Origin of the sequence: Teichococcus vastitatis, assembly GCF_003604215.1 — a bacterium.
Classification (GTDB): Bacteria; Pseudomonadota; Alphaproteobacteria; order Acetobacterales; family Acetobacteraceae; genus Pseudoroseomonas; species Pseudoroseomonas vastitatis.
Window position 1 is genome coordinate 1 of record NZ_QXGS01000022.1, and the last position, 46,949, is coordinate 46,949.

At 68.4% G+C, this 46,949-nt stretch carries 62 protein-coding genes; 13 read left to right on the forward strand and 49 right to left on the reverse strand.

Translation table 11 applies throughout. The features are described from left to right. The 5 genes from D2K64_RS17440 to D2K64_RS17455 all read right to left on the reverse strand — a co-directional run. On the reverse strand, positions 1-917 hold a 917-nt coding region (locus D2K64_RS17440; RefSeq protein ID WP_120009671.1), incomplete at its 3' end, for an acyltransferase family protein. A 213-nt stretch (positions 918-1,130) separates the two neighbouring features. Next, on the reverse strand, positions 1,131-1,313 hold the full coding sequence (locus D2K64_RS24495; RefSeq protein ID WP_157985905.1) for a hypothetical protein: 183 nt from the start codon (positions 1,311-1,313) through the stop codon (positions 1,131-1,133). 118 nt (positions 1,314-1,431) lie between these two features. Next, positions 1,432-1,872, reverse strand: coding sequence for a GNAT family N-acetyltransferase (locus tag D2K64_RS17445; RefSeq protein WP_120009672.1), 441 nt, complete (start codon positions 1,870-1,872; stop codon positions 1,432-1,434). Beyond that, on the reverse strand, positions 1,872-2,336 hold the full coding sequence (locus tag D2K64_RS17450; protein ID WP_120009673.1) for a RidA family protein: 465 nt from the start codon (positions 2,334-2,336) through the stop codon (positions 1,872-1,874). Before D2K64_RS17450 ends, D2K64_RS17445 begins: the two co-directional genes overlap by 1 nt. A gap of 20 nt (positions 2,337-2,356) precedes the next feature. Continuing rightward, positions 2,357-3,883 (reverse strand): hypothetical protein, encoded by a 1,527-nt coding sequence (locus tag D2K64_RS17455; RefSeq protein ID WP_157985906.1) that lies wholly within the window; start codon positions 3,881-3,883, stop codon positions 2,357-2,359. A 242-nt stretch (positions 3,884-4,125) separates the two neighbouring features. On the opposite strand from D2K64_RS17455, the gene D2K64_RS17465 reads away from it, so the two are divergent. The 7 genes from D2K64_RS17465 (at position 4,126) to D2K64_RS17495 (ending at position 9,753) form a co-directional block, all read left to right on the forward strand. Further along, positions 4,126-4,482, forward strand: a complete 357-nt coding sequence (locus D2K64_RS17465) for an NADH-ubiquinone oxidoreductase subunit NDUFA12 family protein (protein ID WP_120009676.1) — start codon at positions 4,126-4,128, stop codon at positions 4,480-4,482. Continuing rightward, entirely contained in the window at positions 4,482-5,039 is a 558-nt protein-coding gene (gene mlaD, locus D2K64_RS17470) for an outer membrane lipid asymmetry maintenance protein MlaD (protein WP_120009677.1), read from the forward strand. The genes D2K64_RS17465 and mlaD overlap by 1 nt, the downstream gene beginning before the upstream one ends. Then, a complete protein-coding gene (locus D2K64_RS17475; RefSeq protein ID WP_120009678.1) occupies positions 5,036-5,257 on the forward strand; it encodes a hypothetical protein in 222 nt (73 codons plus the stop codon). The genes mlaD and D2K64_RS17475 overlap by 4 nt, the downstream gene beginning before the upstream one ends. After that, positions 5,257-5,643 (forward strand): DUF2155 domain-containing protein, encoded by a 387-nt coding sequence (locus D2K64_RS17480; protein ID WP_120009679.1) that lies wholly within the window; start codon positions 5,257-5,259, stop codon positions 5,641-5,643. Before D2K64_RS17475 ends, D2K64_RS17480 begins: the two co-directional genes overlap by 1 nt. Before the next feature lie 137 nt (positions 5,644-5,780). Further along, entirely contained in the window at positions 5,781-6,548 is a 768-nt protein-coding gene (gene otsB / locus D2K64_RS17485) for a trehalose-phosphatase (RefSeq protein WP_120009680.1), read from the forward strand. Next, complete coding sequence (locus D2K64_RS17490) at positions 6,545-8,338, forward strand: glycoside hydrolase family 15 protein (protein ID WP_120009681.1); 1,794 nt, start codon at positions 6,545-6,547, stop codon at positions 8,336-8,338. Before otsB ends, D2K64_RS17490 begins: the two co-directional genes overlap by 4 nt. Then, the gene (locus D2K64_RS17495; protein ID WP_120009682.1) at positions 8,326-9,753 is read left to right on the forward strand and encodes an alpha,alpha-trehalose-phosphate synthase (UDP-forming); all 1,428 of its coding nucleotides are present in this window, start codon (positions 8,326-8,328) and stop codon (positions 9,751-9,753) included. The genes D2K64_RS17490 and D2K64_RS17495 overlap by 13 nt, the downstream gene beginning before the upstream one ends. A gap of 58 nt (positions 9,754-9,811) precedes the next feature. Here D2K64_RS17495 and aat read toward each other — a convergent pair whose 3' ends face one another. The 8 genes from aat to D2K64_RS17535 all read right to left on the reverse strand — a co-directional run bounded on the left by aat (position 9,812) and on the right by D2K64_RS17535 (position 18,854). Continuing rightward, a complete protein-coding gene (gene aat, locus D2K64_RS17500) occupies positions 9,812-10,459 on the reverse strand; it encodes a leucyl/phenylalanyl-tRNA--protein transferase (protein WP_120009683.1) in 648 nt (215 codons plus the stop codon). A 51-nt stretch (positions 10,460-10,510) separates the two neighbouring features. After that, the gene (locus tag D2K64_RS17505) at positions 10,511-11,224 is read right to left on the reverse strand and encodes an AcvB/VirJ family lysyl-phosphatidylglycerol hydrolase (protein WP_120009684.1); all 714 of its coding nucleotides are present in this window, start codon (positions 11,222-11,224) and stop codon (positions 10,511-10,513) included. After that, the gene (gene mprF / locus D2K64_RS17510; RefSeq protein WP_120009685.1) at positions 11,221-13,866 is read right to left on the reverse strand and encodes a bifunctional lysylphosphatidylglycerol flippase/synthetase MprF; all 2,646 of its coding nucleotides are present in this window, start codon (positions 13,864-13,866) and stop codon (positions 11,221-11,223) included. The genes D2K64_RS17505 and mprF overlap by 4 nt, the downstream gene beginning before the upstream one ends. 145 nt (positions 13,867-14,011) lie before the next feature. Further along, positions 14,012-15,355 carry an acetyl-CoA carboxylase biotin carboxylase subunit gene (gene accC, locus D2K64_RS17515; protein ID WP_120009686.1) on the reverse strand — a complete coding sequence of 448 codons (1,344 nt, stop codon included), beginning with the start codon at positions 15,353-15,355 and terminating at the stop codon, positions 14,012-14,014. 12 nt (positions 15,356-15,367) lie between these two features. Beyond that, positions 15,368-15,832, reverse strand: a complete 465-nt coding sequence (gene accB, locus D2K64_RS17520) for an acetyl-CoA carboxylase biotin carboxyl carrier protein (RefSeq protein ID WP_120009687.1) — start codon at positions 15,830-15,832, stop codon at positions 15,368-15,370. Between the two features lie 35 nt (positions 15,833-15,867). Next, positions 15,868-16,323, reverse strand: coding sequence for a type II 3-dehydroquinate dehydratase (gene aroQ / locus D2K64_RS17525; RefSeq protein WP_120009688.1), 456 nt, complete (start codon positions 16,321-16,323; stop codon positions 15,868-15,870). Between the two features lie 145 nt (positions 16,324-16,468). Next, on the reverse strand, positions 16,469-16,801 hold the full coding sequence (locus D2K64_RS17530) for a four-helix bundle copper-binding protein (protein WP_120009689.1): 333 nt from the start codon (positions 16,799-16,801) through the stop codon (positions 16,469-16,471). Between the two features lie 64 nt (positions 16,802-16,865). Then, a complete protein-coding gene (locus tag D2K64_RS17535; RefSeq protein WP_120009690.1) occupies positions 16,866-18,854 on the reverse strand; it encodes a BCCT family transporter in 1,989 nt (662 codons plus the stop codon). Positions 18,855-19,055: 201 nt separating this feature from the next. On the opposite strand from D2K64_RS17535, the gene D2K64_RS17540 reads away from it, so the two are divergent. From D2K64_RS17540 to D2K64_RS17550, 3 genes are read left to right on the forward strand one after another with little or no spacing between them, the layout of a single operon-like run. Further along, positions 19,056-19,745, forward strand: a complete 690-nt coding sequence (locus tag D2K64_RS17540; RefSeq protein ID WP_120009691.1) for a hypothetical protein — start codon at positions 19,056-19,058, stop codon at positions 19,743-19,745. Positions 19,746-19,801: 56 nt separating this feature from the next. Further along, complete coding sequence (gene thiS / locus D2K64_RS17545; RefSeq protein WP_120009692.1) at positions 19,802-20,014, forward strand: sulfur carrier protein ThiS; 213 nt, start codon at positions 19,802-19,804, stop codon at positions 20,012-20,014. Then, the gene (locus D2K64_RS17550; protein WP_120009693.1) at positions 20,014-20,280 is read left to right on the forward strand and encodes a hypothetical protein; all 267 of its coding nucleotides are present in this window, start codon (positions 20,014-20,016) and stop codon (positions 20,278-20,280) included. The genes thiS and D2K64_RS17550 overlap by 1 nt, the downstream gene beginning before the upstream one ends. Positions 20,281-20,290: 10 nt before the next feature. On the opposite strand, the gene D2K64_RS17555 is transcribed toward D2K64_RS17550, so the two are convergent. Both D2K64_RS17555 and D2K64_RS17560 read right to left on the reverse strand, forming a co-directional pair. Then, positions 20,291-21,862 (reverse strand): DHA2 family efflux MFS transporter permease subunit, encoded by a 1,572-nt coding sequence (locus tag D2K64_RS17555; RefSeq protein WP_120009694.1) that lies wholly within the window; start codon positions 21,860-21,862, stop codon positions 20,291-20,293. Positions 21,863-21,872: 10 nt separating this feature from the next. After that, positions 21,873-23,039: an HlyD family secretion protein gene (locus D2K64_RS17560; RefSeq protein ID WP_120009695.1), complete on the reverse strand. Its 1,167-nt coding sequence runs from the start codon at positions 23,037-23,039 to the stop codon at positions 21,873-21,875. A 113-nt stretch (positions 23,040-23,152) separates the two neighbouring features. Here D2K64_RS17560 and D2K64_RS17565 point away from each other — a divergent pair, with 113 nt between their 5' ends. From D2K64_RS17565 to D2K64_RS17575, 3 genes are all read left to right on the forward strand, one after another. Then, a complete protein-coding gene (locus D2K64_RS17565) occupies positions 23,153-23,851 on the forward strand; it encodes a TetR/AcrR family transcriptional regulator (RefSeq protein WP_238384261.1) in 699 nt (232 codons plus the stop codon). 417 nt (positions 23,852-24,268) lie between these two features. Continuing rightward, positions 24,269-25,399 (forward strand): type III PLP-dependent enzyme, encoded by a 1,131-nt coding sequence (locus D2K64_RS17570; RefSeq protein WP_120009697.1) that lies wholly within the window; start codon positions 24,269-24,271, stop codon positions 25,397-25,399. Positions 25,400-25,496: 97 nt separating this feature from the next. Continuing rightward, on the forward strand, positions 25,497-25,961 hold the full coding sequence (locus D2K64_RS17575) for an Lrp/AsnC family transcriptional regulator (protein ID WP_120009698.1): 465 nt from the start codon (positions 25,497-25,499) through the stop codon (positions 25,959-25,961). A gap of 63 nt (positions 25,962-26,024) precedes the next feature. Here D2K64_RS17575 and D2K64_RS17580 read toward each other — a convergent pair whose 3' ends face one another. From D2K64_RS17580 to D2K64_RS26205, 34 genes are all read right to left on the reverse strand, one after another. Then, complete coding sequence (locus tag D2K64_RS17580) at positions 26,025-27,026, reverse strand: ABC transporter ATP-binding protein (protein ID WP_120009699.1); 1,002 nt, start codon at positions 27,024-27,026, stop codon at positions 26,025-26,027. Further along, positions 27,023-28,051, reverse strand: a complete 1,029-nt coding sequence (locus tag D2K64_RS17585; RefSeq protein WP_120009700.1) for an ABC transporter ATP-binding protein — start codon at positions 28,049-28,051, stop codon at positions 27,023-27,025. Before D2K64_RS17585 ends, D2K64_RS17580 begins: the two co-directional genes overlap by 4 nt. A 25-nt stretch (positions 28,052-28,076) precedes the next feature. After that, on the reverse strand, positions 28,077-29,009 hold the full coding sequence (locus D2K64_RS17590; protein ID WP_120009701.1) for an ABC transporter permease: 933 nt from the start codon (positions 29,007-29,009) through the stop codon (positions 28,077-28,079). Between the two features lies 1 nt (position 29,010). Continuing rightward, positions 29,011-29,982, reverse strand: coding sequence for an ABC transporter permease (locus tag D2K64_RS17595; RefSeq protein ID WP_120009702.1), 972 nt, complete (start codon positions 29,980-29,982; stop codon positions 29,011-29,013). Between the two features lie 4 nt (positions 29,983-29,986). Beyond that, entirely contained in the window at positions 29,987-31,576 is a 1,590-nt protein-coding gene (locus D2K64_RS17600; RefSeq protein ID WP_120009703.1) for an ABC transporter substrate-binding protein, read from the reverse strand. 167 nt (positions 31,577-31,743) lie between these two features. Beyond that, entirely contained in the window at positions 31,744-32,571 is an 828-nt protein-coding gene (locus D2K64_RS17605) for an NAD kinase (protein WP_120009704.1), read from the reverse strand. A 147-nt stretch (positions 32,572-32,718) separates the two neighbouring features. Then, positions 32,719-33,150, reverse strand: a complete 432-nt coding sequence (rplQ, locus tag D2K64_RS17610) for a 50S ribosomal protein L17 (protein WP_120009705.1) — start codon at positions 33,148-33,150, stop codon at positions 32,719-32,721. 27 nt (positions 33,151-33,177) lie between these two features. After that, the gene (locus tag D2K64_RS17615) at positions 33,178-34,197 is read right to left on the reverse strand and encodes a DNA-directed RNA polymerase subunit alpha (protein WP_120009730.1); all 1,020 of its coding nucleotides are present in this window, start codon (positions 34,195-34,197) and stop codon (positions 33,178-33,180) included. Positions 34,198-34,219: 22 nt separating this feature from the next. After that, positions 34,220-34,612, reverse strand: a complete 393-nt coding sequence (rpsK, locus tag D2K64_RS17620; RefSeq protein WP_120009706.1) for a 30S ribosomal protein S11 — start codon at positions 34,610-34,612, stop codon at positions 34,220-34,222. A gap of 1 nt (position 34,613) precedes the next feature. After that, positions 34,614-34,991, reverse strand: a complete 378-nt coding sequence (rpsM, locus tag D2K64_RS17625) for a 30S ribosomal protein S13 (protein ID WP_120009707.1) — start codon at positions 34,989-34,991, stop codon at positions 34,614-34,616. Positions 34,992-35,223: 232 nt separating this feature from the next. Beyond that, the gene (locus D2K64_RS17630; RefSeq protein ID WP_120009708.1) at positions 35,224-35,871 is read right to left on the reverse strand and encodes an adenylate kinase; all 648 of its coding nucleotides are present in this window, start codon (positions 35,869-35,871) and stop codon (positions 35,224-35,226) included. A gap of 43 nt (positions 35,872-35,914) precedes the next feature. Then, positions 35,915-37,273, reverse strand: coding sequence for a preprotein translocase subunit SecY (gene secY / locus D2K64_RS17635; RefSeq protein ID WP_120009709.1), 1,359 nt, complete (start codon positions 37,271-37,273; stop codon positions 35,915-35,917). Between the two features lie 148 nt (positions 37,274-37,421). Further along, the gene (gene rplO, locus D2K64_RS17640) at positions 37,422-37,913 is read right to left on the reverse strand and encodes a 50S ribosomal protein L15 (protein ID WP_120009710.1); all 492 of its coding nucleotides are present in this window, start codon (positions 37,911-37,913) and stop codon (positions 37,422-37,424) included. Position 37,914: 1 nt separating this feature from the next. Then, on the reverse strand, positions 37,915-38,115 hold the full coding sequence (rpmD, locus tag D2K64_RS17645) for a 50S ribosomal protein L30 (protein WP_202910731.1): 201 nt from the start codon (positions 38,113-38,115) through the stop codon (positions 37,915-37,917). Continuing rightward, entirely contained in the window at positions 38,108-38,719 is a 612-nt protein-coding gene (gene rpsE, locus D2K64_RS17650) for a 30S ribosomal protein S5 (protein WP_120009712.1), read from the reverse strand. Before rpsE ends, rpmD begins: the two co-directional genes overlap by 8 nt. A 12-nt stretch (positions 38,720-38,731) precedes the next feature. Further along, positions 38,732-39,094, reverse strand: coding sequence for a 50S ribosomal protein L18 (rplR, locus tag D2K64_RS17655; protein WP_120009713.1), 363 nt, complete (start codon positions 39,092-39,094; stop codon positions 38,732-38,734). Between the two features lies 1 nt (position 39,095). After that, complete coding sequence (rplF, locus tag D2K64_RS17660; RefSeq protein WP_120009714.1) at positions 39,096-39,632, reverse strand: 50S ribosomal protein L6; 537 nt, start codon at positions 39,630-39,632, stop codon at positions 39,096-39,098. 13 nt (positions 39,633-39,645) lie between these two features. Further along, the gene (rpsH, locus tag D2K64_RS17665; protein WP_120009715.1) at positions 39,646-40,044 is read right to left on the reverse strand and encodes a 30S ribosomal protein S8; all 399 of its coding nucleotides are present in this window, start codon (positions 40,042-40,044) and stop codon (positions 39,646-39,648) included. Positions 40,045-40,053: 9 nt separating this feature from the next. Further along, positions 40,054-40,359 carry a 30S ribosomal protein S14 gene (gene rpsN, locus D2K64_RS17670; protein WP_120009716.1) on the reverse strand — a complete coding sequence of 102 codons (306 nt, stop codon included), beginning with the start codon at positions 40,357-40,359 and terminating at the stop codon, positions 40,054-40,056. 64 nt (positions 40,360-40,423) lie between these two features. Continuing rightward, positions 40,424-40,984: a 50S ribosomal protein L5 gene (gene rplE, locus D2K64_RS17675; RefSeq protein WP_120009717.1), complete on the reverse strand. Its 561-nt coding sequence runs from the start codon at positions 40,982-40,984 to the stop codon at positions 40,424-40,426. Further along, complete coding sequence (gene rplX / locus D2K64_RS17680; RefSeq protein WP_120009718.1) at positions 40,981-41,301, reverse strand: 50S ribosomal protein L24; 321 nt, start codon at positions 41,299-41,301, stop codon at positions 40,981-40,983. The genes rplE and rplX overlap by 4 nt, the downstream gene beginning before the upstream one ends. Positions 41,302-41,303: 2 nt before the next feature. Further along, complete coding sequence (gene rplN, locus D2K64_RS17685) at positions 41,304-41,672, reverse strand: 50S ribosomal protein L14 (protein ID WP_120009719.1); 369 nt, start codon at positions 41,670-41,672, stop codon at positions 41,304-41,306. Positions 41,673-41,687: 15 nt separating this feature from the next. Continuing rightward, positions 41,688-41,996 carry a 30S ribosomal protein S17 gene (gene rpsQ / locus D2K64_RS17690; protein WP_120009720.1) on the reverse strand — a complete coding sequence of 103 codons (309 nt, stop codon included), beginning with the start codon at positions 41,994-41,996 and terminating at the stop codon, positions 41,688-41,690. A gap of 16 nt (positions 41,997-42,012) precedes the next feature. After that, positions 42,013-42,219, reverse strand: a complete 207-nt coding sequence (gene rpmC, locus D2K64_RS17695) for a 50S ribosomal protein L29 (protein ID WP_120009721.1) — start codon at positions 42,217-42,219, stop codon at positions 42,013-42,015. Between the two features lie 4 nt (positions 42,220-42,223). After that, on the reverse strand, positions 42,224-42,646 hold the full coding sequence (rplP, locus tag D2K64_RS17700; protein WP_120009722.1) for a 50S ribosomal protein L16: 423 nt from the start codon (positions 42,644-42,646) through the stop codon (positions 42,224-42,226). Between the two features lie 12 nt (positions 42,647-42,658). Then, positions 42,659-43,336: a 30S ribosomal protein S3 gene (rpsC, locus tag D2K64_RS17705; protein ID WP_120009723.1), complete on the reverse strand. Its 678-nt coding sequence runs from the start codon at positions 43,334-43,336 to the stop codon at positions 42,659-42,661. 2 nt (positions 43,337-43,338) lie between these two features. After that, a complete protein-coding gene (gene rplV / locus D2K64_RS17710) occupies positions 43,339-43,743 on the reverse strand; it encodes a 50S ribosomal protein L22 (protein ID WP_120009724.1) in 405 nt (134 codons plus the stop codon). Positions 43,744-43,749: 6 nt separating this feature from the next. Next, positions 43,750-44,028 (reverse strand): 30S ribosomal protein S19, encoded by a 279-nt coding sequence (rpsS, locus tag D2K64_RS17715; RefSeq protein ID WP_007004406.1) that lies wholly within the window; start codon positions 44,026-44,028, stop codon positions 43,750-43,752. 5 nt (positions 44,029-44,033) lie between these two features. Next, complete coding sequence (rplB, locus tag D2K64_RS17720) at positions 44,034-44,867, reverse strand: 50S ribosomal protein L2 (RefSeq protein ID WP_120009725.1); 834 nt, start codon at positions 44,865-44,867, stop codon at positions 44,034-44,036. 4 nt (positions 44,868-44,871) lie between these two features. Then, entirely contained in the window at positions 44,872-45,168 is a 297-nt protein-coding gene (locus D2K64_RS17725; protein ID WP_456316379.1) for a 50S ribosomal protein L23, read from the reverse strand. A 26-nt stretch (positions 45,169-45,194) separates the two neighbouring features. After that, a complete protein-coding gene (gene rplD, locus D2K64_RS17730) occupies positions 45,195-45,815 on the reverse strand; it encodes a 50S ribosomal protein L4 (RefSeq protein ID WP_120009727.1) in 621 nt (206 codons plus the stop codon). Between the two features lie 10 nt (positions 45,816-45,825). Continuing rightward, a complete protein-coding gene (rplC, locus tag D2K64_RS17735) occupies positions 45,826-46,512 on the reverse strand; it encodes a 50S ribosomal protein L3 (protein ID WP_120009728.1) in 687 nt (228 codons plus the stop codon). Between the two features lie 19 nt (positions 46,513-46,531). Continuing rightward, positions 46,532-46,840, reverse strand: a complete 309-nt coding sequence (rpsJ, locus tag D2K64_RS17740) for a 30S ribosomal protein S10 (RefSeq protein ID WP_120009729.1) — start codon at positions 46,838-46,840, stop codon at positions 46,532-46,534. A 33-nt stretch (positions 46,841-46,873) separates the two neighbouring features. Beyond that, positions 46,874-46,949, reverse strand: a 76-nt coding sequence (locus D2K64_RS26205) for an EF-Tu C-terminal domain-related protein (protein WP_157985907.1), incomplete at its 5' end; no start/stop codon positions are given.

Sequence of the window (46,949 nt, forward strand, 5' to 3'; positions counted from 1 at the left end):
GCCGCGAGGATGCCCACGATGGGCATCAGGAAGAAGGTGCCGACGCGGTAGATATCCTCGTCGCGCCACTGGATGGCGGCCAGCAGCCCGGCCAGGCAGAGCCCGGCCGCCCACAGGCCGGGGTGGACCGTGGTGAAACGCTGCATCCAGTCAGGCCGCAGCGTCAGCGCGCAGCCGCAAAGGAACACGGGCAGGTACGCAGCCGTGCGCGCCAGAACCAGCATGCCGCTGAAGGCGGAGTTGAGATCCAGCAGCGTCAACAGAACAACGGCACTCAACGAGGCGAAGCCGGACAGCAGCAGCAGGGCGAATGGTGCCCAGCGATGGCGATCAAGGAAATCGGCGCCGGCCATCGCGCCACGCTGCAGCCAGCCGACGCCGCGCGCCGTCCAGATCAAGGCAAGAAGTGAGCTGTAGATCAGCAGGTCAATGAGAAACCAGAGGTGCGACACCCAGGGTTCGCCGGGTGTGCGCAGCATGGCAATCCAGCTTTCCATCACCGTCCCGGCGTCTGCCTGCCAGATCGCCGTGCTGAGCATCGTCAGCGGATTGATCAGCAATGCGGCCGCAACCAGGGGCACGCCGAGCCGGACCAGGCGGCTTCGCCACCAAGGGCCTGCATCGCGCCGGCACAGCATCAGCGCGAAGAAGCCGGCGATGAGAAAGAAGACCGGCATGCGGAAGGTGTGGGTGAACTGTGCTGCCCAGCTCAGAAGCTCCGACCGTTCATCACTCTGAACAATCCAGCCTTCCTGCGTCGAGTAGGCGCGGGCGACATGGTACGGAATGCCCAGAAACATCAGCAGGCCGCGAAGATAATCAAGGTAATGCAGGCGCTCGGGCCTGGCGGGCCGGTGCTCCGCACCGACGCCATCCTGCTCCTTCAGCGAGGCTGAAGGCGTGTCCATCCCGTTCATGTCCAAAGATCCCCATCAGACAGCTTGCTTCCTGCGCCGGTTCCGTGCGGAAGCGTGTTCACGTGCGAGGCACCTTTATAACCCCGCCGGCATGACCTCGCCGGCTCAGCCGATTCCGCGTGCGGTCATCAGGGCGGAGTGCTCGAGGCGACGTCCGGCTCCAAGTTCATCATCGGCTGCACCGATCCTGCCGGGGGGCAACGGGGCGAAATGTCAGCGCGCTTCAAGAAGGCCGGCATGGATGCGATCCAGGTTCAGGCCAGATGGCCGTTCTGATAGATGGCGCGGCAGCCCGCCGAAACGCGGGCGGGAAAATGCCCACATCCCGTCTTCTTCATTGCAGCGAGGATCAACAATCCAGATCAGCGGCCGCGACGTGGTGCGCATCGCTTCCATGCGACATCCCTTTCCGATGGGAGCAATCTTAGCGGGGCGTGACTGTCTTGCGGTTCGGGGGCCCAAATTCGGCTCGACTTGTATCAAGAATTGGTCAGATCCTCTCACGGATCGACCATCACAGTTCCGTCAGCAATTTCTTGAAGTAGAAGTGACGCGAATGCTCGGCGGGATAGCCAGGCAGGCTGCCGAAGCAATGATAGCCTTGCTTTTCGTAGAAGCCCGGCGCCTGGAAGCTGAAGGTGTCGAGCCAGACGTGGTGGCAGCCCCGTTCCCGGGCTTCCGCTTCCGCCCGGCGCAGCACTTCGGCGCCGAGCCCGGCCCCGCGGCACGCTTGCGGCAGAAACAGGAATTGCACGAACAGCCAGCCCTTGTCGGTGCGGCCGAGCAGCCCGCCCTGAACCGCATCGGTTTCGGGGTCGCGCAGCAGAACCGCCAAAGGCCGCGCGGCGAAGGGCTCGCCCAGCGCCGCGCCACTCTCCGCCACCAGGCCCGCCACCAGCACCTCCTGCGCACCGGGTGGCGGCGTATCAGTCAGCTCGAGGCGCGGCGCATTCATCAGGCGAACTCGAACATGCCTTCGACCTCAACCGCCGCATCCATCGGCAGGGACGGGACGCCGATGGTGGAGCGCGCATGCCGTCCGGCATCGCCGAACACCGCCACGGCCAGGTCGGACGCGCCGTTCATCACCGCGGCATGGGCGGTGAATTCCGGCGTGCAGGCGATGAAGCCGCCCAGCCGCACCACGCGCTTCACCCGGTCCAGGTCGCCCAGCGCCGCCTGCAGCTGGGCCAGCACGTTGACCAGGCAGAGCTGCGCCGCCTGCTGGCCGATGTCCTGGCTGACCGTGCCGCCCAGCTTGCCGGTGTAGGCCACCACCCCCTCCCGCATCGGCACCTGTCCGGACACCACCACCAGGGCGCCGCTCACCACGAAGGGCACATAGTTGGCCACCGGGGCGGCGGGGGTCGGCAGGATGATGCCCAGTTCGGCGAGGCGGGCCTCGATGCGTCCGGCCATGAGAAAACTCCTGGAAGCGGTCAGCCGACCAGCCGGAAGAACCGGCGGCGGGCGGCGGGGGAAGGACGCTGCGGCAGGGGCAGCGGCAGCATGGGCCCGCGATCACCGGGGGCCGTGGCGGAATCGGCGGCGCAATCCTCCAGCCGCGGGTCCGGCCACAGGGCGCGCGACTCGGCGGCGCCCAGGTAAGCCAGGGCCAGCCGGCGGAACGCCCAGTCCAGCACGGAGGTGGCGCACAGGATCTCACCGTCGCCCTCCACCGGGCCGGCCCCGAGGCCGGCCACGCTGCCGCGGGCATAGGCAAAGGCGGACACGTAGTCGGACAACGGCACACCGCGCGCCAGGCCGATATTCACCGCCTGCAGCATCGCCTCGGCGCCGCCGCGCTGGCCCGCCACCGACAGGGCGATGGCGCCGAGCGCCCCTTCGGGCGTTTCGCTGGCCTGCAGGGTGACGCGCTGGCCGCCCACCACCACGCGCCACAGCTGGGTGCGGGCGGGCGCCGGGCGCGGCGGCGGCAGCGGCCGGGCCGGCTGCGGCCGGGCCAGCGGCGCGGGGCTCGCCGCATGCAGGTAAGGCGCAACCGCCGCTTCCATGGCAGCGCGGGCAGCGGTGGACACCGGCGCCAGCAGGCGGGCTGCCTGTGCGCCGGCCCGCTCCGCCGCACGAGTCGGCCGTTCGGCCACCCGCCCCTCGGCATCATGCGCGAAGCGGGTGGCGCCCTGGGCCGGGGCGAGGCCACCAGTCTCCGCCCCCAGCAGCGCTTCGGCGGCATCCGGCAGGGTCAGGGCGAAGCCGCCCTGGTGGCGCAGCCCGTGGCTGGCACCGGCAAGGTCCAGCGCGCGGCGGGCGGCCAGGGCCATTCCGGGCACCGCGCAATGCGCCGGCGGGGCCGGCCACAGCAGGGCGGCGGGTTCCCGCGCGCCGAGCCGGTCGGCAATCCGGGCGCTGGCGCATTCGGCGGCGCCCCGGCTCAGGGCACTGATGCAGGTGGCGACCGCGCGGGCATCCGCCGAGTCGTATGCCAGCCCCAGCGCGGCGAGCAGCCCGGCCAGATCGGCAAAGCCGACCCGCAGCCGCGGCGTCTTGCCACCCGAAAGGATGTCGGCGGCTTCCACGGCGGTGCCGACGGCGCGCGCATAGGCGGCCGAGTCGAAGCCGCCGGCTTCATCGAGGAAGCCGGGCAGGTTCAGCACGAAGCGCGGCTCGGCGCGGGCTTCGCCCCGCCAGGTGGCGGCGCCCGGTGCGCCGCGGCGCTGTGCCACCAGGCCGTGCAGCGCCGCTTCCAGGGTCGGGGCGCGGGCGGGGTCGAGTTGCCCGGCCTGCAGTCCCTTCTCCAGCAGCCGGCCGATCCAGCCGGCGGCCAGCGTCGGCAGGGCGACCGGCCCGGCGCCGGGCGCCAGGGCCGCCAGGGCCGCGGCGGCCTCATCGTCCCAGGTGGCGGGAAGCGCCACCGGGCGCGGAGCGGAATCCGGGTCCGCCGCCGCGCGGGTGCGACGCAAAGCGATGCCGTCCCAGATCGGGTGCTGCCGGGTGGTGCGTGCCATTCCGGAAAGCTACCGCTTGCCCGCGGCCGACGAAAGCCACATCCGGTGGCAATCCGGTGACCGGCACCGCATTATAAGTCCCAAATCAGGCGTCCCTTTCCCCCGGCGGCCGCATGTGCGAAGGAAGCCGCACAGCGCCCGCTCCCCGGGAAGGGGATGCCTGCTCAAGGGCTCTCCCACGGCTTCCCCCAGGGGCGCCGGTGGAGCGGCCTCCCCGCAGCCTGTTTGGAAACTGACCGTCCATGTCCTTTCTGCAGCGGCTGACCACTGGCTTCGGAGCCAGCAAGATCGGCACCGACCGTTTCGGCAACACCTATTACGAGAGCCGCAAATCCTGGCTGGGCTACGGCCGCAAGCGCCGCTTCGTGGTGTATGCCGGCGAGCCCGAGCCCACCACCGTTCCGCCGGAATGGCATTGCTGGCTGCACCACGTGACCGACGCGCCCTTGCCGGAGAAGAAGCTGTATCCCTGGCAGGAGGAGCACCGGCAGAACCGCACCGGCACCGCGCTGGCCTACCGCCCGCCCGCCCATGAGGGCGGCGGCGAGCGCCGGCCGCCCACTTCGGGCGATTACGAAGCCTGGACGCCGGGCAGCTGATGGCGGCCTCGGCAGCACGCGGCCGCAACTGGGCGGAAATCGCCACCGGGGCGGTGATCCTGGTGGTGGCAGCCCTGTTCCTGGCCTATGCCATCAGCCAGTCGGGGCGCAGCCTCGGCGGCGGCGGCGGCATCAGCCTCACCGCGCGCTTCGACCGTATCGATGGCCTGGCGCCCGGCGCCGATGTGCGCATCGGCGGCGTCAAGGTCGGCAGCGTGGTGGAACAGCATATCGACCCGCGCAGCTACCTGGCGGTGCTGCGCTTGACCGTGCAGCCCGACATCGCGATCCCCGAGGACAGCTCGGCCGAGATCACCTCGGAAAGCCTGCTGGGCGGCAAATACGTCAACCTGGTGCCGGGCGGTTCGGACAGCATGCTGAAGGATGGGGCGGAAATCACCATCACCCAGTCCGCCGTCAGCCTGGAGGCGCTGCTGGGCCGGTTCATCTTCTCGGTCACCGAGCTGAACTCGCAGAACGGCCAGCAGCAGAATGGCGGCGAGGCGGCACCGGCACAGCCCGCGCCCGGCGCCACGCCCGCCCCGGCCCGGCCATGAGCCTGCGGCCGCCGGCTTCCTGGCCGGGTTCCGACGGGCGCCCGGTCGCCTGCCGGGAGAAGCTGAAGGTGCTGGCCGAGAACCATGCCGAAGCGGCCCAGGTGCTGACCGATCTGCTGGAGGACGCCGTACTGATAGGCGTGGACGAGGCTGCCATGCGGCGCATCCTGACGGCCATGGTGGCCGAGCTTCCCAGCCCGCGCCGGCTCGCCTCCTGATGCGCCGCGCCACGCTGCCGGTGGCCGCCCTGCTGGGGCTGGCCGCCTTCGCGTCCGCTGCCGCCTCGGCCCAGCAGGACCCCGGCTGGGTGCCGAAGCGCACCGCCTCGCTGCAGGCGCTGGACAAGGTGACGGCCCGCGTCACCGTGCTGGAAGCGCCGGTGAACCAGACCACAAGCTTCGGCACACTGCGCATCACGTTGCGCGCCTGCAACGCCCGGCCGCCGGAGGAGGTGGCCGATGCCGCCGCCTGGCTGCAGGTCAGGGACGTGCGCAACAAGGCCGAGGGCGAGCCCGTGTTCAGCGGCTGGATGTTCGCCAACGCCCCCGGCATCGCCATGCTGGAGCATCCCGTCTACGACCTGCGCGTGCTGGATTGCCATTGAGGCCGAGGCCGAGCCACACAAAGGCGTGAACTTCGTCTCGTCTTTCGCTGGCCCGTTATTGGCTTGAGGATAACCGCAGGCGATGCGCGGGGCGGGATGCTCCCGCCCCGCGAGCCGCCGCTGGATCTGGAGTGACCATGGAGCCGACCACCTCGCCCAACGGCTCGCCCGCGCCCCCGACCCTGCCGGGCCGGGACGCCGCCCTGTTCCTGGACCTGGACGGGACGCTGATCGAGATCGCCCCGCGCCCCGATGCCGTTGTAGTGCCGCCGCATCTGCCGGTGCTGCTGACCCGGCTGGCCGCCGGGCTGGGCGGCGCCGTGGCCATCGTCACCGGGCGCGGGCTGGACGTCGCGAAGGCCCTGGCGCGCGGGGATCACCAACAGGCCCCGCCGATCGCCTTCGCGGCCGAGCATGGCAGCATCATCGACGGCGCCGGCGTGCCGGGCGCGGCGATCCCGCCCATGCCGCTGCCGCCCTCCCCGCCCGCGGCGTGGCGCGAACGGGCGGAAGCTTTCGTGCGGGCGCATCCGGGTCTGCTGCTGGAAGGAAAGCGGCACGGCTTCGTGCTGCATTTCCGCGCCGTGCCGGAGCAGGGCGAGGCCGCCACTGCCTTTCTCCAATCCCTGGCGGAAGGCACCGAATTCCAGGTGCTGCCGGCGCATGCCGCCGCCGAGCTGCGGCCGCGCGCCGCGGACAAGGGCACGGCGGTGCAGTGGCTGATGCGCCATCCGCCTTTCGCCGGCCGGGTGCCGGTGTTCATCGGCGACGACGTGACGGATGAACACGGCATCGCCGCCTGCCGCTCCATGGGCGGCACCGGCTACCGCATCCCCCTGGCCTTTACCGGCCCGGCCGCGGTGCATCACTGGCTGCGCCGCCTGGCGGAACGGCTGGAGGCATGACACAGCCGCTGGACCTGGCGCCGGTCGGCAACGGCATCATCGCCGGGCTGTTCGACCGCAACGGCCGCTGCTCCTGGCTGTGCTGGCCGCGCTTCGATGGCGACCCCGTATTCTGTTCGCTGCTGGGCGGCGAGGAGCCGCAGGACGGCTTCATGGAATGCGAGATGATCGGCCTCAGGCGCACGCATCAGGCCTATCGCCGCAACACCGCCGTGCTGGAGACGGAGCTGGAGGACGGCAAGGGCAACCGCCTGCGCATCACCGACTTCGCCCCGCGTTTCCGCCGCTACGGTCGCAATTTCCGTCCGCCCATGCTGGTGCGGCGCATCGAGCCGCTGTCCGGCACCCCGCTGATCCGCCTGCGCATCCGCCCGAAAGCGCATTGGGGTCGCGACAAGCCGGTGCGCCGCTCCGGTTCCAACCACCTGCGCTACTTCTCCGACGAGGCGGCGCTGCGCGTCACCACTGACGCACCGCTGGCCTGCCTGGCGGAGGAAGCGCCCTTTCTGCTCGACCAGCCGGTGACGCTGCTGCTCGGCCCGGACGAGACGGTGACGGAGGCCGCCGACACGCTCGGCCTCGACTTCCTGCGGGAAACCGAGACCTACTGGCTGGACTGGACGCGCGGCCTGCACCTGCCCTTCGAGTGGCAGGAAGCGGTGATCCGCGCCGCCATCACCCTGAAGCTGTGCATCTTCGAGGAAACCGGCGCCGTGGTGGCGGCGCTGACCACCTCAATCCCCGAGGCGCCCGGCACCGAGCGCAACTGGGATTACCGCTATTGCTGGCTGCGCGACGCGTTGTTCACCGTGCAGGCGCTGAACCGCCTGGGCGCGACCCGCACCATGGAGGACTATATCCGCTACGTCACCAACGTGGTGGCGATCTCGCCGGACGGGGAGCTGAAGCCCTGCTATCCGCTGGTGCCGTCCCTGCCGATGCCGGAGCGGATCGAGGAGCACCTGCCGGGCTTCCTCGGCATGGGGCCGGTGCGGGTCGGCAACCAGGCGGCGGAACAGGTGCAGAACGACGTCTATGGTTCGGTGATCATGGCGGCGGCGCAGATGTTTTTCGACAAGCGCCTGCCCCGCCCGGCCGGCGAGCCGCTGTTCCGCCTGCTGGAGCAGCTGGGCGAGCAGGCCGAGGCGCGGGCACTGACCCCGGATGCCGGCATCTGGGAATACCGGGAACGGGCGCGCATCCACACCTTCTCGGCCGCCATGTGCTGGGCCGGCATGGCCCGACTGGCCGGCATCGCCCGGCATCTCGGCCTGCCCGAGCGGGCCGAGCGCTGGGCCAAGTCGGCGCGCGAGCTGCACGCGACCATCTGCGAGCGCGCCTTCCGTCCGCATCTGGGGGCCTTCGTCGAAAGCTTCGAAAGCGACGGCATGGATGCGGCGCTGCTGCTGTTGCCCGAGATCGGCTTTCTGCCGGCCACGGACCCGCGCTTCCTGGGCACGCTGGACCTGATCGGGCGCCGCCTGATGCACAATGGTTTCCTGCATCGCTATGATATGCCCGATGATTTTGGAAAACCCGAAACCGCCTTCCTGGTTTGTTCGTTCTGGTATGTGGATGCGCTCGCCGCCGCTGGCCGGACAGAGGAGGCACGCGCCATGTTCGGGAGCATAATATCATGCCGGAATCACCTGGGATTACTCGCGGAAGACTTGGATCCGACCCGGAACCGGCTGTGGGGGAACTTCCCTCAGACTTACTCCCATGTTGGTCTGATTCTGTCGGCGATGCGTTTGAGCCGTTCCTGGGAGCACGGTCTGTGGGGCGGGTAGTGGTTGTCTCGAACCGGGTGGCGGTGCCGCGCCGGGGTGAACCGGCGGCCGGCGGGCTGGCCGTCGCGCTGAAGGACGTGCTGAAGGCCGGTGGCGGGCTGTGGTTCGGCTGGAGCGGCGAAACCCGCAGGGAATCCTCGCCGGCCGTGAAGCAGGTGCGCTCGGGCGGCATCGACTACGCGACGATCGACCTGAGCGAGCAGGACCACAAGGGCTTCTACGCCGGCTATTCCAACGCCACCCTGTGGCCGCTGTTCCATTTCCGCCTCGGGCTGATGGAATTCGACCGCAAGGACGCCGCGGCCTACCGCAAGGTGAACCGTGAATTCGCGCAGGCCCTGCTGCCGCTGCTCGGTCCGCAGGACACGGTGTGGATCCACGACTACCAGTTGATCCCCATGGCCGCCGAATTGCGGGCGCTGGGCGCCAAGCAGCGCATCGGCTTCTTTCTCCACATTCCCTTTCCGCCCTTCGCCGTGCTGTCGGCCCTGCCGGATGCCGAGCAGCTGCTGCGCGACCTGCTGGCCTATGACCTGGTTGGCGTGCAGACCAAGCGCGACCTGGGCGGCCTGCTGAACTGCTTCGCCGAGGGCTTGGGATTGTTTCCGGATGCGACGGGCGGGGTGCGCGGAGAGGTGGCCGGACGGCAGCGCCGCACCCAGCTTTCCGCCCATCCCATCGGCATCGACACCCGCGGCTTCGCCACCATCGCCCGCAAGGCCTCCTATGCGCCTGAGGCGCAGCGGCTGATCTCCAGCATGGGCGACCGCGCCCTGATCGTGGGCGCCGAGCGGCTGGACTACACCAAGGGCCTGCCGCAGCGCATGCGCGGCTTCGGCGCCCTGCTGGCCAATTTCCCCGAGCACCTGAACAAGGTCACCTACCTCCAGGTCGCCGCGCGCAGCCGCAACGAGGTCGCGTCCTACCGCGACCTGAAGCGGGAGCTGGATGCGCTGGCCGGACGGATCAATGGCGACTATGCCGAATTCGACTGGACGCCGGTGCGCTACGTGGCGCGGGCGGTGGCGCGCGACACCCTGGCCGGCTTCTACCGCGCCGCCCGGGTCGGGCTGGTGACGCCGCTGCGCGACGGCATGAACCTGGTGGCCAAGGAGTACGTGGCGGCGCAGGACCCGGAAGATCCCGGCGTGCTGATCCTGTCGCAGTTCGCCGGCGCGGCGGAAGCCATGGATGGTGCGCTGCTGGTCAACCCGCTGGATGCGCAGGCCATGGCCGAACAGCTGGACCGGGCGCTGAAGATGCCGCTGGCCGAACGCAAGGAACGGTGGGAAGGCATGATGCGGGGCCTGGAAGACCAGACGGCCATGCGCTGGGCGGAAAACTTCCTCACCGAACTGGAGGAAGTGCCGTTGCCCGACCAGGATCTCGCCTGGGCCGCCCCGGCCCGGAACTGATCCGGCCGGCAACGCGCAGGCTCTCGGGCGGGCCGGCGCGTCGAGGCGGCAGGTGGCCTCATTCCATGCCGCGGATCATCGCCTCCAGCCCGTCCGGCTGGCTCAGCCAGCGGGCACGGGTAGCCAGCGCCCGCTCCAGCCGCGCCTTGTATTCAGCGCGGGGAATCTCCGTAGTGCCGAACTGGGCCAGATGGTCGGTGATGAACTGCGTGTCGAGCAGGGTGAAGCCGCCGAGCCGCAGCCGCGCCACCAGATGCACCAGCGCCACCTTGGACACGTCCCGCGCCCGGCTGAACATGCTTTCGCCGAAAAAGGCGGCGCCCAAGGACACGCCGTACAGCCCGCCCATCAACGCGCCATCCTGCCAGACCTCGACGGAGTGGGCGTAGCCCATCTCGTGCAGCTCGGTGAACAGCCGCTCGATCTCGGGGTTGATCCAGCTGTCCTCCCGTCCCGGCGCCGGGGCGGCGCAGCCAGCGATCACACCGGCAAAATCGGCATCGGCCGTGACGGTGAACAGGCCCGACAGCACGGTGCGACGCAGCCGGCGTGGCAGGTGGAACCCGTCCAGCGGCAGCACGCCGCGCATCTCCGGATCCAGCCAGTAGAGCCGGTCGCCGCGACGTGATTCCGCCATGGGGAACAACCCGGCCCGGTAGGCCCGAAGCAGCAGATCAGGGGTAATCATCACCGGGCGGCGCGACATCGCTTTCCATCTTGGCGTCAGGGCCGGCGCAGCGCCAGCCTTGCCTTGGGACTACCCCGGGGAAACAACCCCCGGGGAAAACAACCGGGCCAGGATGCGGTTGGCGAGTGCGCGGTAATCGTCGTCGAAGTGATGTCCGCCGGCAGTGCGGATGATCTGCGCCGCACTGCCCTCGAAGGCCTTGCAGGCCGTTTCGTCCTCCTCCTCCGCGCCGAAGGTGCATTGCACCAGCTCCGGCGGCAGGCCCGGGATCTCCGGCGCCGTCGGCAGGGCGGAGGGTCGGGAGAGGCCGATGAAATCGCCCACCTTGATCTCGAAGGCGGCGTCCTTCGCGAAGGCCAGCAACGCGATCAGCCGGGCCCGCGCCTTGTTCTCCGCCGACATGCGGTTCCAGGCGAAGGGCAGCACGTCGGCCCCGAAGGAATAGCCGATCAGCGCCACCCGGGGGGTCTGCCACTTGCTGGCGTAGAGCGGAATGATCCGGTCCAGTTCGGCGGCCACCTGCTCGGGCGAGCGGCGGGTCCAGAACCAGTTCAGGCAATCGAAGCCCAGCACCGGCACCCCGCCATCGCGCAGGAAGCGGCCGATCTGCCGGTCCAGATCCCGCCAGCCGCCATCGCCGGACAGAATGATGGCGAAGTTGTCGCCGCGCGTCTCGCGCGCCGGCATTTCCACCAGCCAGCGGGAGGTGTCGCGTTGCGCCAGGGCCGGCCGCGCCAGCAGCGGCAGCCCGGCCGCGGCGCCCAGCAGGAATCGGCGTCTCACTTGCCGATCACTCCGCGCAGCCCGCCCGACTGCAGGGCGGCAACATCGGCCAGCACCACCCAGGGGTCGAGCCCGCCTTCCGTGCACAGGTAGCGAGGTTCCCACACCGGATCGAACTTTTCCTTGAAGGCCCGCAGACCCCGGAAATTGTAAAAGCGCTCGCCGCGGCGGAACACCAGCCCGCCCAGCCGGTGCCACACCGGGGCCAGGCGGTGCGCCGCCAATCCGGAAAGTGGCGCCATGCCGAGGTCGAAAAAGGTGTAGCCCTGTTCCTTGGCGCGCAGGATCAGCCTCAGGAACAGGAAGTCCATGGTGCCCGGCGGCACTTCGGCACGGTGCCGCATCAGGTCGATGGACATTTCCTCGCGGCCACCCGGCGTTTCCAGCAGGGTCGCGAAGGCGATCACCCGGTTATCCGGCCCGCGCACCACGGCCACCGGCTGCGACGCGACGTAGCCCGGCTCGAAGGCGCCCAGGGAGAACGCCTTCTCGCGGGCCTTGTGCTGCTCCAGCCAGGCGGAGGACACCTCGGCCAGTTCCGGCAACAGCGGCACCACCTCCTCCGGCGGATGCACGGCGAAGCTCAGCCCTTCCCGCTCGGCGCGGTTCAGCGCCGAGCGCAGTGGCTGGCGCGCCTTGCCCTTCAGATCGAAGCTGCCGAGCCTGACCCGCGCCGCCTCGCCCAGCTTCAGCGGCCGCATCCCGGCGTCGATGTAGAGGGGCAGGTTTTCCGGCCGCACCTGGTAGAAGGCGGCACGGCCACCCTGGGCATCCGCCATCTCCACCAGGCGCCAGACCAGATCGACGCGGGTCGGCTTCGGGCCAATCGGGTCAAACAGCGCCACCCAGGAGCGGCCGCGGCGGCCATACATGATGAAGCCGTCGCCGGCATCGTTGAACAGCAGGGCCTTGTCGCCCATGCGCACCAGGTTGGCGTCCGCCCGTTCCTGCGCCGCGATCACGGCCAGGGCCTTGTCCAGCTCCTCCGGCGTCGGAGGATGGACGCGGGTTCGGGCAGGCCGCAGCAGGCTCCAGAGCCCGGCGGCGAACAAGGCCAGCACGGCGCCCAACGTGGCACGCATGCCGCGCGGCGCGGACGCGTCGAGTTCGAACTGCCACCAGAGCTGCTGCGAATATTCGACGTCGCGGTGGGCGAAGAACAGCAGCCAGGCGGCGGCGGCGACCACGCCGGCGACGGCCAGCCACCAGCCGGGCGTCATGCTCGGCGTCAGCATGCGGGCCCGGCGATCGAAGCGGCTGTGCGACACCAGCAGCGCCGCCCCCAGCAGCAGCAGCAGCGGCAGTTCCAGCGTGCCGCCGCCGCGCGCCACGGACAGCGCCAGGCCGATGCCGGTCAGCACCAGGGCCAGCCACCAGGCACCATCCAGCCGATGCGCCAGCCCATGCGCCACGAAGATCAGCGCCAATCCGCCGACGCTGGCCAGCAGGTGCGACAATTCAAACAACGGGGTCGGCAGGGCCGGCGCCAGCAGGCCAGGCACGTCGCCGGTGATCGGCGGCGTCACGCCGCCCAGCAGCAGGGCCGCGCCGGCCGCGAAGGAGGCGGCGCCCAGGAAGCGCGGCATCAGCCGGGTCGCGGCGCGCACCGCCCGGGTGCCACCCCGCAGCCAATGCGCCCGGCGGCTGACCTCAAACCCGGCCAGCAGCAGGATGGCGACGCCAAGCGGCAGGGCGAAGTAGATGGCGCGGTACATCACCAGCGCCGCCGCCACCTCGTCCAGCGGCACGGCAGAATGGCGGAAGGCCAGCAGCACCACCGCCTCAAACACGCCGATGCCGCCCGGCAGGTGGCTGGCGGCGCCGATGGCGATAGCCACCGCATACAAGGCCATGAAGGACGGCAGGTCCACCGCGCCGGGCGGCAGCAGCACCCACAGCACGGTCGCTGCGGCGCCGATATCGACCACCGACACCAGGCCTTGCCACAGGATCAGCCGCGCCGGCGGCACGCGCAGCGCGAAGCGGCCGAGATGGATGCCCCGCCGCAGTCGGCCCAGCACCGCCAGCCCGGCCAGGGTTCCGAGTAGCCCCAGCGCCAGCAGGCGCAGCAGCGGCGCCGGCAGGCTGAACCAGACGGCCATCGACCCGGCGGCGTAGATCAGGCCCAGCGCCGCCACCGCGTACAGGCCGATCACGAAGGAGGCGGTGACGAACACCAGCACCCGGGTGATACGGGCCGGCTCCAGCCCGGCCGCCGAATAGATGCGCCAGCGCACGGCGCTGCCGGTGAAGGCGCCGACGCCCACCGAATTGCTCAGGGCGAAGCCGCAGAAGGCCGCTAGCATGCCGATGCGGGCCGGCACCGCGCCGCGGGCGATGTGGCGCAGCGCCGACAGGTCGTAGCCGGTCATGGCCAGGAAGCTGATCGCGGTGGCCAGGATGGCGGCGACGATCACCCTGGCCGGGCGTTCGGAGAAGGCCGCGGTGACCGCGGCGTAGCTCAATTCCCGCGACAGGGCCTGCAGGGCCGTGGCCGCCAGCACCGCCATGACCAACCCGACGCCGATAAACAGCCAGGGGCGCAGCGCCAGGAGGCGGCGCGTCCGCACCCCCGCGTCGGCGGTCGAGGGCTCCTCTGGCAGGATCACGGAAGGCGGGCTTTCGGCGCTCAGGCCACTCATCAGATCTTCCCGGAAATACCGGCCACAGGAGCAATGTCCCGGCAGCCGCCAGGCTAGGCAGCCTGCCGAACGGGCGTAGCCGGATAATGAGCGGGATGTGGCGCAGTTGCCTGCCGGTGCCGGCGCCACCGCGCCGGCCCCGGCGTCAATCCTGCAGGCCGACGAAGCGTTCCAGCCAGTGGATGGTGTAGTCGCCGGACTGGAAGCCGGGATCGGCCATGATGCGCTGGTGCAGCGGCAGGGTGGTGCGGATGCCGTCCACCACCATCTCCTCCAGCGCGCGCCGCATGCGGGCGATGGCCTCGGCGCGCGTCTTGCCGTGCACCACCAGCTTGGCCACGAGGCTGTCGTAATGCGGCGGCACGGCGTATCCGGCATACAGCGCGCTATCCACCCGCACGCCCAGGCCGCCCGGCGCATGATAGGTGGTCACGCGGCCCGGCGAGGGCGCGAAGGTGACCGGGTCCTCGGCGGTAACGCGGCATTCAATGGCGTGGCCGTTGAAGGCGATGTCGGACTGCTCGTAACCCAGCGTCTCGCCGGCGGCGACGCGCAGCTGCTCCTTCACCAGGTCGATGCCGCAGACCATCTCGGTCACCGGATGCTCGACCTGCAGGCGGGTGTTCATCTCGATAAAGGCGAACTGGCCATCCTGCCACAGGAACTCCAGCGTGCCGGCGTTGCGGTAGCCGAGCTTCCGCAGGCCAGCCGTCACCTGCGCGCCGAGCGCGTCGCGCTCGGCGGCGGTCAGCGCGGGGGAACCCGCCTCCTCCACCAGCTTCTGGTGGCGGCGCTGCAGCGAGCAGTCGCGCTCGCCGAAATGCACCACGTTGCCATGCATGTCGGCCATGACCTGCAGCTCGATATGCCGCGGCCGGTCGAGATATTTCTCCATGTAGACGGCGTCGTTGCCGAAGGCGGCCTTGGCCTCGGTGCGGGCGACGCGCCAGGCTTCCTCCAGCTCCTCCGCCGAATGGGCCACCTTCATGCCGCGCCCGCCACCGCCGGCTGCGGCCTTGATCAGCACCGGATAGCGGATGCGCTCGGCGACCTCGCGCGCTTCCTCCAGGCTGGCCAGCTCGCCCGCGCTGCCGGGCACCAGCGGCACGTTCAGCGAGGCCATGGCCTGCTTGGCGGCGATCTTGTCGCCCATCATGCGGATGTGCTCGGCGGTCGGGCCGATAAAGGTGAAGCCGTGCGCCTCCACCATCTCGGCGAAGGAGGCATTCTCCGACAGGAAGCCATAGCCGGGGTGGATCGCCTCGGCGCCGGTGATGGAAGCGGCCGACAGGATGGCGGCCACGTTCAGGTAGCTGTCGCGCGCCGCGGGCGGGCCGATGCAGACGCTTTCATCCGCCAGCCGCACATGCATGGCCGTGGCATCAGCGGTGGAATGCACGGCCACGGTGCGGATGCCCATTTCCTGGCAGGCGCGGTGGACGCGCAGCGCGATCTCGCCGCGATTGGCGATCAGCACCTTCTTGAACATCACGGGGTGCCTTTACTCAACCACCATCAGCGGCTCGCCATACTCGACCGGCGTGCCGCTCTCGATCAGGATGCGCGTCACGGTGCCGGCCTTCGGCGCCTTGATCTGGTTGAAGGTCTTCATCGCCTCGATCAGCAGCAGGGTCTGCCCGGCCGCGACCTTGGCGCCCAGCTGCACGAAGGGCGCGGACCCCGGCTCGGGCGACAGGTAGGCGACACCCACCATCGGCGAGGTCACGGCGCCCGGGGTCGAGGCATCCACCTCGGCCGGCGCGGCGACCGGAGCGGCGGCCACCGCGGCCATCGCCGGGGCGGCGGCGACGGGCGCCGCCAGGGCCATCGGCGCGGCCATGGTGATGCTGCGGGTGACGCGGACGCGGCTTTCCCCGTCGGCCAGTTCGATCTCGGTCAGGTCGGTCTCGCGCAGGATCTGCGCCAGCGCCCGGATCGCGTCCGGGCCAAAGGAGATGCCAGTCATGATCGTTCCTGTGGGAACCTCTTGCTCTTGTGCGCTCAGTCCTGCTCGGCCTGGGCGAGGATGCCGGCGATGCCGCGCAGCGCCAGGGCGTAGCCATGCGGCCCCAGGCCGCAGATCACGCCCTGCGCCGCCTTGGAGACGTAGGACAGGTGCCGGAAGGATTCCCGGCGATGGATGTTGCTCAGATGCACCTCGACCACCGGCAGGTCGGATGCGAGCAGGGCATCCATCAAGGCAATCGAGGTGTGCGAGTAGCCGGCGGGATTGATGATGATGCCCGCCGCCACCGAGCGCGCCTCCTGCACCCAGGAGATCAGCTCGCCCTCGACGTTGCTTTGGCGGAAATCGATGGCGAGGTCCAGCGCGTCCGCCGTCTCGGCGCAGAGCGCCTCGATGTCGTCCAGCGTCTCCGACCCGTAGATCTCCGGCTGGCGAGTGCCGAGCAGGTTCAGGTTGGGTCCGTTCAACACGAAGATCAGCGGCGGGTTCACGATGCGGGCTTCCGTCCGATGTCGGTCGCGGCGGTAGCACGACGGGTTTCCGCCCCGCAAGCAGCCTGCGGCGCAGCAGGGCGGCGGCCATGCGCCGCGGAACCGGCCCGGTGGCGGCTAACCTGCTCGGAACGCTGGGCTTCCGTCAGGCCGCCATGGCCTCACAGCTTTCGGCGCAGGTCCGGCAGGCGTCCACGCAGGCCTGCATGTCGCCGACACGCTCGCAGTCATCGGCACATTCGCGGCAGATCTCGGCGCATTCGGCGCAGGTGTGGCGATGGTGCGGCGTGCCCAGCAGCATGAAATGGGCCGATGTGCGGCAGATCTCGGCACAGGCCAGCATCAGGCGGAAATGCTTGGCCTCGACATGCGCGCCGCCGGCCTCCAGGCAATGGCCGGACGCCATGGACAGGCAGGTGCTGTAGCAGGTGAGGCACTTCTCGATGCAGGCCCGCATCTCGTCGGACAGGTGGTGCATGGAATAACTCTCTTTCGGCTGAGGCCTTCCGGGTGAACGGAAACGGCACGCAGCGGTTGCCGGCTCAGCGGGCGCGCACGGCGTGCAGGTACTGGAAGTGGCGGTCATACTGGCCGAGCACGTCCTGGATCAGCTCCTCCCGCGTCAGGCCCATCACGTCGTAATCCTGGCTGCCATCCTCCAGGAACACCTCGGCGCGGTAGTAGTGCTCCCGCTGTTCCGCCTCCTCGGCGCTCTCGAAATAGCTGAAGCTGGGCAGGACGTATTCGCGCAGGCGCAGGCTGTAATGGAATTCCTCCGGGGCGCCCGGCATGGAGATCAGCCGGAGCCGCCCTTCCCTTTGCTGCAGTTCGGCCTCCAGGCCGCGGCCGCGCAGCTCGGCGGCGACGGCTTCCAGCGCCGGCGCGGCCACGCCGTGGAGGAAGCCCAGCACTTCCTCCCGCCGCGGATAGCTCAGGATGCCGTGCAACTGGCGTTCCCAGGAGCGGTTCTGCCGCGGCGGCAGGCTCTGGGCCAGGGCGTTGTGCCGCAGCCCTTCCCGGGCCAGCCCGCGCCAGAGGCCGTAGCAGATCAGCAGCATCATCACGGTGAACGGCAGGGCGCTGACGATGGCCGCCGTTTGCAGCGCCTGCAGGCCGCCCGTGGCCAGCAGCACGGCCGCGATCACCCCGGACGACACCGCCCAGAAGATGCGCTGTGGCATCGGCACATGCTCCTGCCCGCCGGCGGCGATGGTGCTGACCACCAGCGCCGCGCTGTCGGCCGAGGTGATAAAAAAGGTCACGATCAGCAGCATGGCGAGCCAGGAGCTGACCAGCGACAGCGGAAACTGCTCCAGGAACACGAACAGGGACATGGTCACGTCCTGCTGCACGGTGCGGGACACCGCCTCGGTGACGCCGGTCAGGTGCAGGTGGAGCGCGCTGTCGCCGAAAACGGTCATCCAGGCGAAGGTGAAGCCGGCCGGCACCAGCAGCACGCCGAGCACGAATTCCCGGATGGTCCGCCCGCGCGAGATCCGGGCGATGAACATGCCCACGAAGGGCGACCAGGCGATCCACCAGCCCCAGTAGAACAAGGTCCAGTCGCCCAGCCAGTCCTTGGGATCATAGGCGTACATGTTGAAGGTGCGCACCGCGAACTGGTCGATGTAGCCGCCCAGGTTCTGCACAAAGGTCCGCAGCAGAAAGGTGGTCGGCCCGACCACGAACACGAAGGCCATCAGCAGGCTGGCCATGATCAGGTTGGCGTTGGACAGCAGGCGGATGCCCTTGTCGAGACCCGACACCACCGACAACGTCGCCAGGGCGGTGATCACCGCGATCAGGACGACCTGCGTGACGAAGCCGACCGGCACGCCGGCCATGTGCGACAGCCCGGCATTGACCTGCAGCGCACCGAGCCCGAGCGAGGTGGCGACGCCGAACATGGTGCCGATCACCGCGAAAATGTCCACCGCATGCCCGATCGGGCCGTGGATGCGCTCGCCCACCAGCGGGTACAGCGCCGAGCGCAGGGTCAGCGGCAGACCGTGGCGGAAGCTGAAATAGGCCAGGCTGAGGCCGACCACCGCATAGATCGCCCAGGCATGCAGCCCCCAATGGAAGTAGCTCAGCCGCATGGCCGCCCGCGCGGCGGCGATGCTGGCCGGCTCGCCCTCGGGCGGGGCCATGAAATGCGTTACCGGCTCGGCCACGCCGAAAAACACCAGCCCGATGCCCATGCCGGCGCTGAACAGCATGGCGAACCAGGCGCCGTAGCTGAACTGCGGCTCGGAATGGTTGGGTCCGAGGCGCACACGGCCATGGCTGCTGACCGCCAGCCCGACCACGAAGATCAGGAAGCCGGCCACCGCCAGCAGGTAGAACCAGCCCAGCTCCTCGGTGATCCAGGACTGCGCGGCGCTGAAGGTGGCCGAAGCGGTGTCGGGCAGCAGGGCACCGAACAACACGAAGGCGATGATCAGGGCCGCGGCCCAGATCGCAACGACACGGTCCGGCCGGGACGTGGCGGCGGGTCGGCCTGCGGAGCCTGACGAAGCGGGGTCGGCCATGCGTGCCTCCTCGTGACAATCGGTTTCCAGGGGCGGATGTGCCCGGGCAACGTCAGCCCGGCACAGGGGTTGCGGTGCCGCGCCGGCGCCGGGCCGCCGCCACGGCCACATCCTTGGGTTGCATCGCACCACAGGACCGGCCATGCAGCCGCAGCCGCGGAAACCGCCGGCCCCGATCCGGCGGCGTTGATGGAGGCCCCAATGAACGCGTTCAACCGCACCGGCCTGCTGGCTCTGGCGCTGGCCGGCCTGGCCGGCTGCAGTCCCAGCTATTCGCCGGATCATTATTCCAGCCGTGCCGTGCAGCAGGCCAACAAGGTCGAGCCCGGCGTGGTGATCGGCCGGCGGCAGATCGAGATCTCGGCCGATGGCACCACGGGCGCGGTGAGCGGCGCCGCGGCGGGCGGCGTGGCCGGCACGCGGGTCGGCGGCGGCGACATCACCTCGGCCTTCGCCGGCATCGGCGGCGGGCTGATCGGGGGGCTGCTGGGCACCGCGGTGGAAAAGGGCGTCGGCTCCAGCCCCGGCTACGAGTACATCGTGCGCAAGCCGAATGGCGAGCTGATCTCCGTGGTGCAGCGGGACGAGACTCCGCTGGCGATCGGCCAGAAGGTCCTGGTGATCGCCGGAAACCAAGCGCGCATCGTGGCCGATTATACCGTGCCCAACGTGAACCCGCCGGCCCCCGCGCCAGTTCCGGTGCCCGGCACCGACACAGTGATGGTGCCGCACGATCCCTCCGCCGCAGCAGGGGCCGACGCGGCCCTGCCGCCTGCCCCGCCGGTTCCGGCCACGGCGCCGGTCGATGCGACGCCGGCCGTCGCATCGGCCGCGGCAACGGAGCCGGCGGTTCCGGCGGTGCTCCCTGCCCCTGCGGCCGCGGCCCCCTGATCCGCCTCGCGGGCAGCCCCCTTTCCGATCCCGCCGCAGGAGTCCACATTCGCCCCATGGCCGACCGAATCGAAATCACCCTCAATGGAGAGTCGCGGTTCATCCAGCCCGCCGTGACGGTGGCCGAGCTGCTGGCCCATCTGAGCCTCGACACCCGTCGCGTGGCGGTGGAGCGCAACCTGGAAACCGTGCCGCGCGCCGCCTTCGGCGACACCGCGCTGCACCAGGGCGACACGCTGGAGATCGCCCACTTCATCGGTGGCTTCTGATGCGGCGGCGCCGCTGGATGGTGGTCGGGCTGATGCTGCCCTGGATTCTGCCCGCCGCGGCCCAGACCCCGCCGGGCCGGGTGACCTTGTTCCAGGAGCTGGACCAGTCGATGGAAGCGCTGCTGAACGAGGGCTGGACGATCACCGACATCGCCGGCAACCTCGGCGGGGTGTCCTACCTGCTGCAGAAGAACAACAAGTGGGTCACCTGCCAGGTGATCACCCGCCGGGAAGACAGCCGCAGCCGCTGCATGGCGCTGAACTGAGCCACGCCGCTCAATGGGCGTCGCCTACGCCGCGCGGGCGGCGCAGCATCAGCACCAGCGGCAGGCAGCCCAGAAACAGCAGCGCCATCACCACCAGCACGTCGTTATAGGCCAGCACCAGCGCCTGCTGCGCCACCATGGTCCTGATGCGGCCGAGCGCGGCCATGTCCGCGGCCCCGCCGAGTTGCCGCTCCATGGCGCCGGACAGTGTCGACCAGTACTGGTTCACTTCGGGCCGGGCCCAGTTGAGCTGCTCCGTCAGGTGCAGCCGGTGGCCGAAGGAGCGGTCCTTGACCAGGGTGTTGATGCCGGCAAGCCCCACCGCGCCACCCAGGTTGCGCATCAGGTTGTACAGCCCCGAGGCACCCTTGAGCTGCGCCGGCGCCACCGTGCCGAGCGCGATCTGGTTCAGCGGCGCCATGCACAGCATCATGGCGACGCCACGCAGCCCGAGCGGAAAGGCCATCTGCGGAAAGCCGCTCTGCACCGTCAGCCGCGCGGTTTCCCACGCCGCCCAGAAGAACAGCACCAGTCCGCAGGCCAGCAGGATGCGCGGATCGAAGCGCGCCAGCAGCCGGCCGACAAAGGGTGCGGCGACGAACATGCAGGCGCCGGTGATGAACATCACCTCGCCAATCTGCAGCGAATTGTAGCCCCGCACCCGCCCCAGAAAGAGCGGGATCAGGTAGACCGAGCCGTACAGCCCGATGCCGAGGATGAAGGCGAACAGGCAGCCGATGGCGAAGTTGCGGTCGCGGAAGGCGCGGAGATCGACGATCGGCTCCGGCCGCGTCAGCGCCCGCCAGAAGAAGGCGATGCCGGCGACGACGCACAGGAGGCTGAGATCGCGCACCGCCTCGTCCTGCAGCCAGTCCCAGCGCGGTCCTTCCTCCATCACGTATTCCAGGCTGCCCAGGAAGCAGGCCATGGCCAGCAGGCCCCACCAGTCGAAGCGGCGCAGCAGCCCGTGATCCGGCCTGTCGATGTCCACCGTGTTCCAGACCACGAGGGCGATCACCGCGCCCACCGGCACGTTGATCAGGAACAGCCAGTGCCATGAAAAGCTCTGCGTCAGCCAGCCGCCCAGCGTCGGGCCGATGGTGGGCGCCAGCGTCGCGGTCAGGCCGATGATCACCGTGGCCGTGGCGCGCTTCTCGCGCGGGAACAGCATGAAGGAGGCGGCGAACACCGTCGGGATCATCGCGCCGCCGATGAAGCCCTGCGCCGCGCGGAAGGCGATCATGGCGCCGAGATTGGAGGCCATGGCGCAGAACAGCGAGAACACGGTGAAGCCGGCGGCCGAGGCGGTGAACAGCACCCGGGTCGACAACAGCCGCGACAGGAAGCCCGACAGCGGGATCATGACGATCTCGGCGATCAGGTAGGAGGTCTGCACCCAGCTCGCCTCGTCCGGGCTGGCGGCCAGGCCGGCCTGGATCTCCGAGATAGAGGCGGAGACGATCTGGATGTCCAGGATCGCCATGAACATGCCGAACACCATGGCCATGAAGCCGATGCGCGACTTTAGGGTCAGGGCCGGCGCGGCGGGCGCGCCCGCCTCGGCCGCCGTGGTGGCGCTCATGCCAGGGTCCTCAGCGCAGCCCGAGCGTCGCCCCCGCGGCGGCCAGCACGCCACGCGGGGCTTCCGGATCGGCACGGGTGTCCACCTCGGCGACCACCGAAAGGCCGGGGCGCAGCCGCGCCACCGCCCCGGCCGGCTGGCCGGGTTCCAGCACCAGCTTCACCGGCACGCGCTGCACGATCTTGGTGAAGTTGCCGGTGGCGTTCTCCGGCGGCAGCAGGCTGAACTCGCTGCCCGTGGCGGGGGCGAAGCTGTCCACATGGCCGTGCAGCGCGTGGCCCGGAATGGCATCCACGCGGATCTCGACCGGCTGGCCCGGCCGCATGCGCTCCAGCTGGGTTTCCTTGAAATTGGCCGTGACGAACAGCGCCTCGGCGCGCGGCGCCACGGCGATCAGCTGTTGCCCCGGCCGCACCCGCTGCCCGAGTTGCGCGGCCCGGTTGCCGGCGATGCCGTCGAACGGCGCGCGGATCTCGGTGTAGGTCAGGGTGATGGCGGCCATATTGGCCGCGGCCGCGGCCTGGTCGCGCTTCGCCTGGGCCTGGGCGAGCTGCGCCTCCTGCACCGGCACCGCCTGCCGGCGCACCGCCAGCTCCGCCTCGGCGGCGGCCACGGCGGCCTCGGCCTTGCGCTGGTCGGCCAGCGCCTGGTCGTTGGACTGGCGCGACGACCAGCCACCGCCCACCAGGGCCTGGGTGCGGCGGGCATCGGCCTCGGCCCGCACCTGCTCGGCCAGCGCCTGCTCGCGCTGCGCCTCGGCGGCGCCGATCTGCGCGCGCAGCTGCTCCAGGGTCTGCCGCGCCGTCAGCACCACGGCATCGGCCTCGGCCAGGGCGGCGCGTGATTGCGCCAGCTGCAGCCGGACATCGCGGTCATCCAGGCGCAGCAGCACCTGCCCGCGGCTCACCGGCTGGTTGTCCGCGACCTCGATGGCGATCACATCAGCCTCGACACGCGGCGTCAGCACCACGATGTCGCCCTGCACATAGGCGTCGTCCGTTTCCGCCAGGAAGCGGCCGGTGGTCCAGTACCAATTGCCGCCCAGCAGCAGGACCAACAACAGCAGGGGCGGCAGGATGCGCAGCAGCCAGCGGCGCACCGGGCGGCGGGGCTTCTCCGGCGCCGATGCCGGCTGGGCGGCTTCGGCCGGAACCGGCGGTGAAACGGGAGCGTTCATCAGGCCTTCCTAGAACTGAACGGTTCAGTTCGGTTCAACACGCCTCAACTGCCTCCGAAGACTTCCGAAGTCAAGCTGAACTGAACCGTTCAGTTCCTTCTTGCGCAAAGGCAATGTCTCGCCCTACCACCCGCATCATGTCCGATCCCGCTGTTCTGCCCGAGGCAGGCACCTCACCGAAGCGCCGCGCCATCCGGGAAGCGGCGGCGGAGCTGTTCATGGCCGAGGGCTTCGGCGCCGTGTCCATGGATGCGGTGGCGCGTGCCGCCCAGGTGTCGAAGGCCACGCTCTACGCGCATTTCGCCGGCAAGGAAGCCCTGTTCACCGACATCATCGAGAGCCATTGCACGCAGATGCAGGCCATGATGGAGGGAGCGCTGCCGACCCGCTCCCCGGCGCTGGAGGACGCCCTGGCGGAGCTGGGCCGGCGCTGGCTGGAGTTCCTGCTCCTCCCGCGGGTCCGCGCGCTGCACCGGGTGGTGATCAGCGAAGGAGTCCGCTTCCCGCATCTGGCCCGAGGCTTCTACGAGGCGGGACCGCAGACGGTGCGGCGCTGGCTGGCCGGCTGGATGGCGCGGCAGCAGCAGGCCGGGCGGCTGCGCCCGGATGCCGATCCGCGCTTGGTGGCCGACCAGTTCCTGGCCCTGTTGCGCAGCGACACCTTTCTGCGGGCCGTGCTCGGCCTGCCGCCGGAACAGCCCGGCGGCGACGTGCGGGAAGCGGCGGCAGAGGCGGCGCGGGCGGTGGCGCGGCTCTACGGGGCCGCTGTTTCTCCGGCCGCGGACGCCGCGCCGGACAAGGCGCCGGATTGACAGCCGGCCGCGCATCCTCACTTGAATCAGGATGCGCGCCACCCGATCGGAGAGTTTCCCCCGGCTGTGCGGTTCCGCACCCGAGCCCGCCTGCACCCTGGCCTTCTTCTCGTCAGATTTCCGCTTTGTTAACGAAGCCCACGGAAAAAAACCGGCGGAGCTTCAAAAACCTCTTTGCGTGCGAGGGCGACATCTCTATATGCGCCGCCAGACGCAGTACGCACGTGCCTCTGGCCCCAGGCCGGCCCAACACCGGCCAAAGGTTTACGCAACGACGTCAAGCGTTCTGGCAACCCCGGCAAGGGCGCAAGCCCGATACCGGCCACTTCTGGTCGCTGGTTCGTTAGACCGTTTCGTCAACTTGGGGCCGCAGCCTGGAAGGGCCGGTCCTCCGTATCTGGATGGGAGGATGGTGCGATGACCGAGAAGGTCTTCCGCTTCCTGCGCGACGTTGCTCCGGCCACGCCGTGCCTGGTGGTCGACGTGGATCGCGTCGCGGAGAATTACGGCCGGCTGAAGGCCGCCATGCCGCTGGCCCGCGTCTATTACGCCGTTAAGGCCAATCCCGCCGCGCCGATCCTGAACCGGCTGGTGGACCTCGGCTCCTGCTTCGACGCCGCCTCTCTGGAGGAGGTCAAGATGTGCCTGGCGCAGGGCGCCAAGCCAGAATCGATCTCCTTCGGCAACACCGTGAAGAAGGAATCGGCGATCCGGGCCGCCTACGCGGCCGGCGTGCGGATGTTCGCCTTCGACTCCGAGCCGGAGCTACTCAAGCTCGCCCGCTCCGCCCCCGGATCCAAGGTGTATTGCCGGATCCTGGTGGGCAATCTGGGCGCCGAGTGGCCGCTGTCGAAGAAGTTCGGCTGCGAAGTGGACATGGCGCGCGAGCTGATGATCCAGGCCCGCGACCTCGGCCTCGACCCGTATGGCATCTCCTTCCATGTCGGCAGCCAGCAGACCCGCACCGCCGCCTATGAGGCGGCGATCGCCCGGGTGGCGATGCTGTTCACCGACCTGAAGGATGCCGGCATCCAGCTCCGCATGGCCAATCTCGGCGGCGGCTACCCTGTGCGCTACCGTACGGAGGTGCCGGAGATCGACGATTTCGGCGCCGCCATCATGGGCGCCATGGTGGAGCATTTCGGCAATGCCCTGCCGGAGATCCTGGTGGAGCCCGGCCGCTTCATCGTGGGCGATGCCGGCGTTCTGTCGGCCGAGGTGGTGCTGGTGTCCCGCAAGGAGCGGGACGATCCGGTGCGCTGGGTGTATCTCGACATCGGCCGCTTCGGCGGCCTGGCCGAGACCGAGGGCGAGGCGATCAAGTACCGCTTCCGTACGCCGCATGATGGTGGCGCGGAAGGGCCCGTGACCATCGCCGGCCCGACCTGCGACAGCACCGACACGCTGTACGAGAAGTCGAATTACCGCCTGCCGATGGCGCTGGATTGCGGCGATCGTGTCGAGCTGCTGTCCACCGGCGCCTATGTGACCACCTATGCCAGCCAGAACTTCAACGGCTTCAGGCCGCTGGCCGAGCATTACATCTGAGCCGCGGGTGGGATGCCTTCAGGCATCCCGCCACCGCAGCTCTGCAGCGCGCCGTTTTCTCGTTTGTCTAACCCGCGCTGCCGGATAAACTGGCGTCATGGACGTCATTGACCGGAACATTCTCGTCGCGCTTCAGGAAGATGGTGCCGCCGGCCTGGCGGAGTTGGCCAAGGTCGCGGGATTGTCGGTGTCCGCCACGGCGGAGCGCGTGAAGCGGCTGGAAGAGCGCGGCACCATCCGGGGCTGGCGCGCCGATCTCGACCCCGGCGCCATCGGCTGCCCGCTGCTGGCCTTCGTGTTCGTGTCGCTGCGCCCCGGGCGCGACGAGGACGCCTTCCGCATCGCCATGCGCGCCGCCGAGCCGGTGCTGGAATGCCACCACGTTACCGGCGCCTGGACCTTTCTGCTGAAGTTGCGCCTGCCCGACCTCGCGACGCTAGAACGCTTCGTGGCGGATCAGGTGCGCGGCCAGCCGGGGGTGGAACGGACGGAAACCATCCTGGCCATCACCTCGGCCAAGGAAACCGCCATCCTGCCGGTGGCCGAGGCGACGGAAGAATAAAACAGGTCCGGGGCGGTTCAGCCGCCCCGGACCCATGCCCGCATCGGATCGGATGCGGGATGCTCAGGCCGCGCGGTCGTTCAGGTGGCAGCGCGACTTGTGCCCCGGCGCGATCTCCTTCAGCGCCGGCTTCTCCACCTTGCAGCGATCAAACGCGTGCGGGCAGCGCGGGTGGAAATGACACCCCGACGGCGGGTTCAGCGGCGACGGGATCTCGCCCTTGATGCCGGCGAAGCTTTTCTTGCGCGCCTCGATCCGCGGCACCTCGGACAGCAGGGCCTGGGTGTAGGGGTGGTTCGCGCGGGCGAACACCTCCTCGGCCGGCGCTTCCTCGACCACCCGGCCCAGATACATGATCACCACGCGGTCGGAGAGGTGCTCCACCACGCCGAGATCGTGGCTGATGAACAGGTAGGTCAGGTCCAGCTCGCGCCGCAGATCCATGAACAGGTTCAGGATCTGCGCCTGGATCGACACGTCGAGCGCGGCCACCGCCTCGTCGCAGACGATGAATTCGGGCTGCACCGCCAGCGCCCGGGCGATGCCGATGCGCTGCCGCTGGCCGCCGGAGAACTGGTGCGGGTAGCGGCGCTTGAAGCTGGGATCGAGCCCGGCGCGCCGCATCTGGTTGTCGACATAGCCGTCCCACTCGCTGCGCTTGGTGAGGCCGTGCACCAGCGGCGCCTCGCCGACGATGTCGGCCACCTTCATGCGCGGGTTCAGGCTGGCATAGGGGTCCTGGAAGATCATCTGCGTCTGCAGCTTGGCCTGTCGCGCCTCGGCGCCCTGAAGGCTGTCCAGGCGCTTGCCGTGCCACAGGATGTCACCGTTCGAGGCCGGCATGATACCCGCCACCATGCGGCCCAGCGTCGACTTGCCGCAGCCGGACTCGCCCACCAGCCCGACCACCTCGCCCTTGCGCACGATGAGGTCGACACCATCCACGGCGTGCACCGTCTCGTCCTTCACCGGGGCGCCGAGTTTGCGCGCCAGCTTGCCGGCGAGGTCGAGCGGCTTGGAGAAGCGCTTCGAGACGCCCTTCAGTTCAATGATCGGCGTGCTCATGCGGCGGCCTCGGCGGGCATGTTGTAGGGGAAGAAGCAGCGGGCGCGGCGGCCGGGCAGCAGTTCGCCCAGCGGCGGGTCCTGCTGGCACTTGTCCTGCGCTTTGGGGCAGCGGGTGCGGAAGGCGCAGCCGACCGGCAGGTTCAGCAGGGAGGGCGTCATGCCCGGGATCTGCCGCAGCGGCTCGCCGCGCTTGTTGCGGGACGGCACGCTGCCGATCAATCCCATGGTGTAGGGGTGCAGCGGCTTGTCCAGCGTCCCGTTCACCGGGCCATGCTCCACCACGCGGCCGGCATACATCACCGCCAACTCGTCGGCGAGGCCGGCCACCACGGTCAGGTCGTGGGTGATCCAGATCATCGCGGTGCCGGTCTGGGCGCAGAGCTTCTGCACCTCGGCCAGGATCTGCGCCTGGATCGTCACGTCGAGCGCGGTGGTCGGCTCGTCCGCCACGATCAGCTCGGGGCGGTGCAGCAGGGCGATGGCGATGGCGACGCGCTGGCGCATGCCGCCGGAGAACTGGTGCGGGTAAGATTTCAGCCGCTCGTCCGGCGAGGGGATGCCCACCATACCCAGCGTATCGCGGGCGCGCTGCCGGGCCTCCTCCTTGCTGACCTTGGTGTGCGCCAGCACGGTCTCGATCATCTGCGTGTCGACCCGGAGCACCGGGTTCAGCGTCATCATCGGGTCCTGGAAGATCATGGCGATGCGGTTGCCGCGAAGCTGGCGCATCTCCTCTTCCTTGAGCCGCGCGAGGTTCTGCCCGTGGAACAGGATCTCGCCACCGACGATGCGGCCGGGCTCGTCGACCAGGCCGAGGATGGAGAAGCCGGTCACGGTCTTGCCGGAACCGGACTCGCCTACCAGTCCCATGACCTTGCCGCGGCCGACGGTGAAGGACACGCCGTCCACCGCCTTCACCACGCCGGCGCGGGTGAAGAAGTGGGTCTGCAGGTTGCGCACCTCCAGCGTTGGCGAGGAGGCAGTGGCAGAAACGGGGGAAACGGCCCCGGGGGAAGCAGCCATCGAGGAAATAGCCAAGTCCCGGCCCTTACTTCTTGAGTCGCGGATTGAGCACGTCGCGCAGCTGGTCGCCCATCAGATTGATGGAAACAATGGTCACCAGCAGGGCGATGCCCGGATAGAAGCTGATCCAGTACTTGCCGGACAGCATGTACTCGTAGCCGTTGGAAATCAGCAGGCCGAGCGAGGGCTCGGTGATCGGCACGCCGAGGCCGAGGAAGCTCAGCGTCGCCTCCAGCGCGATGGCGCGGGCGATCTGCATGGTGGCCACCACGATCAGCGGCGGCATGCAGTTCGGCAGCAGGTGGCGGAAGATCACGCGCCGGGTCGGCAGTGCTAGACACTGCGCCGCCTCGATGTATTCGCGCCGCCGCTCCACCAGCGCCGTGCCGCGCACGGTGCGGGCGTAATAGGCCCATTCCACGATCACCAGCGCGAGCACGACGTTCATCACGCCCTTGCCCAGGAAGGCCAGGATCATCAGCGCCGCCAGAATCGACGGAAAGGACAGCTGCAGGTCGACCAAGCGCATGATCACCGTGTCGGTCTTGCCGCCGGCATAGGCCGCCAGCATGCCGAGCGAGGCGCCGACGGCGCAGGCGATGACCGCCGAGCCGACGCCCACCAGCAGCGAGATGCGTAGCCCGTACATGATGCCGGAGAGCATGTCGCGCCCCTGGTCATCGGTGCCGAGCCAGTAGGTGAAGCCGGCGCCCCCCACCGTGCCGGGCTCCATCCGCCCGTCCATGATGTCGAGCTGGGCGAGGTCGTAGGGGTTCTGCGGCGCGATCCAGGGCGCGAAGATGGCGATCAGCGCGATGATCGTGAACACGATGAAGCCGAGCAGCGCCAGCTTGCTTTCGGCGAATTCGGAGATGAAGCGGCGCCAGGGCCCCTCCACCTTGGGCGCGGGCGCGGGCGCCGCCGCGATCGGCGCGCCCTGGGCGGTGGTGGTGCTCATGTCACTTGTTCTCCAGCCGCACGCGCGGATCGAGCGCCGAATAGGCGAGGTCCACCAGCAGGTTGATGGTGATGAACATCAGCACGATCATCATCAGGTAGGCGACGATCACCGGCCGGTCGAGCACGTTGATGCTGTCGATGATCAGCTTGCCCATGCCCGGCCAGGCAAAGACGCTTTCCGTCACCACCGAGAAGGCGATGGTGGAGCCGAGTTCCAGCCCGACCACGGTGACCACGGGGATCAGGATGTTCTTGAACACGTGGACATAGGTGACGCGGGCGGGCGACAGGCCCTTGGCGCGGGCGAACTTCACATAGTCCATCAGCATGGTCTCGCGCACGCCAGCGCGGGTCAGGCGGATCACCAGGCTGATCTTAAACAAAGCGAGGTTCAGCGCCGGCATCGCCAGGTGGCGCAGCCCGTCCCAGGTCAGGAAGGACCAGCGCATGCCCAATACCTCCACCGTGGGGCCGCGCCCGGTGGAAGGCAGCCAGCCGAGCTGCACGGCGAACACCATGATCAGCATCAGCCCCACCCAGAAGGTCGGCAGCGAGAAGCCGAGGATGGAGCCGGCCATGATGGTGGAGGAGAGCGGCGATTTCGGCTTCAACCCGGCATACAGGCCGAGCGGCAGGCCGATGATCAGCGCCATGATCGTCGCGCCGAGGGCCAGCTCCAGCGTCGCCGGCATGCGCTGCAGGATCAGCTGCAGCGCCGGCTCGTTGAACACGAAGGAGCGGCCGAGGTCGCCGCGCAGCGCATTGCCCAGAAAGGAGAGGTACTGCATCCACAAGGGCAGATCGAGGCCGAGCGCCTTGATCGCGCGCTCGCGTTCCATCTGGTCGGCATCCGGGGAAATCAGGATCTCAACCGGATCGCCGATGGCGAAGACGCCGACGAAGACGATGACCGACATCGCCAGCATCACGAGCACCGACTGCAGCAGCCGGCGGAGGAGGTAAACGCTCATCGGATCAGCGGGCCGCCACCGGACGCACATCCTGCGCGCGAGTCAATTCGTCGGCGCGGGATTCATGGGTCAGGGTGGGGCGCATCGCCCACAGATTCTTCTGGATGTGGATCGGGATGATGCCGACATCCTGCATGGCGATGGTGGTCGCTTCCTGCAGCAGCGCCTCGCGCTTGCCGTCGTCCAGTTCGGCCAGAGCGGCCTCCAGCTTGGCGTCCATCGCCGGGTTGGCGTAGCGGCCGCGGTTGGAGAAGCCGAAGCCCTTGTCGCGGTTGTAGCTGGCCACCAGCGAGCGCAGCGGCGAGGACGCCTCGCCCGAGGCGGTACCCCAGCCAACCAGGAAGGCCGACAATTCCTGCCGTCCGGCGCGGGAGATGAAGGCGGTCCAGGGCTGCGCGTCCACCGTGGTGCGAATGCCGATGCGGGTCCACATCTGGCCGATCGCCTGCACGATGCGCCCGTCGTTCATGTAGCGGTCATTGGGACCGCTCAGGGTGATGCGGAAGCCGTCCGGGTAACCGGCCTCGGCCAGCAGCTTCTTGGCCGCTTCCGGATCCGCCTTCGGCGCATCCAGCCCCGGCACGTGGCCGAAGGCGCCTTCCGGCAGGAACTGCCCGGCCGGCTTGGCAGCCCCTTCCATGACGCGGGAGGCAATGGCTTGCCGGTCGATCGCCATGGACAGGGCGCGGCGCACCCGCACGTCCAGCAGCGGGTTCTTGCCGAGCGGCTTGCCGTCCTTGTCGGTGATCTGCGGCGAGCCCTCGGGATGCAGGTGGTCGAGCGCCAGGAAGATGATGCGCAGCCCGTCCTTCTCCGCCAGCTTGACGCGCTCGTCGCGCTTCAGGGCGGTGATGTCGCTGGTGGGCACCTGGTCGATGAAGTCCACGTCGCCGGCCAGCACGCCGGCGGTGCGGGCGCTGTCATTGACCACGACCCGGTAATCGACCGCATTCCAATGCGCCTTGTCGCCCCAGTATTCCTCGTTGCGCTCCAGCCGCAGCCGCTCGCCGGACCGAAAATCGACGTAGCGGAAGGGGCCGGTGCCGATCGCGACCTTGCCGGAGTTGAAGTCGTCCGTGCTCGCCTGGTCATGCGTCTCGCGATCCAGAATGGCGACCTGCGCCAGATCGTTCGGCAGCACGGGATAGGGCGAACGGGTATGGAAGCGAACCGTCAGCGGGTCCACCACCTCCACGCGCTCGATGGCGCGGGTGTAGATGGCGTAGGAAGAGGGGCTGTTCGGCACCTGCGGCACGCGTCCGATGGTGAAGGCAACATCCTCGGCGGTGAACGGGTTGCCGTTGTGGAAGCGCACATTGGGGCGCAGCTTGAATTCCCAGGCGGTCGGCGACACGACCTTCCAGGATTCCGCCAAGCCCGGCTCCATGCGCGCATCGGCGTCGAACTGGGTCAGCGTGTCGAAGATCATCGTCGCCACGGCGAAGTTGGGCGACAGGGCGTGGTAATGCGGATCCAACGAGGTGATCTGCGCTCCCACGGCCATGGTGAGGTTCTGCGCCTTGGCCGGGCCCGCGGCTCCCACCGCAAACGCCGAAACGGCGGCCAGAATGGCCGCCTTGGTACCGATTTTCATGATCCCTGCCCCCGCACAATCAGTCTCAGCAGGGGCCACGTTAACAGAATGGCAAAACCGTCGCTAGCATATGACAGTTTGGCAAATCACATCTCCACTCCTGCCGGGCATCCGTTTTCAGCAGAATACAACGATCCTGGCGCAACAGGAGGCATGTGCGGCGCGGCCTAAGCGGTAAACTGTTCCGCGATGATCCGTTCCGACAGGCTGTGGTCAGGGTCGAACAACAGGGTCAGCCGCAGGCTGCGGTCTTCCCGCACCTCCACCGAGCGGATGTCGCGCACCTCCACGTAGTCGGCCACCGCGGCGACCGGCCGCTTGGCCGGCTCCAGCACCTGGAAGGTGACGGATGCGTCGGAGGGCAGCAACGCGCCGCGCCAGCGCCGCGGGCGAAAGGCCGAGATCGGTGTCATCGGCAGCAGGTTGGCACCCAGCGGTACGATCGGTCCATGCGCCGAAAGATTATAGGCGGTGCTGCCGGCTGGCGTGGAGATCAGGATGCCATCGCAGATCAGTTCCGGCAGGCGCTCCTTGCCATCCACCAGGATACGGATCTTGGCGGCCTGCCGCGTTTCCCGCAGCAGGTTGACGTCGTTGATGGCCAGCGCCTCGTGCAGCGCGCCATCGGCCCCGAGCGCCCGCATGCGCAGCGGGTGCAGCACGGCGGCCTGGGCGACGGACAACCGGGCGAGCAGGTCGTGCTCGTGGAAATCATTCATCAGGAAGCCGACGCTGCCGCAGTTCATGCCATAGACCGGCATGTTGCGGCCGAGGAAGCGGTGCTGCACCTCCAGCATGAAGCCATCCCCGCCCAGCGCCACCACCACCACGGCGGTGTCCGGGGCGGCGTCGCCATAGAGGGCCACGAAGCGGGCGCGGGCGTTCTCGGCCACGTCGGTCGGCGCGGCCAGAAACGCGACGCGGCCGCGCAGGTCAGGCGGAAGATCCGGCGTATCGCCGAAGCCGGCGGACTGTCCCAGCAGGGCGGCTGTCATGGCGGGACGGGTTCTCCTTGGCGAAGCAGCATCAAGCCTTCTGCGCGCAGCCACTGCAAGGGGCGGCAAGCCGGGCCCGCCTATGCGAAAGGGGCGGATGGTTCCCCATCCGCCCCTTCAGCAGCTTCGGCCAGAACGGGATGCGGCTCAGGCCGCGTCCTGCTGGTCCTCGGTCTCGACCGGCTCGGGCTTCGGGCCGGAATCCAGGCCCTTGGCCGACACGTCCCGCTCCACCAGCTCGATCACCGCCATGTCGGCGGCATCGCCGTAGCGGATGCCGGCCTTCAGCACGCGGGTGTAGCCGCCCTGGCGGGCCTTGTAGCGCTCCGCGATGGTGGTGAAGAGCTTGTCCACCACCTTCGGGTCCATGATCTGGGCATAGGCCTGACGGCGCGCGTGCAGGTCACCACGCTTGCCCAGGGTGATGATGCGCTCGACATACGGGCGCAGCTCCTTCGCCTTGGGCAGGGTGGTGGTGATCTGCTCATGCTTGAGCAGGCTGGTCGCCATATTGCGCAGCATCGCAATACGGTGGGTGGAGGTAACGCCGAGCTTCCGGCCGGCAACCCCGTGACGCATGGGTCTATTCCTTCAGGTGGCCGAAAATCAGAACGGCTCTTCGATCTTCTTCGCGAGGTCCTCGATGTTCTCCGGCGGCCAGCCCGGCACGGTCATGCCCAGGCTCAGCCCCATGGAGGCGAGGACTTCCTTGATCTCATTCAGCGACTTGCGGCCGAAGTTCGGAGTGCGGAGCATCTCCTGCTCCGTCTTCTGCACCAGGTCGCCGATGTAGACGATGTTGTCGTTCTTCAGGCAGTTCGCGCTACGGACCGACAATTCCAGCTCGTCCACCTTGCGCAGCAGGTTGCGGTTGAAGGGCAGGTCGTCCTGCACCTCTTCCACCACGCGCTGGCGCGGCTCATCGAAGTTGATGAACAGCTGGAGCTGGTCCTGCAGAATGCGGGCGGCGAGCGCCACGGCATCATCCGGGGCCACCGTGCCATCCGTCTCCACCGTCAGCACCAGCTTGTCGTAGTCGGTGCGCTGGCCCACGCGGGTCGGCTGCACCTGGTACGCCACGCGGCGGACGGGCGAGTAGATGGCGTCCACCGGGATCAGCCCGATCGGGGCGTCTTCCGGCCGGTTCTCGGAGGCGGGCACGTAGCCCTTGCCCACATCGACCGTCAGCTCCATCGACAGCTTGGCGCCGTCGTCGAGCGTGCAGATGACCAGTTCCGGATTGGCGATCTCGATGTCGCCGGTGGTCTGGATCTGCCCCGCCGTCACCTCGCCGGGGCCGGAGGCGGTGAGCTGCAGGCGCTTGGCGCCCTCGCCCTGCATCCGGATGGCCAGGCGCTTGATATTCAGGACGATGTCCGTGACGTCCTCGCGGACGCCCTGCAGGCTGCTGAACTCATGCAGCGCGCCGTCGATGCGGATGGCGGTCACGGCCGCACCCTGCAGCGACGACAGCAGCACGCGACGCAGGGCATTGCCGAGCGTCATGCCGAAGCCGCGCTCGAGCGGCTCCGCCACCACCGTCGCGATGCGCGAAGGGTCGACCCCGGGCTCGACATCGAGCTTCTCGGGGCGGATCAGGGAACGCCAGTTGCGCTCGAGCACTATGGTTTTCTCCTGCAGCCTCGCCTCAGACCCGACGCCGCTTGCGCGGACGGCAGCCATTGTGCGGGATGGGGGTCACATCCTTGATGGACGTGACGTAGAAGCCGACGGCCTGCAGGGCGCGCAGGGCGGATTCACGACCCGAGCCGGGGCCGGAGACCATGATCTCCAGCGTCTCCATGCCATGCTCGCGCGCCTTGCGCCCGGCATCTTCCGCGGCCACCTGGGCGGCGTAGGGGGTCGACTTGCGGCTGCCCTTGAAGCCCTGGCTGCCGGCCGAGGACCACGCGATGGCGTTGCCCTGGCTGTCGGTGATGGTGACGATGGTGTTGTTGAAGGAGGCGAGGACGTGGGCCACGCCGGACGCAATATTCTTGCGTTCCTTCTTGCGCGGACGACCGCTGGGCTGACGGGCCATGTTACTTCGTCACCTTCTTCTTGCCGGCAATCGCCACGGCCTTGCCCTTGCGGGTGCGGGCATTGGTGTGGGTGCGCTGGCCGCGAACAGGCAGACCCTTCCGGTGACGCAGGCCGCGGTAGCAGGCCATGTCCATCAAACGCTTGATGTTCATCGCGTTCTCGCGACGCAGATCGCCCTCGACCCGGTATTCGCGGTCGATCAGCTCGCGGATCTTGACGATCTCGTCATCCGTCAGCTGATTGACACGGCGCTCCTCGGGGATGCCGAGCTGGTCACAGATCACCTTCGCATTCGTCGGACCAATGCCGTAAATGTAGCGAAGCGAAATGAGAACGCGCTTGTTGGTGGGAATGTTCACGCCTGCGATGCGTGCCATTGATTGCCTGCTCCTGAGGTCCTGGGGACCCCCGTTCGTGCCGGCCCGATGATCCGGCGAAGAGGTGATCAGCGTGCCCGGACGATATTGATCCGAACACAACCATCGTCGCGGCCGGGGAGGACCCCGTCCGAGAGAGGCGCGGGTTTAACGAGTTCCGCCCCAATGAGTCAAGGGCGGGAAGATAGCTTCCCGCCCCTGTGCGCCAATCGCATCGTGTGAGCGGAACGGCTCAGCCCTTCAGGATCGCCTCGATCTGCCGGGCCACCTCATCCATGGACGCCATGCCGTCAACTTGGCTCAGCTTGCCCTGCGCCTGGTAGTAGGGCAGCAGCGGCGCCGTCTGCCGGTGATAGGCCTCGAGCCGGGCGGCCACGGTTTCGGCCTTGTCGTCAGCCCGGCGGACGAACTCGGTGCTGCCGCAGGAATCGCACACGCCGGACTGCGCCGTGGGCTTGAAGTGATCATGGTAGCCGGTGCCGCATCGGGCACAGGTGAAGCGGCCGGCGATCCGCTCCACCAGCGCCGCATCATCCACCTTCAACTCGATGACATGGTCCAGCCGCAGGCCCTTGTCCCGTAGCATGATGTCGAGCGCCTCGGCCTGCGGGGTGGTGCGCGGAAAGCCATCCAGGATGAAGCCATTGGCGCAGTCGGGCTGGGACACCCGGTTGGCCAGCATCGCCGTGATGATGGCATCGGGCACCAGGGCCCCGCTTTCCATGATCGCCTTGGCCTGGCGGCCGATCTCGCTGCCGCTCTTGACCTCCGCCCGCAGCATGTCGCCGGTGGAGATCTGCGCGATGCCGTGGCGCTCCTCCAGCCGCTTCGCCTGTGTGCCCTTCCCAGCCCCGGGAGGCCCCAGCAAAATCAGATTCATCGACGCCTCGTCCCCCGCTTCCGTCCCCACATGGCTTGTCCGCTCACCGCACCCTGGGCGTGCCACGGCCGCCGAGGCGGGCCTTGCGGATCAATCCCTCATATTGATGCGCGAACAGATGCGACTGCACCTGTGCCACCGTATCCATGGTGACTGAAACAATGATCAGAAGGGAAGTGCCACCGAAGTAGAAGGGCACGCCATACTGGCTGATCAGGATCTCGGGCAGCAGGCAGACGATGCACATGTACAGGGCGCCGACGCCGGTCAGCCGGGTCAGCACCCGGTCCAGGTAGTCGGCGGTGGACTGGCCGGGACGGATGCCGGGCACGAACCCGCCATGCTTCTTCAGGTTGTCCGCGGTCTCGACCGGGTTGAACACCACCGCAGTGTAGAAGAAGGCGAAGAAGATGATCAGCGCCACGTACAGCGCCATGTAGAGCGGCTGCCCGTGGGCCAAGGCCGCCGTGATGGAGGACAGCCAGCCCTCGCTCGTCTGCACGCCGGAGAAGCCCGCGAAGGTTGCCGGCAGCAGCAGCAGGGAGGAGGCGAAGATCGGCGGGATCACGCCGGCGGTGTTCAGCTTCAGCGGCAGGTGGGTGTTCTCGCCGCCATACATGCGGTTGCCGACCTGGCGCTTCGGATACTGGATCGGGATGCGGCGCTGGGCGCGCTCCATGAACACCACGAAGGCGATCACGGCGAGCGCGATCAGCAGGAAGGCGATGATGAACACGGTGGACAGCGCGCCGGTACGGCCCAGCTCCAGCGTGGCGGCCAGGGCGGAGGGCACGTTGGCCACGATGCCGGCGAAGATGATCAGGCTGATGCCGTTGCCGATGCCGCGCGCGGTGATCTGCTCGCCCAGCCACATCAGGAACATGGTGCCGCCCACCAGCGTCACCACGCAGGACAGGCGGAAGAACAGGCCGGCATCGTACACCGCCGGGCCGAAGCTGCCCTGCATGCTCTCGAGGCCTACCGCGATGCCGTAGGCCTGGAAGGTGGCGATCAGCACCGTCAGGTAGCGGGTGTACTGGTTGAGCTTCTTGCGGCCCGACTCACCCTCCTTCTTGAGGGCCTCCAGCGTCGGCACGGCCGCCGACATCAGCTGGATGATGATGCTGGCCGAGATGTAGGGCATGATGTTCAGCGCGAACACCGTCATGCGGCCCAGCGCGCCGCCGGTGAACATGTCGAACATGCCCAGGATGCCGCTGCCATGCTGGCGCAGGATTTCCGCCATCACGGCGGCATCCACGCCCGGCACCGGGATATAGGTGCCGATCCGGTAGACGATCAGCGCGGCCAGCGTGAACCAGATGCGCTTCTTGAGCTCGGTGGCCTTGCTCAGCACGCCGAGATTGAGGTTGGCCGCGAGCTGTTCGGCGGCGGACGCCATGATTTCGCCCCTTCAACATGGCTGCGGCGCCGGGGGGCTATTCCCGCGGCGCCGCTGCCAGCCCAGTGGTGACTGCCTAGCCCCCCAGGGGTGGGGGGCGCAAGGGTCGCGACCCGCCGGCAGAACCGGCGGGCGAACCCCGAAGCCGTCAGGCTTCGGGAGCGGCTTCCTTGGCCGGGGCCAGGACGGTGACGCTGCCGCCAGCCGCCTCGACCGCCGCGATGGCCGCGGCCGACGCACCGGCCACGGTGATCCGGACCGCCCGCTTGATTTCGCCGCGCGCCAGCAGACGCACACCGGCGATCTTGGCACCGGTACGGACCAGGCCCGCAGCCTCCAGCGCCGCCTCGTCGATGGCCTGATCCGCCGGAAGGCGGCCCGACTCGATCGCGGCGTCGAGGGTGTGCAGGTTGATCGGCGCGTATTCCTTGCGGAACGGGTTGACGAAGCCCCGCTTCGGCAGGCGCCGGTAGATCGGGAGCTGGCCGCCCTCGAACCCGTTCAGCGACACGCCGGTGCGCGCCTTCTGGCCCTTCACGCCGCGACCCGAGGTCTTGCCCTTGCCCGACCCGATGCCACGGCCGACGCGCTTGAACTTCGGGCGGGCGCCCGCGTTGTCGCGCAGCTCGTTGAGCTTCATCTTACTTCTCCGTGGTCTCGCCGACCTGGATCAGGTGGGCGACCTTGCGGATCATGCCACGCACGGCTGGAGTATCCTCCAGCTCGCGCGAACGGCGGATCTTGTTGAGGCCCAGGCCGATCAGCGTTTCGCGCTGACCCGGCTTGCGGCCGATGGGCGACGCGACCTGCGTCACCCGAACGGTCTTCTTGGACTCAGACACTGGCAACCTCCTGCGCCGGCTCCGCATCCTTGCGCGGGCCCAGCAGGTCGGAAACCTTCTTGCCACGACGGGCGGCGACAGCGCGGGGGCTGGTGCTGCGCGTCAGGGCGGCGAAGGTCGCCTTGACCATGTTGTGCGGGTTGGTCGTGCCGGTGCACTTGGCGACCACGTCGCCCATGCCCACCGATTCGAACACCGCGCGCATCGGGCCGCCGGCGATGATGCCCGTACCGGCCGGGGCGGCCCGCAGGATGACGCGACCGGCACCGAACTCGCCGACCACGTCATGATGCAGGGTCCGACCCTCGCGCATTGGCACGCGGATCATGGTCTTCTTCGCCCGCTCGGTCGCCTTGCGGATCGCCTCGGGGACCTCGCGCGCCTTGCCGGCGCCCCAGCCCACGCGGCCCTTCTCGTCACCCACCACCACCAACGCGGCGAAGGAGAAGCGACGGCCACCCTTCACCACCTTGGCGACGCGGTTGATGGTGACCAGCTTGTCCTTCAGCTCGTCGCCCGGCTCGCGCTCGTTGTTGCGATCCGGACCCCGGCCGCGGCCGCGGTCGCGGTCACCGCCGCCGCCGCTCCTCGGTTCACGTGCCATATTCTGTGCTCCTTAGAACGACAGCCCGCCCTCGCGGGCGCCGTCCGCCAGGGCTTTCACCCGGCCGTGATACAGGTAGGGCCCGCGGTCGAACACGACCTCGGTCACCCCGGCGGCAATGGCGCGCTCGGCCAGCAGCTTGCCGATGGCGGTGGCCGCGTCGCGGTCCGCCCCGGTGCGAAGTTCCTCGCGCTGCGCCTTCTCGATCGAGGAGGCCGCGGCCAGGGTGCGTCCGGCCTTGTCATCGATGACCTGGGCATAGATGTGCTTGCCGGAGCGGAAGACCGAAAGACGGGGCCGACCACCGCTCTTGAGGCGCAGCTGATAGCGCAGGCGCTTGCGGCGGCGCTCCAGCAGGTTGAGCTTGTTCGCCATCTTACTTCTTCTTCCCCTCCTTCCGGAGGATGACCTCATCCGTGTACCGGACGCCCTTGCCCTTGTAGGGCTCGGGGCCGCGGAACCCGCGGATCTCGGCCGCCACCTGACCGACCGCCTGCTTGTCGATGCCCTCGACCTTGATGGCCGTCGGACGCTCGCAGGTGATCTTGATGCCTTCCGGCATCGGATAGCGGATCTCGTGGCTGTAGCCGAGATTCAGCACCAGCTCCTTGCCCTGGACCGCCGCACGGTAGCCCGTGCCGGTGATCTCCATGGATTTGGAGAAGCCAGTGGACACGCCCGTGACCATGCCGTTGATCAGGCTGCGGGTGGTGCCCCACAGCGTGCGCGAACGACGGTCGGAGCCAAGCGGCTTCACCGAAACCTGGTTGCCTTCGACGGCCACCTCGACCGCGTCCGTCACCACCGGCAGGGTCAGCTCGCCGAGCTTGCCCTTGGCGGAAACCACGCCGTCCTTCATGGCCACAGTCACGCCCGCGGGAACCGTGACGGGATATTTGCCGACGCGCGACATGCTTATCCCTCCCTCAGAACACGCGGCAGAGGACTTCGCCGCCAACATTGGCGGCGCGGGCCTCGTTGTCGCTCATCACGCCACGCGGCGTGGACAGGATGGAGATGCCGAGGCCGTTGTAGAACCTCGGCAGTTCCTTGATCTTGGAATAAACGCGCCGGCCAGGCTTGGAGACGCGCATGATCTCCTTGATGGCGGGCTCGCCTTCCGAATACTTGAGCTCGATATCGAGCACGCTCACACCCGGGCGCACCTGCTCGGTGCGATAGGCGCGGATGAAGCCTTCACGCTTCAGGACTTCGAGCACATCGGCGCGAAGACGGCTGGAGGGCGAGGAGATGCGCGCCTTACGGGCTTGGTGCCCGTTGCGGATGCGCGTCAACATATCGCCCAGCGGATCGGACAGCGACATGCGGCCCCCTTACCAGCTCGCCTTAACAAGACCCGGAATCTGGCCGTTCGAGGCCAGCTCCCGGAGCATGTTACGGCTGAGCTTAAACTTACGGTAGTTGCCGCGCGGGCGGCCGGTGAGTTCGCAGCGCAGCCGCACCCGAACCTTGGCGGCGTTGCGCGGCATTTCGGCCAGCTTCAACGTCGCTTCGAAACGCTCCTCAACCGGAAGCTCGCGATTCATGATCACGTCCTTCAGGGCGGAACGCTTGGCGGAGTGCAGCTTCGAGAGGCGCGCGCGGCGCTTGTTCTTCTCGACAGCCGAGGTCTTGGCCATGCGGTCTAAATCCTCCGGAACCTGCCCGGTCCGCGCGAGTGGCGGCCGGGGCGGTTTTCCAAACTCAGTTGACGAAGGGGAGATCAAAAGCCTTCAGCAGCGCCTTGGCTTCCTTGTCCGTCTTCGCCGTCGTGACGAACACGATGTCCATCCCGCGAACCGTATCCACCTTGTCATAGCTGATCTCGGGGAACACGATCTGCTCCTTCAGGCCGAGGGAATAATTCCCGCGGCCGTCGAAGCCCCTATTACCAGGGATTCCGCGGAAGTCACGCATGCGCGGCAGCGCGATCGTCACCAGGCGGTCGAGGAACTCGAACATCCGGGCGCGACGCAGCGTCACTTTGCAGCCGATGGCCTGGCCCTCGCGGATCTTGAAGCCGGCGATCGCCTTCTTCGCCAGCGTCTTCACCGGCTTCTGGCCGGCGATCAGCGTCAGGTCACCCAGCGCGGCGTCGAGCTTCTTGCTGTCGCCAGCCGCCTCGCCCACGCCCATGTTGATGACGATCTTGGAAAGCTTCGGAACCTCCATCGGGTTCGCGTAGCCGAATTCCTCGACCAGCCGCTTGCGCACCGCCTCAGCATAATGCTGCTGCAGGCGCGGCAATTCCTTCGCCTCGCTCATGCGTCGATCACCTCGCCCGAGGCCTTGGCCACACGGACCTTCTTACCGTCCTCAAGCACCTTGAAGCCGACGCGGGTCGGCTTGTCGGACTTCGGATCGATCAGCGCGACGTTGGAGAGGTCGATGGACGCCTCCTTCTCCACGATGCCGCCCTGCTCACCCATGCCCTTCGGCTTGGTATGGCGCTTCACCACGTTCAGGCCCTGCACCACGGCACGGCCCTCGGCGGTCAGCACGCGCAGCACTTCGCCGCGCTTGCCCCGGTCCTTGCCCGTCAGGATCTGGACGCGGTCGCCCTTCTTGATCTTGGCAGCCATGGTTACAGAACCTCCGGCGCCAGCGAGATGATCTTCATGAACTTGCGCGCGCGCAGTTCACGGACCACCGGGCCAAAGATGCGGGTGCCGATCGGCTCGTTCTGCTTGTTGATCAGAACGGCCGCGTTGCGGTCGAAGCGGATGGCGGTGCCGTCCGGACGGCGGACGGCATAGGACGTCCGCACGATCACGGCGCGCTGCACGTCGCCCTTCTTCACCTTGCCGCGCGGAATCGCTTCTTTCACGGACACCACGATCACGTCACCGACCGAGGCGGTACGGCGCTTGGAGCCGCCCAGCACCTTGATGCACTGCACGCGGCGCGCACCCGAGTTGTCGGCAACCTCGAGGTTGGACTCAACGATAATCATCGGTCAGTCTTACCTTCAGGCCTGCGCCGCGGCCGGAGCGGAATCGCTGCTCGCGGCAGCCGCGCTGAAGCCGGCAGTGTCGACCGAGGCGCCGTTGCGCTCGATCACCAGCCAGGTCTTCCGCTTGCTGATCGGGCGGCATTCCTCGATCGACACCACGTCGCCTTCCTTGCACAGGTTGGCATCATCATGCGCGGCGTACTTCTTCGAGCGCCGGATGAATTTCTTGTAGAGCGGATGCATCACGCGACGCTCGACCAAGACCGTGACGGTCTTGTCCATCTTGTCGCTGACCACCCGCCCGGTGAGGACGCGCTTCGGCATAGCCGGGGTCTCCTCGTCAGGCTTTGGCGGCCGAGCGGGACTGCTCGGCCAGGACGGTCTTAACACGGGCGATGTCGCGGCGCACCACCTTGATGCGGGAAACCGCCTCAAGCTGACCCGTCGCGCGCTGGAAGCGCAGGTTGAACTGCTCCTTGCGGAGATCCAGCAGCATCGTCTTCAACTCGTCCGCGCTCTTGGTGCGGACATCCACGATCTTGGTCATCGCCTCAGGCCTCCGCCGCGCCCAGACGGGTCACGAGCTTGGTCTTGATCGGCAGCTTGGCCGCGCCGAGGGTCAGCGCCTCGCGCGCCGTCTCGATGGAGACGCCGTCGATCTCGAACATGATGCGGCCGGGCTTGACGCGGGCCGCCCAGTATTCCGGCGCGCCCTTGCCCGAGCCCATGCGGACTTCGGCCGGCTTGGTGGACACCGGAACGTCCGGGAAGATGCGGATCCACACCCGGCCCTGACGCTTCATGGCGCGGGTGATGGCGCGGCGCGCAGCCTCGATCTGCCGGGCGGTGACCCGCTCCGGCTCCAGCGCCTTCAGGCCGAAGCCGCCGAAGGACAGGGTGAACCCGCCCTTCGCAACGCCCTTGATCCGGCCCTTGTGCGCCTTACGGAACTTCGTGCGCTTCGGGGAAAGCATTGTCTGTTATCCTCAGCGCTGCGGCGCCTGCTCCGCCGCGCGCTTATCCTGCGCCAGCGGGTCATGCGCCAGAATCTCGCCCTTGAAGATCCAGACCTTCACACCGCAGGTGCCATAGGTCGTCTTCGCGGTCGCCGTTCCGTAGTCGATGTCGGCACGCAGCGTGTGCAGCGGCACCCGCCCTTCGCGATACCATTCCATCCGCGCGATCTCGGCGCCGCCGAGGCGGCCGCCGCAATTGATGCGGATGCCGCCGGCGCCGAGGCGCATGGCGGACTGCACGGCGCGCTTCATCGCGCGGCGGAACGCCACGCGGCGCTCCAGCTGCTGGGCGATGCTCTCGGCCACCAGCTGCGCCTCGATCTCCGGCTTGCGGATCTCGACGATGTTCAGCGCCACCTCGGCCCCGGCGAGCTTCGCCAGGTCCTTGCGCAGCACCTCGATGTCGGCGCCCTTCTTGCCGATCACGACGCCCGGGCGGGCGGCATGGATCGTCACGCGGGGCTTCTTCGCCGGGCGCTCGATGATCACCTTCGACACGCCCGCGCCCTTCAGGCGGGACTTCAGCGTGTTGCGAAGCTTGAGGTCATCGTGCAGCAGGCGGGAATAATCGGCATCGGCGAACCAGCGGGAATCCCAGGTCCGGTTGATGCCGAGCCGCAGCCCGATCGGGTTGACTTTATGGCCCATGTTTACGCGGCCTCCTGCTCTGCGGGCGCGGCTTCCGCCGGCTTCTCGCCAACGACGATGGACAGGTGGCTGAACCACTTCTCCACCCGCGACGCCTTGCCGCGGCCGCGCGCGTGGAAGCGCTTCATCACCACGGCACGGCCCACTTCCACGCGCGACACGACCAGCTGGTCGACGTCGAGCTGGTGGTTGTTCTCCGCGTTGGCGATGGCGCTCTCCAGCGTCGCCTTGACCGTCTTGGCGATCCGCCGCTTGGAGAAGGTCAGGATCGCCACCGCGTCCTGCGCTTTCTTGCCGCGGATCAGCCCGGCAGCCAGGTTCAGCTTGTAGGGCGAGACCCGGATGTTCCGGGTCACGGCCTTCGCCTCGGTCTCGGCCAGGGCGCGAATGTGCTTCGGCTTGCTCATCTTGCCTTAGCCCCGCTTCGCTTTCTTGTCCGAGGAGTGGCCGGTGAAGGTCCGCGTCGGCGAAAACTCGCCGAACTTGTGCCCCACCATATTCTCACTCACCTGGACAGGAATGAACTTCTTGCCGTTGTAGACACCGAAGGTCAGCCCGACGAACTGCGGCAGGATCGTGCTCCGGCGCGACCAGATCTTGATGATCTCGTTGCGGGTGGAGGCACGGGCCGCTTCCGCCTTGTTCAGCAGGTAGCCGTCGACGAACGGCCCCTTCCAGACACTGCGCGACATCGCGGTCAGCCCTTCGTAACGTTGCGGCGACGGACGATCAGCTTGTCCGTGCGCTTGTTGGTGCGGGTCTTGTAGCCCTTGGTCGGCTTGCCCCACGGCGTCACCGGGTGGCGGCCACCCGAGGTCCGGCCTTCACCACCACCATGCGGGTGGTCGACCGGGTTCATGACGACGCCGCGGTTGTGCGGCTTGCGGCCCAGCCAGCGCGAGCGACCGGCCTTGCCGATGTGCTGGTTCTGGTTGTCCGGGTTGGACACCGCGCCGATCGAGGCCATGCACTCGCCCCGCAGCAGGCGCAGCTCGCCCGACTGCAGCTTGACCTGGGCATAGCCGGCATCCTTGCCGACCAGCTGGCAGAATGTGCCAGCCGACCGCGCGATCTTGCCACCTGCACCGGGCTTCATCTCGATGTTGTAGATGATCGTGCCGACCGGCATCGAGCCGAGCGGCATCGCATTGCCTGGCTTGATGTCGACGCGCTCACCCGCCACCACGGTGTCGCCCACCTTCAGGCGCTGCGGCGCGAGGATATAGGCGAGTTCGCCATCCTCGTACTTCAGCAGCGCGATGAACGCGGTGCGGTTCGGGTCATATTCCAGACGCTCCACCGTCGCGGGCACATCGAACTTGCGCCGCTTGAAGTCGATCACGCGGTAGGACTGCTTGTGTCCACCCCCGCGGAACCGGACGGTGATGCGGCCATGATTGTTGCGGCCGCCGGAGTGGCTCTTGCCCTCCGTCAGCTGCTTGACCGGCTTGCCCTTGTACAGCTCGGAACGATCGATGAGGATCGTGCCGCGCGAGCTTGGGGTGACCGGGTTAAAGTGCTTCAGCGCCATGGCGTTAAGCGAGCCCCGTCGTGAGATCGATGCTCTGGCCCTCGGCCAGGCGGACGATCGCCTTCTTCCAGTCGGAGCGCACGCCCTCACGGCCGCGCACCCGCTTGGTCTTGCCCTTGGTCAGGATCGTGTTAACGGCGAGAACCTTCACGCCGAACAGACCCTCCACCGAGGCCTTGATCTCCGGCTTCGTGGCAGACAGCGGCACCTTGAAGGTGACCTGGTTCTGCTCGGCGAGGCCGGTGGCCTTCTCGGTGATGACCGGCGCGAGGATGGTCAGATACATCTTCTCGCGCGAGATCACGGGCTTCTTGGTCGCGGTCTCGCTCATGCCAGCCGCTCCTTCAGAGCCTCGATGGCCTGGCGGGTCACCGCCAGCACATCATGGTTCAGGATGTCGTACACGTTGGCGCCCAGCGTCGGCAGAACGTTCACGTGCTTGAGGTTGCGCACCGCGCGGCCGAAGCCTTCCTCGACCGTCGCATCGACGACCAGCGCGCTCTTCCAGCCCAGCGCCTTGACCTTGGAGGCCATGGCGGAGGTCTTGCCGGCATCGCCCAGCGACGCCGTGTCGAGCACGATCAGCTTGCCTTCGGCAGCCTTCTGGCTCAGCGCGCTGATCAGGCCCAGGCGGCGGACCTTCTTGTTCAGCGAGTAACCATGGTCGCGGACCACCGGACCGTGCACCACACCACCGGTGCGGAACTGCGGCGCACGCAGCGAGCCCTGGCGGGCGTTGCCGGTGCCCTTCTGCCGGTACGGCTTCTTGGTGGTGCCCGAAACCTCGGCCATGCCCTTCACCTTGTGGGTGCCGGCACGGCGCTTGGCGAGCTGCCAATGGACCACGCGCGCCATGATGTCGGCGCGGGGCGAGGCGGCGAACAGCATGTCCGGGAGATCGATCTCGCCGGCCTGGCCGTTGTCCAGGGTGATGACAGGAACCTGCATGTCCTTACCCTCAGGCCACGGCCGCGGGGAACGGGGCATCGGCATGGCGCGCGCGCTTCACAGCGTCACGGACCAGCACGTAGCCGCCCTTCGCACCGGGCACCGCGCCCTTGACCATCAGCAGACCCTTCTCGAGGTCGAAACCGGCGACCTCCAGGTTCTGCGTGGTCACGCGCTCAACACCCAGATGGCCAGCCATCTTCTTGTTCTTGAAAGTCTTGCCCGGATCCTGGCGGTTGCCCGTGGAACCGTGCGAGCGATGCGAGATCGACACGCCGTGCGTCGCCTCGAGGCCAGCGAAGTTCCAGCGCTTCATGGCGCCGGCAAACCCCTTGCCCTTCGAGGTGCCCGTCACGTCGACGATCTGACCCTTCACGAAGTGATCCGCCGAGAGCTTCGCGCCGGGCTCCAACAGGGCATCGGCCGCAACGCGGAACTCGACGACCTTCTTCGGAGCCTCGACACCCGCCTTAGCGAAGTGCCCCTTGTTGGGCTTCGTGACATTCTTCGGCTTCGCCAGGCCAATGCCCAGCTGAACCGCTGCGTAACCGTCCTTCTCTTCCGTGCGTTGCGCCACCACGCGCACCTGATCCAGGTGCAGCACGGTCACGGGCACGGTCGAGCCGTCATCGTTGAACAAGCGGGTCATGCCCAGCTTCTTCGCGATCAGGCCGGTGCGACCATTCTTCGCGGCCATGGTATGGGACTCCCCGGCCTCAGATCTTGATCTCGACGTCCACACCGGCAGCCAGGTCGAGCTTCATCAGCGCGTCCACGGTCTGCGGGGTGGGGTCGACGATATCAAGCAAACGCCGATGCGTCCGGATCTCGAACTGCTCACGGCTCTTCTTGTCGACGTGCGGCGAGCGGTTCACGGTGAAACGCTCGATTTCCGTCGGCAGGGGGATGGGCCCGCGCACGCGCGCGCCCGTCCGCTTCGCGGTGTTCACGATCTCCCGCGTGCTGCCATCCAGCACGCGGTGATCGAACGCCTTGAGGCGGATGCGGATGTTCTGGCTGTCCATGACTGGCGCCTATCTCTTTCCCGCTGCCGCGACTTAGGCGGAGATGCTGGCGACGACGCCGGCGCCGACGGTGCGGCCGCCTTCGCGAATGGCGAAGCGGAGGCCCTCA

What these genes read in the sequence shown, in the direction of transcription:
- D2K64_RS24495 (WP_157985905.1), bottom strand. Translation starts at nt 1,313, where the DNA reads ATGGAAGCGATGCGCACCACGTCGCGGCCGCTGATCTGGATTGTTGAT.
- D2K64_RS17445 (WP_120009672.1), bottom strand. Translation starts at nt 1,872, where the DNA reads ATGAATGCGCCGCGCCTCGAGCTGACTGATACGCCGCCACCCGGTGCG.
- D2K64_RS17450 (WP_120009673.1), bottom strand. Translation starts at nt 2,336, where the DNA reads ATGGCCGGACGCATCGAGGCCCGCCTCGCCGAACTGGGCATCATCCTG.
- D2K64_RS17455 (WP_157985906.1), bottom strand. Translation starts at nt 3,883, where the DNA reads ATGGCACGCACCACCCGGCAGCACCCGATCTGGGACGGCATCGCTTTG.
- D2K64_RS17465 (WP_120009676.1), top strand. Translation starts at nt 4,126, where the DNA reads ATGTCCTTTCTGCAGCGGCTGACCACTGGCTTCGGAGCCAGCAAGATC.
- mlaD (WP_120009677.1), top strand. Translation starts at nt 4,482, where the DNA reads ATGGCGGCCTCGGCAGCACGCGGCCGCAACTGGGCGGAAATCGCCACC.
- D2K64_RS17475 (WP_120009678.1), top strand. Translation starts at nt 5,036, where the DNA reads ATGAGCCTGCGGCCGCCGGCTTCCTGGCCGGGTTCCGACGGGCGCCCG.
- D2K64_RS17480 (WP_120009679.1), top strand. Translation starts at nt 5,257, where the DNA reads ATGCGCCGCGCCACGCTGCCGGTGGCCGCCCTGCTGGGGCTGGCCGCC.
- otsB (WP_120009680.1), top strand. Translation starts at nt 5,781, where the DNA reads ATGGAGCCGACCACCTCGCCCAACGGCTCGCCCGCGCCCCCGACCCTG.
- D2K64_RS17490 (WP_120009681.1), top strand. Translation starts at nt 6,545, where the DNA reads ATGACACAGCCGCTGGACCTGGCGCCGGTCGGCAACGGCATCATCGCC.
- aat (WP_120009683.1), bottom strand. Translation starts at nt 10,459, where the DNA reads ATGTCGCGCCGCCCGGTGATGATTACCCCTGATCTGCTGCTTCGGGCC.
- mprF (WP_120009685.1), bottom strand. Translation starts at nt 13,866, where the DNA reads ATGAGTGGCCTGAGCGCCGAAAGCCCGCCTTCCGTGATCCTGCCAGAG.
- accC (WP_120009686.1), bottom strand. Translation starts at nt 15,355, where the DNA reads ATGTTCAAGAAGGTGCTGATCGCCAATCGCGGCGAGATCGCGCTGCGC.
- accB (WP_120009687.1), bottom strand. Translation starts at nt 15,832, where the DNA reads ATGACTGGCATCTCCTTTGGCCCGGACGCGATCCGGGCGCTGGCGCAG.
- D2K64_RS17530 (WP_120009689.1), bottom strand. Translation starts at nt 16,801, where the DNA reads ATGCACCACCTGTCCGACGAGATGCGGGCCTGCATCGAGAAGTGCCTC.
- D2K64_RS17535 (WP_120009690.1), bottom strand. Translation starts at nt 18,854, where the DNA reads ATGGCCGACCCCGCTTCGTCAGGCTCCGCAGGCCGACCCGCCGCCACG.
- D2K64_RS17540 (WP_120009691.1), top strand. Translation starts at nt 19,056, where the DNA reads ATGAACGCGTTCAACCGCACCGGCCTGCTGGCTCTGGCGCTGGCCGGC.
- thiS (WP_120009692.1), top strand. Translation starts at nt 19,802, where the DNA reads ATGGCCGACCGAATCGAAATCACCCTCAATGGAGAGTCGCGGTTCATC.
- D2K64_RS17550 (WP_120009693.1), top strand. Translation starts at nt 20,014, where the DNA reads ATGCGGCGGCGCCGCTGGATGGTGGTCGGGCTGATGCTGCCCTGGATT.
- D2K64_RS17555 (WP_120009694.1), bottom strand. Translation starts at nt 21,862, where the DNA reads ATGAGCGCCACCACGGCGGCCGAGGCGGGCGCGCCCGCCGCGCCGGCC.
- D2K64_RS17560 (WP_120009695.1), bottom strand. Translation starts at nt 23,039, where the DNA reads ATGAACGCTCCCGTTTCACCGCCGGTTCCGGCCGAAGCCGCCCAGCCG.
- D2K64_RS17565 (WP_238384261.1), top strand. Translation starts at nt 23,153, where the DNA reads ATGTCTCGCCCTACCACCCGCATCATGTCCGATCCCGCTGTTCTGCCC.
- D2K64_RS17570 (WP_120009697.1), top strand. Translation starts at nt 24,269, where the DNA reads ATGACCGAGAAGGTCTTCCGCTTCCTGCGCGACGTTGCTCCGGCCACG.
- D2K64_RS17575 (WP_120009698.1), top strand. Translation starts at nt 25,497, where the DNA reads ATGGACGTCATTGACCGGAACATTCTCGTCGCGCTTCAGGAAGATGGT.
- D2K64_RS17580 (WP_120009699.1), bottom strand. Translation starts at nt 27,026, where the DNA reads ATGAGCACGCCGATCATTGAACTGAAGGGCGTCTCGAAGCGCTTCTCC.
- D2K64_RS17585 (WP_120009700.1), bottom strand. Translation starts at nt 28,051, where the DNA reads ATGGCTGCTTCCCCCGGGGCCGTTTCCCCCGTTTCTGCCACTGCCTCC.
- D2K64_RS17590 (WP_120009701.1), bottom strand. Translation starts at nt 29,009, where the DNA reads ATGAGCACCACCACCGCCCAGGGCGCGCCGATCGCGGCGGCGCCCGCG.
- D2K64_RS17595 (WP_120009702.1), bottom strand. Translation starts at nt 29,982, where the DNA reads ATGAGCGTTTACCTCCTCCGCCGGCTGCTGCAGTCGGTGCTCGTGATG.
- D2K64_RS17600 (WP_120009703.1), bottom strand. Translation starts at nt 31,576, where the DNA reads ATGAAAATCGGTACCAAGGCGGCCATTCTGGCCGCCGTTTCGGCGTTT.
- D2K64_RS17605 (WP_120009704.1), bottom strand. Translation starts at nt 32,571, where the DNA reads ATGACAGCCGCCCTGCTGGGACAGTCCGCCGGCTTCGGCGATACGCCG.
- rplQ (WP_120009705.1), bottom strand. Translation starts at nt 33,150, where the DNA reads ATGCGTCACGGGGTTGCCGGCCGGAAGCTCGGCGTTACCTCCACCCAC.
- rpsK (WP_120009706.1), bottom strand. Translation starts at nt 34,612, where the DNA reads ATGGCCCGTCAGCCCAGCGGTCGTCCGCGCAAGAAGGAACGCAAGAAT.
- rpsM (WP_120009707.1), bottom strand. Translation starts at nt 34,991, where the DNA reads ATGGCACGCATCGCAGGCGTGAACATTCCCACCAACAAGCGCGTTCTC.
- D2K64_RS17630 (WP_120009708.1), bottom strand. Translation starts at nt 35,871, where the DNA reads ATGAATCTGATTTTGCTGGGGCCTCCCGGGGCTGGGAAGGGCACACAG.
- secY (WP_120009709.1), bottom strand. Translation starts at nt 37,273, where the DNA reads ATGGCGTCCGCCGCCGAACAGCTCGCGGCCAACCTCAATCTCGGCGTG.
- rplO (WP_120009710.1), bottom strand. Translation starts at nt 37,913, where the DNA reads ATGAAGCTCAACGAGCTGCGCGACAACGCGGGCGCCCGCCCGAAGTTC.
- rpsE (WP_120009712.1), bottom strand. Translation starts at nt 38,719, where the DNA reads ATGGCACGTGAACCGAGGAGCGGCGGCGGCGGTGACCGCGACCGCGGC.
- rplR (WP_120009713.1), bottom strand. Translation starts at nt 39,094, where the DNA reads ATGGCGAACAAGCTCAACCTGCTGGAGCGCCGCCGCAAGCGCCTGCGC.
- rplF (WP_120009714.1), bottom strand. Translation starts at nt 39,632, where the DNA reads ATGTCGCGCGTCGGCAAATATCCCGTCACGGTTCCCGCGGGCGTGACT.
- rpsH (WP_120009715.1), bottom strand. Translation starts at nt 40,044, where the DNA reads ATGTCGCTGTCCGATCCGCTGGGCGATATGTTGACGCGCATCCGCAAC.
- rpsN (WP_120009716.1), bottom strand. Translation starts at nt 40,359, where the DNA reads ATGGCCAAGACCTCGGCTGTCGAGAAGAACAAGCGCCGCGCGCGCCTC.
- rplE (WP_120009717.1), bottom strand. Translation starts at nt 40,984, where the DNA reads ATGAGCGAGGCGAAGGAATTGCCGCGCCTGCAGCAGCATTATGCTGAG.
- rplX (WP_120009718.1), bottom strand. Translation starts at nt 41,301, where the DNA reads ATGGCTGCCAAGATCAAGAAGGGCGACCGCGTCCAGATCCTGACGGGC.
- rplN (WP_120009719.1), bottom strand. Translation starts at nt 41,672, where the DNA reads ATGATTATCGTTGAGTCCAACCTCGAGGTTGCCGACAACTCGGGTGCG.
- rpsQ (WP_120009720.1), bottom strand. Translation starts at nt 41,996, where the DNA reads ATGCCGAAGCGCGTCCTCACCGGGCGGGTGGTCAGCGACAAGATGGAC.
- rpmC (WP_120009721.1), bottom strand. Translation starts at nt 42,219, where the DNA reads ATGACCAAGATCGTGGATGTCCGCACCAAGAGCGCGGACGAGTTGAAG.
- rplP (WP_120009722.1), bottom strand. Translation starts at nt 42,646, where the DNA reads ATGCTTTCCCCGAAGCGCACGAAGTTCCGTAAGGCGCACAAGGGCCGG.
- rpsC (WP_120009723.1), bottom strand. Translation starts at nt 43,336, where the DNA reads ATGGGCCATAAAGTCAACCCGATCGGGCTGCGGCTCGGCATCAACCGG.
- rplV (WP_120009724.1), bottom strand. Translation starts at nt 43,743, where the DNA reads ATGAGCAAGCCGAAGCACATTCGCGCCCTGGCCGAGACCGAGGCGAAG.
- rpsS (WP_007004406.1), bottom strand. Translation starts at nt 44,028, where the DNA reads ATGTCGCGCAGTGTCTGGAAGGGGCCGTTCGTCGACGGCTACCTGCTG.
- rplB (WP_120009725.1), bottom strand. Translation starts at nt 44,867, where the DNA reads ATGGCGCTGAAGCACTTTAACCCGGTCACCCCAAGCTCGCGCGGCACG.
- rplD (WP_120009727.1), bottom strand. Translation starts at nt 45,815, where the DNA reads ATGCAGGTTCCTGTCATCACCCTGGACAACGGCCAGGCCGGCGAGATC.
- rplC (WP_120009728.1), bottom strand. Translation starts at nt 46,512, where the DNA reads ATGGCCGCGAAGAATGGTCGCACCGGCCTGATCGCGAAGAAGCTGGGC.
- rpsJ (WP_120009729.1), bottom strand. Translation starts at nt 46,840, where the DNA reads ATGGACAGCCAGAACATCCGCATCCGCCTCAAGGCGTTCGATCACCGC.